Here is a 50,755-nt window from a genome sequence, read left to right on the forward strand (position 1 = left end):
CATCGGCCACTTCCGCAGCCTGGGCACCAATCTCTTCGGTCTGGAAGATGTCCTCGGTGGTGGTGACCGCGACTTCGACGATCATGTGATCGGCTTCAACTTCAGCCAGGTCGTCTGAAGCCGGATCAGCACAGACGTCTAGCCAATAAAAAACCCTGCCGAGGCAGGGTTTGAAACGTCATCCGGTGAGCAGGGCGGGCTTGGTTCAGCCGACGCTCCAGACGCCACCGGCGATGTTGGCCAGCGGGGATTGGATGGCGGTACTGCACAGGAACCAGGCGAAGGCGGCGCCACCGCAGCCACCCAGCCAGAAGCCGCTGGCGAATTCCGCCCAGCCGGCTTTGGTGAACAGGTCGGCGGGAGGGTTGTCGATGGTGGCGTCGGCGGGCTGGACGTTGGGGCCGCTGCCGGCGGTGCCGTAGATCGACAGACAGATGGTCAGGATCGACACCAGGCCGATGGTGGCGAGCAGCCCGGCGGTGCTGGCGAACTCGGTGGCACGCAGGGGGCCGGTGTAGGCGAAGGGCCCGTAGAGGAAGTAGCCGTGGGCCATGCCCACCTCAAGACCACGACGGTTGGGGGAGAGGGAGGGCCGATACGCCGGCAGGGCGTTCAGAAAGGCCTTGGTGAAATAGCTGCTGTTAACGGGGGTGGCCAGATTGCCGACGGTGGGGTCGGCGACAGGGGTCACGGTCATGGGGGGCGGATCAGGGGGTCGTCGGAAGGGGAGGCGAGTGACGCTGGGGCCTGGGCCCGTCGTCAGTCGGTCGCCTCGATCACGTTGAACAGCAGGGCCATGGCCACCGCTGCGCCGAGGATTCCCACCAGGGGAACCATCACGGACGGCATCCAGGCAACGGCAAATTCACCAGTCATGGCTTGGGCCAATAGGAACCGCCGGTACTGTAAGGACCCCTTCCTGCCTGGGTTCTCAGGGGAGCGGGGGGCGACATAAAAGTTCAGCCGGCGCCGCCGCGCAGCGTGGCCCGCACCCGGTAGATCGGTCGGCCCTGGCTCTCGTGGTAGGTGCGCATCTGCAGTTCCGCCAGCAACCCGAAACTGAACAGCTGCACCCCGCTGAGGATCGCCAGCACGGCCATCAGCAGCAGGGGACGGTTGCCGATGTCGGCCCCCAGCAGCAGCTTCTCGCCCACCAGCCAGAAGGCGATGGCCAGGCCCGCCCCCAGGGCCAGCAGCCCGGCGAAGCCGAACACATGCATCGGCCGGGTCAGGAACCGCTTCATGAACCACACCGTCAGCAGGTCCATCAACACCCGGAAGGTGCGGTCGATGCCGTAATGACTGCGCCCGTAGAGACGGGCCTGGTGGGACACCTTCACCTCGCCGATCCGGGCGCCTTCGATGAAGGCCAGGGCCGGCAGGAAGCGGTGCAGTTCTCCGTAGAGGTTCATGTCGCTGACCACCTCCCGCCGGTACGCCTTCAGGGAGCAGCCGTAGTCGTGCAGACGCACCCCCGTCACCCGGGCGATCAGCCGGTTGGCCACCAGGGAGGGCAGCAGCCGGTTGAGGGCTCCGTCCTGGCGCTGCTGCCGCCAACCGCTCACCAGGTCGAGGTCGTCCTGCTCCAGCCGGCCCAGCAGCAGCGGGATGTCGGCGGGATCGTTCTGGAGGTCGCCGTCGAGGGTGACGATCACCCCACCGCCGCTGGCATCGAAGCCGGCCGCCATGGCGGCCGTCTGCCCGTAGTTGCGCCGCAACAACACGGCCACCAGTTCCGGCACCTGGCTGGCCAGGTGCCGCAGCACGGCCGGGGTGCCGTCCTTGGATCCGTCGTCCACCAGCACCAGCTCGAATGGACGGCCCAGGGGCTTCAGGGCCGCCAGCAGCTTCTCCACCAGCAGGGGAATGCTGGCCTCCTCGTTGTAGAGGGGCACCACCACCGACAGGCTGGCGGTCTCCGCCATGGCCCCACCCAGCTCAGGCTGCACGGTACCCGCTCAGGGAGGCAGCGGACTGCCGTCGTGGCTGTGCATCACCCGCCCCGCGCCCCGTAGTTCGGCCCGGTAGTGGCAGGCCACCGGATCCCGGTTGCGGGGATTCAGGTCGTCGATGCCGATGCCGTCACGGCCGTGCTGGCGTCCGGAACTGTGCAGGTAGCGGCCCCCGCCCAGGTGCAGGGCCACGTGGGTGCAGCGCCGAGGGGTGCCGAAGAAGAGCAGATCCCCCGGCAGCAGCAGGCTGGTGACGCCGCTGGCCACCGCCACCGGGCGGCAGAAGCGTTCCTGCAGATAGGCATCCCGGGGCAACCAGATGCCGGCCAGGGCGAAGGCGGTCTGCACCAGCCCCGAGCAGTCGAAATCGGGACCCAGGGTGCCCCCCCAGAGGTAGCGGTTGGGCTGGTGACGGGCGGCCTCGGCGAAGGCGAGCACCGCCTCCAGGCGGGCGGCGATCCTGTCGCGATCGAGGCGGGGCAGCGGCGGCGGCGGGGCGGGCTGGCCGTGGCTCTCGAGGGCGAGCGCCTCCACCCAGCAGGGGTAGCCGTCCTCGTGCAGCCGCACCCGCAGGCGGGACTCGGCGCTGTCGAGCACCCTGAGGTGCCGGCCCGCGTGGATCTCGGTGGCCAGGCCCGGGCCCTGCGGCCGGCTGTAGGCCGGCAGCGGCCGGGTCAGGGTCCACGTGCGGCCGGGCGCCGGCAGGGTGCCTAAGGTCGCCATCGCAAGGTGCCGCCGCTGATGGCGTTCTACAGCCCGGATCAGGCCATGGGCCAGACCCTGCGCCAGCTCATCGGGCATCTGGAGGAGGAGGGGCGCCCGGGGCTGGGGGAGCAGGTCTCGATCACCTGGCTCCGTTACGGGGCTTCCCTGCTGGGCGCCGCCGAGGGCCTGGGCCAGGAGGCCTTCTGGGGCCAGGCCGTGACGGGTGCCAGCTGGGAGGGGGAGAGGCCGCGCTATCCCGCCAGCGTCGTGAAGCTGGTGTATCTGGTGGCCGCCGAAGCCTGGCTGCAACGCCAGCTGATCGAGGAGGGTCCGGAACTGCGCCGAGCCCTGGCCGACATGGTGCGCGACTCCGGCAACGACGCCACCAGCCTGGTGGTGGATCTGCTCACCGGCACCACCAGCGGCCCGTCCCTGCCCCCCGCTCGGGCGGCGGCCTGGTGCCGCCAGCGCCAGGTGGTCAACGACTGGCTGGCGCGCCTTGGCTGGAGCGAGGTGGCGGGGGTGAACGCCTGCCAGAAGACCTGGGCGGAGGGGCCCTATGGCCGCGAGCGGGACTTCTACGGCGCCCAGCTGGAGAATCGCAACCGCCTCAGCACGGATTTCACGGCCCGCCTGCTGCACGCGGTGATGGCCGGAGCCGCGGTGTCCCCGCCGGCCTGCCGCCGCATGATGGCCCTGCTGGGACGCTCCCTCGATCCCGAGGGTCGGGCCGCCGATCCCGAGAATCAGGTGGATGGTTTCCTCGGGGCTGCTCTGCCGCAGGGGTCCCGGCTGTGGAGCAAGGCCGGCTGGATGAGCCAGGCGCGCCACGACGCCGCCTATGTGGAGGTGGAGGGCAAGGCGCCGATGCTGCTGGTGGTGTTCAGCGAGGGACGGGCCCGGGCCGCCGATGCCAGCCTGCTGCCGGCCATTGCCACCGCCCTGTTGGACGCCTGAATCTGAACGTGCGGCAGGAGTGGCCGGTTCAGGCCGGGCAGCGTGCGGGCCGCCTGTGTCGGGCGGAGGAGCATCGCCAGGCTCTGAGCAAACCTGGCGTGGACGGCCCTGGAAGGGCCGGAAACGGAGAGGGAGGGATTCGAACCCTCGACAGAAGTTGCCCTCTGTAACTCCTTAGCAGGGAGCCGCTTTCAACCACTCAGCCACCTCTCCAGTGGCCAAGAGAGCTTATCAGGGCTCGGTCGCCGCCTCGGACTCCGGGGGCACGGCCAGGCGCGGCAGGCGGTGCTTGAAGCCGCAGAGGATCTCCCAGGGGATCGTGCCGCAGCGTTCGCTCCAGTCGAGGGGGCTGATCGTCTCCCCCCCCTGCTCGCCCAGCAGGGTGACCAGGCTGCCCACCTCGATCCGGGGGGCCTCGGTGGCGTCAATCACCAGCTGGTCCATGGTGATGGCGCCCACCTGGGGCAGGCGCCGGCCGTCGAAGAGCACGTCCATGCGGTTGGAGAGCTGGCGGGGCACCCCGTCGGCGTAACCGATCGACACCACCGCCAGGAGGCTGGGCCGGCTGGTGCGGAAGCGGTGGCCGTAGCTGACGCCGACCCCCGCCCCCACCTGGCGCAGCAGGGTGACGCGGGCGTGGATCTGCAGGGCTGGCCGCAGGGACACCACACCGGCCAGGTGGGGCGCCGGCGGCTGGCCGTAGAGGGCCAGGCCGACCCGGACCAGGTCGTAGTGCTGTTGGTGCCCCCGCAGGGTGCCGGCCGAATTGGCGAGGTGCCGGCAGCCGGCCGGCAGCCCCTGTTCGTTCAGGCTGGAGAGGACGCTCTCGAAGCGCCGTTGCTGGAGGTCGCTGAGGCCGTCGTCCTCCTCCGGAGGGGCATCGGCGCAGGCCAGGTGGGAATAGATCCCCGCCAGCTCGATGGCCTCCATGCCCCGCAGGGCCGCCACCAGCCTGGGGCCCTCCTGCCAGTCGGCGCCGAGCCGGGCCATGCCGGTGTCCAGCTTGAGCTGGACGGCCATGGTGCGGCCGCTGCCGCTGGCCAGGTTCTGGCACAGCAGGGCCTCCCGCATGCTGCTGAGCGTCGGCATCAGCTGCCAGCGCAGGCAGCTGCGCAGCTCCTCGGGCTGGGTGAGGTTGCCCAGCACCAGCACCGGGGCGGAGATGCCGGCGCGACGCAGCTGCACCCCTTCCGCCAGGGTGGCGACGCCGAAACAGGCCGCCCCCGCCTCCAGGGCGGCCCGGGCCACCGGCAGGGCGCCGTGGCCGTAGGCGTCGGCCTTGACCACGGCCATCAGTTGGGTGGCCTCTCCGATGTGGCGTTGCAGGGCCCGCACGTTGGCCTGGATGGCCGCGGTGTTGACCTCCACCCAGGCCCGCTGCCGCGACGGCTGGGTCTCCTCCGTCGCACTGGTGGGGGCGAGCGAGGCGCTGGTCATGGACGCCGGTGCAGGGGGTGGACCATGGATTTCATGGGAATCCCGTTAGCATGCCGCGTATCCAGCGGACTGGAATGGGCCACGTACTCGTTCTGAATGCGTCCTACGAACCGCTGAACATCACCACCTGGCGTCGGGCCATGGTGATGCTGCTCAAGGGGAAGGCCGAAGGCCTGGAGCACGACCCTGAAAAGACGATTCGCCCCGACCATTTCCTGCCCACGGTGATCCGGCTGCGCCAGTTCGTGCGGGTGCCCTACAAGCCGCTCCCTCTCACACGCCGCAACGTCTTCCACCGCGACGGCCACGCCTGTCAGTACTGCGGCTTCAGTGGCGAGCAGCTCTCGATCGACCACGTGGTGCCCCGCAGCCGGGGCGGCACCGACGTCTGGGAGAACGTCACCACCGCCTGCCTGCCCTGCAACGTGCGCAAGGGCAACCGCACCCCCAGGGAGGCGGGCATGCCCCTGGCACGGGAGCCGCGCCGCCCCCTGGGCAGCCTGAGCTTCGAGGCCAACCGGCGCATCCGCTCCGGCCAGCATCAGGAGTGGGCCAAGTACGTCATCGGCGCCTGAATCGCCCTCGCGCTCAACCACTCCGCCCATTCGCCGCGTTCATCCACCGGTGCCGGTGGCCTCGAGGGCAAGCGCCTCAAGACCCTGGCGCTGCTCCTCGGCGATGCAGGCGCCGATCAGGTCTTCGATCTGGCCGGCCAGCACGGGCTCCAGGGAGAAGTTGCGTCCCAGCCGATGGTCGGTGACCCGGTTGTCCTTGGCGTTGTAGGTGCGGATCTTCTCGCTGCGGTCGCCGCTGCCCACCTGGGCACGGCGCACGGAGCGCTCCTCGGCATTCGCTTCCGCCAGCTGGCGCTCGTAGAGCTTGGCCCGCAGGATTTCCATCGCCCGCTCCCGGTTCTGCATCTGGGAGCGTTCCTGGGTGCAGAACACCCGGATGCCGGTGGGTTTGTGCAGCAGGTCGACGGCCGTTTCCACCTTGTTGACGTTCTGGCCGCCGGCGCCGCCCGAGCGGGCCGTGCTGATATCCAGATCCCCCGGATCGATCTGCACCTCCACCGGATCGGCCTCGGGCATCACCGCCACGGTGGCGGTGGAGGTGTGCACCCGACCCTGGGACTCGGTGGCCGGCACCCGCTGCACGCGGTGCACGCCCGCCTCGAACTTCAGCTGGCTGTAGACCCCATCGCCGCGGATGGCGAGGATCAGTTCCTTGTAGCCGCCCAGGTCGGCCTCAGAAGCGCTGACCGGCTGCACCTGCCAGCCCTGGTTCTGGGCATAGCGCTCGTACATGCGGGCCAGGTCGCCTGCCCAGAGGCTGGCCTCGTCGCCGCCGGCCCCGGCACGGATCTCCAGCATGACGCTGCGCTCGTCGCGGGGATCCGAGGGCAGCAGGCTGAGGGTGAGCCGCGCGTTCAGGGCCGTGATCAGGCCCTCGAGGTTGACCAGCTCCTCGGCGGCCAGGGCCACCAGCTCCTCGGCGGCGGGATCATCGCGGTGGGCCTTCAGCAGGGAGCGGGCCTCGTCGCGCTCCTGCTCCAGCTTGCGCAGCCGCTGGTAATCGTTGACCAGGGGCTCCAACCGGGCCCGCTCACGGGCGATCGCCTGCAGGCGGGCCGGATCGGAGGCCACCGCCGGGTCGGCCAGCTGGCGCTCCAGGGTCTGGAAGGTGCGGCAGGCGGTGTCCAGCCGGGATTGCAGCAGCTCGGAATCCATGGGCGGCACCCGAAACGGAAAAAGCCGGGTGCTGGGGGCACCCGGCCGGAGAAAAACCGGGCCGAATCAGTTGTCTGATTCGGGCGGCCGGTGTCGGTCTGAGGATCTCAGGCTGACGGAGGACGGAGTCAGGCTTCCGTGGCCGCCGGGGTCTCGGCTTCGACGGCGGCGGGCGCCTCGGCAGGCTTGGCGGCCTTCTTGGCACCGGAGGCGGAATCGGTGCTGCCCATTCCGTACTTGCGCATGAAGCGATCCACCCGGCCCTCGGTGTCGAGGATCTTCTGGGTGCCTGTGTAGAAGGGGTGGTTGCCGCTCCACACGTCGACCGTGAGTTCCGGATGGGTGGAGCCGGTGGTCATGACCACCTCCCCGTTGCAGATCACCTTGGCGTCCGGATACCAGGTGGGATGGATGTCGGCTTTCGGCATAACGAAAATCAGCGCTTGGAGAACTGGGGAGCTTTGCGGGCTTTCTTGAGGCCGTACTTGCGACGCTCCTTGGCCCGGGGATCGCGGCTGAGGTGGCCTTCAATCTTGAGCGGCTTGCGGTTGTCGGGCGACAGGTCGCAGAGGGCGCGGGCCGCACCCTGCTTGATGGCATCGGCCTGGCCGGTGAGGCCACCGCCGCGCACGTTGACCAGCAGGTCGTACTGGGCTTCCAGGCCGAGGGTCTGGAGGGGGGCCTTCACCGCCGCCAGATAAACGGGGTTGTAGTTGAGGTAGTTGTCGCCGGGGCGGCCATTGATGGTGACGCTGCCGCTGCCGGGGACGACCCGCACACGGGCGACGGCGGTCTTGCGACGGCCGGTGCCCCAGTAGACGACGCGGTTGGAGGTGCTGGTCATTGGGCGGCGGTGGCGGGATCGAGGGCGAGGGGCTGGGGCTGCTGGGCGGCGTGGGGATGCTCGGCGCCCTTGTAGACCTTCAGCTTGCGGAACAGCTGGCGGCCAAGGGCGTTGTGGGGAAGCATGCCCTTGATCGCCTTCTCGATGATGCGCTCCGGCAGACGGGCCTGCAGATGCTCGAAGGTTTCGGTCTTCATGCCGCCGGGACGGCCGGAATGGCGCCGGTAGATCTTCTGGGTGGCCTTGTTGCCGCTGACGCGCACCTTGTCGGCGTTGATGACCACCACGAAATCACCGGTGTCGAGGTGAGGCGTGAAGGTGGGCTTGTTCTTGCCGCGCAGCACCTGGGCCACTTCACTGGCGAGACGGCCGAGGGTCTGGTCCGCTGCGTCGACCAGGTACCACTGGCGCTCAAGCGAATCGATGGAGGGTGGGGTTGTCTTGTTCATCGCGCCGGCTGGCCGGTTTGGGGTGAGCCCATCGCAGCCGGATGGGTCGGGACAGGGAGATTCGACCCTACCGTGTCGCCGGATCCGGCGAATTCGGCGAGACGCTATCTGCGTGGGGCCACCGGACGGGGCACCCTGCAGAGCTTCTCAACCGATCGGAACGCCGATGAACGGATCGGCGGGAGGATCGCGCGATTCCAACAGAAATCGCGGTTGACAATCATACCAGGCGGCCCCAGGGAAGATGTCCGTTGGGTAGCCCACCCGCAGCAGGCAAAGCCCCTGGGGCGGGGCGGCCTCCTTCACTGCGTGGCGGGCGCCGCTGCGCCAGCGGTGCAGGAACTCCTCGGCCTCAAGGCGGCCCTCCCCGACGGCCACCAGCTGGCCCATCAGCAGGCGCACCATGCCGTACAGAAAGCCGCTGGCCTGCATCTCGGTGACCAGCAGATCTCCCTGCCGCTCGATGTGCACGTCCTGAACGGTGGTGCGGGCATGGGCGCGGCGGCTGCCCGCCCTCTGGAAGGCGGAGAAGTCGTGCTCCCCCAGCAGAGCCTCCAGACAGCGGGCCATCCGGGCCTCGTCGAGGCGCCACTGGTAGCGATGCCAGCTCCAGGGGGCCAGGAACAGGTTGGGGCTGCGGCCGTTGAAGATCGTGTAGCGGTAGCGCCGGTAGGTGGCGCTGAAGCAGGCGTGCCAGTCGGCGGGGACCTCGGCGGCGGCCCTCACCCGGATCGTGGGCGGCAGGCGGCCGTTGAGAGCCTTCGCCCAACGGGACACGGGAATGGGGCCGGAGGCATCGAAATGCACCACCTGGGCTGCGGCATGGACGCCGCTGTCGGTGCGGCCCGCGGCCACGGCCTGGGCGGGACGGTGAGGGTCGAGGGCGGCGATGGCCCCCTCCAGGGTTTCCTGAACGCTGCTGTGGCCGGACTGACGCTGCCAGCCGTGAAACGAGGAGCCCTCGTACTGCAGCGAAAGGGCGATCCTTTTCAGACCAGCTCGATGATCGCCATCTCGGCGTTGTCGCCACGGCGGGGCACCGTGCGGATGATGCGGGTGTAGCCACCCTGGCGATCGCCGTAGCGGTCTTGGGCCTTGTCGAACAGAGCGTGGACGAGTTGCTTGTCGTAGATGTAGCCGATGGCGCGGCGACGGGCGGCGAGGGTGCCGTCCTTGGCCAGGGTGATCATGCGCTCGGCTTCATCACGCAGGGCCTTGGCCCGGGCCTTGGTGGTGGTGACGCGGCCTTCACGGATGAGCTGGGTGGTCAGACCACGCAGCATGGCCTTGCGTTGGTCGGCGGGGCGTCCCAGCAGGGGGACTCGGCACTGGTGTCGCATGGTGGGGACGGGAAAGGTGGCGAAACGGGGAGGGGGGAACCGCCTTTCAGCCGCTGGTGCGGCTCTGGGGCAGGGAGATGCCGATCCTCTCGAGGGCCTCGATCACCTCGTCGGCGGACTTGGATCCGAAGTTCTTGATCTCCAGGAGGTCTTCGTAGCTGAAGCCCATGAGGTCGGAGACGGAGTTGACCTGGGCGCGCTTCAGGCAGTTGTAGGCGCGGACGGAGAGGTTCAGCTCCTCCAGGGGGATCTGGGCCTCAGCCGATGGCTCGGGCTCCAGGCCGGGCTCCTCGGTCATGGTGAGGGTGGCCAGTGGCTGGAACAGCTCCATCAGCTGGTTGGCCGCCTGGGCCATGGCGTCGTCGGGGGTGACGCTGCCGTTGGTCTCGATCTCGATGCGCAGGCGCTCGTGGGCCGAGCCGCCTTCGCCGACCGCGGTTTCATCGACGGTGTAGTTGACCCGACGGACGGGCATGAAGACCGCGTCGATCTGGAGCAGGTCGATGGCGGCGGTGTCCTCGTTGTGGCGATCCACCGGCCGGTAGCCGATGCCGCGCTCCACGTGGACCTCCATCTCCAGGCTGTGGCCCTCGGCCACGGTGGCGATCTCCCGATCGCCGTCGATGACCTGCACCTGGGGGGAGAACTGCAGATCCGAAGCGGTGACACGGGCCGGGCCGTTGACCATCAGCCGGCCGATCTCGAGATCACGGCTGCGGCTGTTGACGGGAACCGACTTGCAGTTGAGCAGGATGTCGAGCACGTCCTCGCGCACACCAGGCACCGTGGCGTATTCGTGGTTGACCCCGGAGAGACGAACCGCCGTGATGGCGCTTCCTTCGAGACCACCGATCAGCACGCGCCGCAGGGCATTGCCGAGGGTGGTCGCCTGGCCCCGATCCAGGGGGCCGATCAGGAAGACGCCCGTCTGGGAACGGTCGTCGGCGACCTGGTGCTCGACCCGATCGATCTGGTAGTGCAACACGGTCAGAGGAGGTGGGAAAGGAAAGGTGGCCGCGGCAGCGGCCCTGGGGAGTCGGGTGGGAAGCCGGAGGCCTCCGGACGGCTCAGACCCGACGGCGCTTGGCCCGGCGGCAACCGTTGTGGGGCAGGGGGGTGACGTCGCGGATCAGGGTGATCTCGAGACCGGCCACCTGCAGGGCCCGGATGGCGGTTTCGCGCCCGGAGCCAGGACCGCGCACCAGCACTTCGATCTGACGCATGCCCTGCTCGAGGGCCCGGCGGGCGGCCGCTTCGGCGGCGGTCTGGGCAGCGAAGGGGGTGCCCTTGCGGGCTCCCTTGAAACCGCTGGCGCCGGCAGACGACCAGCTCACCACCTCACCGGCGGTGTCGGTGATGGAGACGATCGTGTTGTTGAAGGTGCTCTGGATGTGCGCGACCCCGTTGGGGACATTGCGCTTGGCCTTCTTGGGGCCTGTCTTCTTGGCTGGTTTGGCCATGGCGGTGACCCTGCGGGAGCAGGGAGGTGATCAAAGGACTGGGGGGAAGTCCCGGTGACGACCTCCGGGAGAGGAGGGCGGCGGGACCGGGGCCCGGTGGCTGCCGCGAGGGGCCACGGGCCGGGGAAGGGGGCAGGCAGGGAAGGCGGAACGGGCCCGGAGGCCCGGACCTCACTTCTTCTTGCCGGCCACGGTCTTGCGGGCGCCGCGGCGGGTGCGGGCGTTGGTGCGGGTGCGCTGACCACGCACGGGCAGGCCCATGCGATGGCGGCGCCCCCGCAGGCAGCCGATGTCCTGCAGGCGCTTGAGGGCCATGCCCTCTTCGCGGCGCAGGTCGCCCTCGAGGACGAAGGAATCGGCGGCGCCGCGCAGCTTTTGCACGTCGCCATCGCTGAGGTCCTTCACCCGGATGTCGGGGCTGACCCCCGATTTGGCGAGAATCTTGCGGGCCCTGGTGAGCCCGATCCCGTACACGTAAGTGAGTGAGATCTCAACCCTCTTGTCACGAGGGATATCGACACCGGCGATCCGAGCCACGTCAGGAAACGATCAGAGGGCAATGGGGGTGGCGGCCGAAGGCGGCCGCCGTGGAAGCGTGGGGGGTCAACCCTGACGCTGCTTGTGCTTCGGGTTGGTGCAGATCACCATGACCCGGCCGTGGCGACGGATCACCCGGCATTTGTCGCACATTTTCTTGACTGAGGCACGCACCTTCATGGGCGTTGTGCTCTCCGAATTTGCAAACAGCTACCTTATCACATCAGTCAACAAGGCTGGCTACGATCCTTTCTCCGATCTCCGCCACCGTGCCGGAGGCGTCGACGCTGTGGAGCAGGCCCAGCTGGCGGTAGTGGTCGATCAGTGGGGCGGTCTGCTCCTGGTACACCACCAGGCGGTTGCGGATCACCGCTTCGTTGTCGTCGGCCCGGCCACGGGAGAGCAGGCGCTGGATCAGCACCCCGTCCTCCAGCTCCAGCAGCAGCACCCGCTCGATGCGCTGGTCGAGCTCGGCCAGCAGGCCGTCGAGCGCCTCGGCCTGGGCCAGGTTGCGGGGGAAGCCATCCAGGAGCCAACCCCCCTGGTGGCCCTCCAGGCGGCTGCGCACGATGGCCAGCACCAGGGCATCGCTGACCAGCTCGCCGCGGGCCATCACCGCCTCCGCCTCCTGGCCCAGGGCGGAGCCGGCCTTCACCTCCGCCCGCAGCAGTTCACCGGTGGAGAGATGCAGCAGCTGGTGGTGCTCGGCCAGGAGCTCGGCCTGGGTGCCCTTGCCGGCGCCGGGGGGGCCGAGGAAGAGGAGTCGCTGTTTCATGGGAGAGGAGACGGGAGAACGGGACCTACTGCCTGACCAGTCCTTCGTAGCGCTGGGAGATCACGTAGGTCTGGACCTGCTTGGCGGTGTCGATGGCCACGCCCACCAGGATCAGCAGGGAGGTGGCCCCCAGACCCTGGAAAGTGCGCACCTGGGTGGCGCCCTCCACGGCCGAGGGGATGATCGCAATCGCGCCCAGGAACAGGCCCCCCAGCAGGGTGAGACGGTTGGACACGCCGGAGAGGTAGTCGGCGGTGGCCGAGCCGGGGCGCACTCCGGGGATGGCGACGCCGGAGCGCTTCAGGTTGGTGGCGATGTCCACCGGGTTGACGGTGAGGGAGGCGTAGAAGAAGGCGAAGCCGCAGATCAGGGCGAAGTACACCAGGGCATAGACCCAGGGGGTGCTGCTGGTGGGGTTCAGGTAGCCCGCCACCCGGATCAGCCAGGGGCTCTTGGTGAGGTTGGCGATGGTGAGCGGCAGGAACACCACCGCCGAGGCGAAGATGATCGGCATGACGCCGCCGGCGTTGAGCTTCAGCGGCAGGTAGCTCTGGCGGGAGGCCAGGCTGCTGGCACCGCCCACCTGGCGCTTGGCGCTCACGATCGGGATGCGGCGGCTGCCCTCCTGCAGGAAGATGATCCCCACGATCGTCACCAGGAAGACGAGCACCAGCACGACGATGCCGCCCACCGTGGCGCGGTCGCCGCTCTGGGCCAGCTGGATGGTGGACCCCAGGGCCTTGGGCAGGGTGGCCACGATGTTGATGAAGATCACCAAGGAGGCCCCCTGGCCGATGCCCCGTTCGGTGATCACCTCACTGACCCACATCACCACCATCGAACCGGTGACCAGGGCCAGGCTCGTCTGGACGACGAACAGCCATTCCGGCAGGCCCGGCAGGGCGTATTGCCGCAGGATCAGGGCGAAGACGATGCTCTGCAGGATCCCCCAGCCCAGGGCCACGTAGCGGGTGATCTGGGCCAGCTTGCGCCGGCCGGCCTCGCCTTCGTTCTTCTGCAGCTCCTCGAGCTGGGGCAGGGCCGCCGTCATCAGCTGGATGATGATCGAGGCATTGATGAAGGGCAGGATGCCCAGGGCGAACACGCCCAGGGTGGACAGGCCGCCGCCGGTGAAGATGTCCAGGAAGCCGATCAGCTGGCCGCCCTGGCGGATGAAGTCCTGGAAGGCGACCCGGTCGATGCCGGGCACCGGGATGTAGATGCCGAGTCGCACCAGCAGCAGCAGGCCCAGGGTGGTGAGCACCCGATCCCGCAGGCCCTTCGACTGGACCAGCTGGACGAGGATTTCAGCGGCGCTCGGATTGCGCCCCCTGCTGAGGAGCATGGTGATGACGGGAGTGGGGGGAACGGGTCGATACGACCGGAGCCGCCTGCCGCAGCACAAGGCTACGGGCAGACGGCTCCGGGCTGGAAGCAGGGCAACGCCCCGGGCTCAGTCGATGATCTCGCAGCTGCCGCCGGCGGCTTCGATCTTGGCGCGGGCCGAGGCGGTGAAGGCGGCGGCCTGGACCGTCAGTTTGACCGTGAGTTCGCCGTTGCCGAGCACCTTGAGCGGGTAGCGGGGGCTGGTGACCAGGCCCGCCTGCTCCAGGGAGTCGAGGCTGACGGTGCTGCCCGCCTTCAGCTCACCCAGCCGTGACACGTTGATCACGGTGTAGTGGGTGGGGTTGATGACCGGGAAGTGCTTGAGCTTCGGGATCCGGCGGTAGAGGGGCATCTGGCCACCCTCGAAGCCGGGGCGGGTGGGGCTGCCGGAGCGGGACTTCTGGCCGCGCATGCCGAAGCCGCAGCTGGCGCCCTGGCCGGCGGCGATGCCGCGACCCTTGCGCAGCTTGCGCTTGCGGGACCCCTTCTGGGGCTGGAGGTTGTTGAGAGAGAAGGACGTCATGGCGGGCCTCAGGAGTAAATCTGCTCGAGGGAGATGCCCCGCTCCTTGGCGGTCTCCTTGTGGGTGCGCAGGCCTTCGAGGGCCTGCATGGCGGCGCGGGCGTTGTTGAGCGGGGTCTTGGAGCCCAGCCGCTTCGCCAGCACGTTCTTGATGCCGGCCAGTTCGAGCACGGTGCGGATCGAACCGCCCGCGATCACCCCGGTACCGGGGGCAGCCGGCCGGATCAGCACGCTGGCGGCGCCGTCGCGGCCGTTGCTGAGGGTGGGGATCGAGCTGGTGCGGGTGAGGGGCACCTTGACCAGATGCTTCTTGCCGTCGGCCACGCCCTTGCGGACAGCGCCGATGACATCGCCGGCCTTGCCGACACCCACGCCCACCTGGCCGCGCTCGTTGCCGACAACGACGATGGCCCGGAAGCTCATCTTCTTGCCGCCCTTGACGGTCTTGGAGACGCGGCGGATCTGCACCACCCGCTCCTGCCATTCGGAGTCACGTTCCTGGCCGCGACGGTTGTCACGGCCGCGGCCGCCGCCGCCCCGGCGGTCGCCCTTGGCATCGCCACGGCCACCGCCGCCACCGCCGCCCCGGCGCTGCTCCTGCTGGCCTTCAGCAGCGGCGGGGACATCGGAGGCCGCAGGCACGGCGCCGGTCTGGATCTGGTCGTTGGTTTCGGTCATGGTGAGAGCAGGGATCAGAACTGAAGGCCCGCTTCCCGGGCGGCGTCAGCAAGGGCCTTGACCCTGCCGTGGTACAGGTTGCCGCCGCGATCGAAGACCACCTGCTGGATGCCCTTGGCGAGGGCGCGCTGGGCGACGAGCTGGCCCACCGCGACGGAAGCGTCACAGGTGGAGCTGGCCTGGACGCTGGTGCGCAGGTCCTTGTCGAGGGTGGACGCGGCGCAGAGGGTGCTCTGGGCGTCGTCGTCGATGACCTGGGCGTAGATGTGATTGTTGGAGCGGAACACGGCCAGCCTGGGACGGGCGGCTGTGCCGGAGAGCAGACGACGCAGGCGGCGGTGACGCTTCTGGGTCTGCTGTTTGCGGGAGAGGGTAGACATGGGGGATCAGACGGATGACGCTCGAGCAGACCTCATTTCTTGCCGGTCTTGCCGGCCTTGCGCAGAATCCGCTCACCTTCGTACTTGATGCCCTTGCCTTTGTAGGGCTCGGGGGGACGAATGCCGCGGATCTTGGCCGCCTCGTTGCCCACCAGCTCCTTGTCGGGGCCGGAGACGAAGACCGAGGTGTTGTTCTCGACCGAGAAGGTGACTCCTTCGGGGGGAACCATCTCCACCGGGTGGCTGTAGCCGGCGCTGACCACGAGCTTGCGCCCCTGGACCTGGGCGCGGTAGCCGACGCCGACGATCTCGAGCTTGCGGGTGAAGCCCTGGCTGACCCCTTCCACCATGTTGGCGACGAGGGTGCGGCTGAGGCCGTGGCGCTCACGGGAGCGACGGTGGGTGCTGGTGGGACTCACCACCACCGTGCCGCCTTCCTGGCTGACGCTGACGCCCTCCGGGAGAACGCGGCTGAGTTCCCCTTTGGGACCCTTCACGGTGACCGCCAGGCCATCGAGGCTGACGGTGACCTTGTCGGGAATGGGGATCGGGGCTTTACCGATACGAGACATGGAACAACTCCTGGGATCAGTAGACGTAGCAGAGCACTTCGCCGCCGACGCCCTGCTTGCGGGCATCACGGTCGCTCATCACACCCCGGGAGGTGGAGATGATCGCCACGCCGAGGCCGCCCAGCACCTTGGGCAGCTGGCGGGTGTTCTTGTAGATGCGCAGGCCGGGCTTGCTCACCCGCTGCACGGAGCGGATGGTGGGCTGGCGGTGCTTGCCGCTGTATTTCAGCTCAAGCACCAGCTGGCGCTGCACGCCCTCGCCTTCTTCGGCGATGGCGGCGATGAAGCCTTCCTGCTGCAGCACGTTGGCGATGCTGCGGGAAAGCCGCGAGGCGGGAATCCTGGTGCGCTCGTGGCGCTTTTCACTCGCGTTGCGAAGGCGAGTGAGCATGTCTGAGATCGGGTCGTGGTTGGCCATGGTCGTGTCCGGGAGGGGGCTCAGGTATTGCGGAACGGCATTCCCATTTCGCGGAGGAGGGCCCGGCCCTCTTCGTCGTTACGGGCGTTGGTCACGATCGTGACGTCCATCCCCCGGATGGCATCGATCTTGTCGAAGGAGATCTCGGGGAAGATGATCTGCTCCCGGATCCCCAGGGTGTAGTTGCCCCGTCCGTCGAAGCTCTTGGGGCTCACGCCGCGGAAGTCGCGGATGCGTGGCAGCGCCAGGTGGATGAGACGCTCGAGGAAGGCATACATCCGCTCGCCCCGCAGGGTGACGGCCACGCCGATCGGCATGCCCTGGCGGATCTTGAAGCCGGCGATGGCCTTCTTGGCGCGGGTCACCACCACCTTCTGACCGGTGATGGTCGCCAGTTCGGTGATCGAGGCCTCGAGGGCCTTGGCGTTCTGGGCGGCTTCACCGAGGCCCCGGTTGACGGTGACCTTGACCACCTTGGGAACCTCGTGGACGTTGGAGAGGTTGAGATCCTTCAGCAGCTTGGGCTGGATCGTCTCCCGGTAGCGCTGTTTGAGTGACATGACGGGGGGATGGGGGGGCGCTTCTGGACGTGGTCAGAAGGCGGACGGGGGAGGGGAGCAGGGAAGCGAAGCGGGGGGGGGCGCCGTGCGGGGTGGCGCGGTGGGGGGCGGTCAGTCGAGCACCTCCCCGGTCTTTTTGAGGCGGCGCTTCTTGCTGCCGTCGTCCTGGACGACGATCTCCACCCGGCTGGCGACCTTGTTGGCGGTGGAATACAGCATCACGTTGGAGGCGTGCAGGGACGCTTCTTCGGTGACGATGCGGCCCGTCTCGCCTTCCTGGGTGGGTTTGACGTGGCGGGTGCGCAGGTTGATGCCCTGCACCACGACACGGTTCTCGTTGGGCAGGGTGCGCAGCACCTCGCCGGTCTTGCCCCGATCCTTGCCGGCGATCACCTGGACGGTGTCACCTTTGCGGATGCGCATCTTGATGCGCTCGACGGGCCGGGCCTTGGGGGTTGCGGTGGCCATCTCAGATCACCTCCGGAGCCAGGGACACGATCTTGGTGAAGTTGCGCTCGCGCAGTTCCCGGGCGACCGGACCGAAGACCCGGGTGCCCTTGGGGTTGTTGTCGTTGCCCAGGATCACGGCGGCGTTGTCGTCGAAGCGGATGGCGTTGCCGGTGTCACGGCGCAGCGTGGCCCGGGTGCGCACCACCACGGCCTTGACCACATCCGACTTCTTGACGCCCATGTTGGGCATGGCGTCCTTGACGGCGGCCACGATCACATCGCCCACGTGGGCGTAGCGACGGTTGGTGCCGAGCACCCGGATGCACTGGATGCGCTTGGCGCCGCTGTTGTCAGCGACGTTGAGGAAAGTTTCCTGCTGAATCATGGGGGGTTCCTCAGCCGGCGCTGGTGGTGGAGAGAACTTCAGCCACGGCCCACCGTTTGGTGCGGCTGAGGGGACGGGTCTCGGTGATGCGGACCCGGTCGCCCACGCGGCAGCTGTTGGCTTCGTCGTGGGCTTTGTAGCGGGTGGTGCGGCGGACGGTCTTCTGATAGATGGGGTGGGGGAAGCGGTTTTCCACCGCCACCACCACCGTTTTGTCCATCTTGTCGCTGACGACGGTGCCGACCCTTTCCTTGAGTGCCATGGGGATCGAGGGGGGAATCAGGAGGCGACGGTGGAGCGCTGACGCTCCTCCTGCACCGTCAGCAGGTGGGCCAGCTTGATGCGGGACTCCTTGAAGCGGTGCGGGTGCTCCAGACGGCGGGTGGCCTGCTGGAAGCGGAGGTCGAACAGTTCGCGGCGGACGCCATCGATCTGTTCGGCGATCTGGGCGTCGCTGAGCGAACGCACATCGGTGATGGTGGGACGGGCCATGGTCAGGACTCCACTGCGAGGGCGGGTTCGGGGGCGGTTGCCACCTGATCGGCCAGGGCGAGGAACTTCGTCTTGAGCGGCAGTTTGTACTGGGCCAGACGCATGGCTTCCTTGGCGATTTCGGGCGTGATCTCGGGGCCACCCATCTCGAAGAGAATGCGGCCCGGCTTGATCACGGCCACCCAGAATTCCGGGTTGCCCTTACCGGAACCCATGCGGGTTTCGGCAGGCCGCATGGTGACGGGCTTATCGGGGAAGATCCGGATCCAGATCTGGCCCCCCCGCTTGACGTAGCGGGTCATGGCACGGCGGCTGGCCTCGATCTGACGGGAGGTGATCCACCCGCACTCCTGGGCCTGCAGGGCGAAATCGCCGAAGGCGATCGTGTTGCCGCGCGTGGCGACGCCGCGCATGCGGCCTCGCTGCTGTTTTCGGAACTTGACGCGTTTTGGACTCAGCATGGTTCAGGCCTCCTGATCACTCCTCGTTGGAGCGGTCTTCGAACTGTTGCGGCCGGCGGTTCGCCCGGCGTTTCGGTGCTCCACCCACGGGCAGCTGGTCTTGCTGACCGGGAAGCACCTCTCCTTTGAACACCCAGACCTTGATGCCCAGGACCCCGTAGGTGGTGGTGGCCACCTTGGTGGCGTAGTCGATGTCGGCGCGGAGCGTGTGCAGGGGCACGCGACCCTCGCGGGTCCACTCCGTCCGGGCGATTTCGGCGCCGTTGAGGCGGCCGCTCACCTGGAGCTTCAGACCCAGCACCCCGGCCCGCTGGGCGCGTTGCACCGCCATGCGCATGACGCGCCGGAAGGCCACCCGCTTCTCCAGCTGCTGGGCGATGTACTCAGCCAGCAGGAAGGCGTCGGCGTCGACCCGCTCCACCTCGACCACGTTGATGCGCACCTGACGGTGGGCGTCGCCGAGGGTCTTCTGGATGCCGGTGCGCAGCTCCTCGATGCCGCTGCCCTGGCGGCCCACGAGAACGCCCGGACGGGCGGTCTTGAGTTCCACTTCGAGCTGGTCGGCCTTACGGGCGATCAGCACGTCGCTGATGCCGGCGGCGGCGTACTTCTTGTTGATGAACGACCGGATCCGGTCGTCCTCCTGAAGGAGGACGGGATAGGTCTTGCTTGGGGCGTACCAGCGGGAGCGGTGATCCTGGGTGATCCCCAGGCGCAGGCCGGTTGGATGGATCTTGTGTCCCATCGGGCGGTGTCCTCGGGGGTCAGGCGGTGGGCGCTGCCACAGCAATGCTGATGTGGCAGGTTTGCTTTTTGATGGCGAAGGCGCGGCCCTGGGCCCGGGGCCGGAACCGCTTCAGGGAGGGTCCCATGTCGGCACTGGCCTGGCTGATGACCAGGGTCGCCGGATCGAGGCCGAGGTTGTGCTCGGCATTGGCGACCGCGGAGCGGAGCACCTTGGTGATCGGGCCGGTGGAGCGGTAGGGCATGAACTCGAGCATGATCAGGGCGTCGCGGTAGGTGCGACCCCGGATCTGATCGAGAACCCGGCGCACCTTCGACACGGAACCGCGGATGAAGCGGCCGTGTGCCAGGGCCTGGGTGTCGGGTGTGGTGGTTGCCATCGGATCAGCGGCCTCCCTTCTTGTCTTTGATGTGACCGCGGAATGTGCGGGTGGGGGCGAATTCGCCCAGCTTGTGGCCCACCATCTGCTCCGTCACGTAGACGGGCACGTGGGCCTTGCCGTTGTGAACGGCAATGGTGTGGCCGATCATCATCGGCAGGATGGTGGAGGCCCGTGACCAGGTCTTGATCACGGTCTTGTCGTCGGCTGCGTTCTGCTTCTCCACCTTGCGAAGCAGGTGGTCGGCGACGAACGGGCCTTTTTTGAGTGAGCGTCCCATGGCGGATCAGGCGAACAGCAGAGCGGTGTGGGTCATCAGGAGTCGCGTCCGCCACGGCTCCGTTTGGAGGTGCGGCGTCGTTTCCGCAGCACGAACCGGTTGCTCGGCTTGTTGCGCTTGCGGGTCTTGAGGCCCAGGGCGGGTTTGCCCCAGGGCGTGACAGGACCGGAGCGGCCGATCGGTGCCCGGCCTTCGCCGCCCCCGTGGGGGTGGTCGCAGGGGTTCATCACGCTGCCGCGCACTTCCGGACGGCGGCCCAGCCAGCGCTTGCGACCGGCCTTGCCCAGGCTGGTGTTGCGCTGTTCGGCGTTGCCCACCTCACCGAGGGTGGCGTAGCACTCCCGGCGCACCAGCCGCACCTCGGTGGAGGGCAGCTTGAGGGCGACGTAGTCACCTTCCTTGGCCACCACCTGGGCACTGGCCCCGGCGGTGCGCACCATCTGGCCGCCGCGTCCGGCGTAGAGCTCGACGTTATGGACGCTGGAGCCCAGGGGGATCGCCGACAGGGGAAGGGCGTTGCCGTTCTCGATCGGGGCGTCCGGACCGGAGATGACGCTCTGGCCCACGGCCACGTTGGCGGGAGCGAGGATGTAGCGCTTCTCGCCGTCGGTGTAATAGAGCAGCGCCAGACGGGCGTTGCGGTGCGGGTCGTAGTGGATCGCAGCCACCTTGGCGCTCACCCCGTGCTTGTCGCGACGGAAGTCGACGATGCGGTAGAGGCGCTTGTGGCCACCGCCGCGGTGGCGGCAGGTGATCACGCCGCGGTTGTTGCGGCCCTTGTGGCGGTGCTTGGACACCACCAGCCCCCGTTCCCGGTTCTTGCCCGTGATGTCGCTGAAGTCGGTGACGACCAGCGTGCGGGTGCCGGGAGTGTTGGGCCTGTACTTACGGATTGCCATGACGTTTCAGATCCCTCAGGACTCAGGGAACAACTGGATGGCGTTGCCTTCGGCAAGGCGCACCACCGCTTTCTTCACCTGGGCGCGTTTGCCGGCGAAGCGACCCACCCGACGGGAGCGGCGGGGGGGATTCATGGTGCTGACGCCGACGACCTTGACGTCGAACAGATGCTCGACGGCCGCCTTGATGTCGGGCTTGGCGGCCCGATGGTCCACCTCGAAGGTGTACTGGTTGATCTCGATGGCCCGGGTGGCCTTCTCGGTGATCAGCGGGCGACGGATCACGTCCGCCAACCGGCCTGCAAAACGCTCAGACATCGCCGTAGACCTCCTGAATCTTCGCCAGTGCCTCTTCGCTGAGCACCAGCTTGTTGGCATGGAGCAGATCGAACACGTTCAGCTGATCAGCGGCGATCAGCTTCACCTTCTCGAGATTGCGCACCGAGCGGGTCACCGCCTCGGGAGCGCCATCGAGGATCAGCAGCACCTTGTCGCCGGCCTCGATGCCGAAGCGGGACAGGGCGGCGGTGATCTCCTTGGTTTTGGGGGTGTCGAGCCCGGCGCCGAAGCCCTTCACCACGATGATGTCCGCGACGCGGCTCATCAGGGCGGTGCGCAGGGCCAGGCGACGCTCCTTGCGGTTCATCGCCACGGCATAGCTGCGGGGCTTGGGTCCGAAGATCACGCCACCGCCGGGCCGCAGGGGGGTGCGGATCGAGCCCTGGCGGGCCCGGCCGGTGCCCTTCTGCTTGTAGGGCTTGCGGCCGCCACCGGCCACTTCGGCGCGGGTGAGGGTGCTGGCGGTGCCCTGACGGGTATGGGCCAGCTGGCGGACGACGGCCCTGTGCAGCAGGCCGTTGGCGGATGTTTCCTTGGCGACCTTGAGGTCGAGGGGAGCCTTGCCGCTCTCCTTGCCTTGCCAGTCGCGAATCACACAGTCAGTCATGGGTGTTCTCCTCAGTTCGCTGCGGGGACGCCCACCCGCCGGGCCGGGCGGATGTCGAGCAGGGCGCCGGGCTTGCCGGGAACCGAGCCCTTGACGACGAGCAGATTGCGTTCCGCATCCACCTTGAGGATGGTGAGGCCGCGGGTGGTGATCTGCTTGCCGCCGTAACGGCCAGCCATCCGTTTGCCGGGGTAGACCCGGCCTGGGGTGGTGCCGGCGCCGATGGAGCCTGGCTCGCGGTGGTTCTTGGAGCCGTGGCTCATGGGGCCGCGGCTGAAGCCGTGGCGCTTCTGGAGGCCCGAGAAACCACGGCCGATCGTGTCGCCGCTGACGTCAACCTTCTGGCCGGGGCTGAAGTCACCGACGGTGACGGGCGCCCCCAGCTCGAGACCGTCGATGGCCTCCAGCCGGTACTCCTTGAGGTGCCGCAGGGGCGCCTCGCCGGATTTGGCCAGGTGGCCCTTGGCGGGCTTGTTGACGAGCTTCTCGCGGATGTCGCCGAAGCCGAGCTGCACCGCGGTGTAACCGTCGGTGGCTTCGCTCTTGATTTGGGTGATGCGGCAGGGACCCGCTTCGATCAAGGTGACCGGAATGGATTTGCCTTCTTCGTCGAAGAACTGGGACATACCCAGCTTCTTCCCAAGAATGCCGATGGACATGGGAGGGAGAACAACACCAGCTGGACAGCCGCGGCGTGCCGCCATGGATTCAGGGCCAGGGCCCGAAATCCGTGGAGGACCCGCTGGGCGGCGGGGGGGCTGAATTCGTGGAATCGCAGATTGACCCGAAGGTCAGGGGCTAGCGAGGCGAATCAGCGGGCTGGGACTTGCCGGAAGCGGTGAGGCCTCGGGCAGTATCCCGACGCTCGCGACAACGACGAAGCGTTGCAGGAGTCGTACGGGCCAGGAAGGGTTCGTCACCACTGACGGACCCCGTGCTGTTCTCTGGAGGCCCGGCTAGCGGACGGGCACAGATCATCAGCACAAGAGTCAACACTACCCCATGGTGTGCACCACCACCCCCGGGCCCCTCATCGGCTGCCAGACTCAGCCGGCGATTCGCCTGCCGCTCCCGATGCCTCTGCTGATGACCGGCCGTGGTTTCCGCACCGAGCTGGAGCGCTGCGGTGCCCTCGCCCTTTTCGTTCCCCTGGAGGGGGGCGCCGAAACGCGCCTGCTGCGGCGGCTGCGGGCGGCCGGCTACCGGGCCCACCTCACCTCCGCCCGCGGGCTTGGGGATCCGGAGGCCTATCTCCTGCAATTGCATGGCATCCGTCCGCCCCACCTGGGCCACCACAGCGTCGGCCGGGCGGCGGCCGTGGGTGAGGTGCAGCGGGTGATGCCCCTGCTGGGTCCCCAGCTGGCGGGCGACGGGCCGGTGCTGCTGTGGCTGCTGGAGGGCCAGGTGCTCAGCAGCTCCGAGCTCGCCGCCCTCTGCGACCTCTGCCGCCGCGAACCGCGGCTGAAGCTGGTGGTGGAGATGGGCGGCGCCCGCGCCCTGCGCTGGCAGCCCCTTGAACAGCTCGTTCCTGCCTGAGCCGGGTCCACCACATAGCCTTGGCCGGTCCCGCGGACTCCAAGCGCGTTGAGTGAGCGGCTGGCATTGATCTGGGGTTCGGCCTTCTTCGCCGGTTCCCTCGCCCAGGCGACGGCCTGGGTCACCGGCCAGCCCGCGGTGGTGCTGCTGCTGGGCATGGGCCTGCTGGCGGGCCATGCCGGCTTCGACATCGTCCACCCCGAGAACCTCGGCGCCGGCCTCGAGCCGTTGGTGGGCCTGCTGGTGAGCCTGGTGCTCTTCGATGGCGGGCTCAACCTGCGCCTGGCCGGCCGCGACCTGCAGCGTTCGGTGCTGCAACTGGTGCTGGTGCGCCTGGTGCTGGGGCTGCCCGTGGCCGCCCTGCTGGCCCACGCGCTGGCGGGCCTGCCCTGGTCGCTGGCGCTGGTCTTTGGCGCGATCGCCCTGGCCACAGGTCCCACGGTGGTCACCCCGATGGTGCGCCAGCTTCAGCTGGCCCCGAAGCTGGGCCAGCTGCTGGAGGCCGAAGGTCTGATCCTCGAACCGGTGAGTGCGGTGCTGGGCCTGGTGCTGCTCCAGGTAACCCTGGGCGACCTGGGCGGTTGGCAGGAGGTGGCCTCCCGGCTGTTGCTGCGCCTGGGGGGCGGGGTGGCCCTCGGCGGACTGGCCGGCCTGCTGCTCTCGGAGGCCCTCCGCCGCCTGGGCTCCCTGGCGGCGGCCAGGGGCGGGGAGGGGACGGCTGAGCCCAATGGCCTGGAGCTGCAACTCACCCTGGGGGTGCTGTTTCTGATGTTCAGCGGCTGCGAGGCCCTGCTGCCGCAATCGGGCCTGCCGGCGGCGGTGAGCGCCGGGGTGGTGGTGGGGCTGCGCCTCGATGCGGCCGCCACCCAGCTCGATGCGCTGATCCGCCAGCTGGCCATGCTGGCCATCACCGTGCTGTTCCCCCTGCTGGCGGCCGATGTCTCCTGGGCGGAGCTGAGCCCCCTGGGACTGGGGGGCGTCGGTTGCGTCGTGGCCCTGATGCTGGTGCGCTGGCCGCTGATCCAGCTCACGGGCCTGGGGCTGCCGAGCCTCGACTGGAAGGAGAAGGCGCTGCTCAGCTGGATCGCTCCGCGCGGCATCGTCACTGCGGCGGTGGTGAGCCTCTTCGCCCTGGAACTCGACCGGGCCGAGGTGCCCGGCGGCGGCGCCCTCAAGGGGCTGGTGTTCCTGACGATCCTGATGACCGTGGGCCTGCAGGGGTTCACCGCCCCCTGGCTGGTGAACCGTCTGGGGCTCGCCCAGCCCGAGGCGACGCCGGAGCTGCCCCAGGCCGGCTGAGCCCCCCTGCTGGTGGCAGGATCGGCCCACCCCGTTGCGCACCCCATGGCGGCCATGGCCCGGGACCCGGAGCAGGCCCTGGCCCACGGGTGCTGGGTGAAGCTGATCGGCGGGGCCAGCAACCAGGATCTGGCCGCCATCGAGGATCTGGCCGGCATCCATGCCCTGGCCGGGGTGCACTGCATCGATGTGGCGGCCGACCCGGCCGTGGTGGCCGCCACCCGCCGCGGCCTGGCCTGGGCGGAGTCCCACGGCGCGGCGCGCCCCTGGCTGATGGTCAGCCTCAGCGATGGCCTCGACCCCCATTTCCGCAAGGCCTGGTTTGATCCGCAGCGTTGTCCGCCGTCCTGCCCGAGGCCCTGCGAGCGGGTCTGCCCCGCCCTGGCCATCGACGGGCGGGGGGTGGTGGAGCAGCGCTGCTACGGCTGCGGCCGCTGCCTGCCCGCCTGCCCCCTGGGGCTGATCGAGGAGCGCAGCCAGGTGCTGGAGCCGGCTGCCGTGGGGGCCCTGCTGGCGCAGCTGGCCCCGGACGCTGTGGAGTTGCACACCCGGCCCGGACGCCTGGACGCCTTCGCCGAACGGGTGCTGCAGCTGGCCGCCAGCGGCGTGGCCCTGCGCCGGGTGGCGGTGAGCGCCGGCCTGGAGGGGGGCGCCACGGCCGAAGGGCTGGCGGCGGAGCTGTGGCAGCGGTTCCGCCTGCTGCGCGGGGCCGGTTTCCGCCCCCTCTGGCAGCTGGATGGGCGGCCGATGAGCGGCGACGTCGGGGCCGGCACGGCCCATGCGGCGGTGGGGCTGCTGGAGCGGCTGGCTCCGCTGGCGCCGCCGGGCCCGCTGCAGCTGGCCGGGGGCACCAACGCCCACACCCTGGCGGTGCTGGGGCGCACCGGTACCGGGCCGCGGGCGGCCGGGGTGGCTGGGGTCGCGTTTGGGGGGGTGGCCCGCCGGCAGCTGCAGCCGCTGCTGCAGGAGGCCCAGGCGGAGGGACGGCGGCTGCTGGACCTGCCCCGACTCTGGCCCCGGGCCCTGGAGATCGCTGCGGCGCTGGTGGACCCCTGGCTGGCCCGCGATGTCGCCGGGCCCTGAGGCCTGGCTAGAACGATGGGCAGCTCCCCCCGGCGCCCCCTGGAGCCTTCGCCCCACCCGTCCCTCTCCCCCCAGCGGGTCACCGACGACCTGGACCGTCTGCTGGCCGTGCTGCCGCCGGTGGTGCAGCGGGCCCTGGCGGGGCCAGAGCAACGGGAGGGGTTGCTGGAGGTGGTGCTCGACCTGGGCCGGGTGCCGGAGGCCCGCTACCCCGGCCGTGTGCTGGCCCTGGGGGGCGACGCCATCGAACGTTCCGACCTGGCGGCGGTGCTGCAACGCCTGGGTCCCTTCGGTGGCGACAACCGGGCCGGCATCGAGCGCACCTTGCACCGGATCAGCGCCATCCGCAACCGCACCGGCGACGTGGTGGGGCTCACCTGTCGGGTGGGTCGGGCGGTGTTCGGCACTGTGGCCATGGTGCGCGACCTGCTGGACACCGGCCAGTCGCTGCTGCTGATGGGCCGCCCCGGGGTGGGCAAGACCACGGCCCTGCGGGAGATCGCCCGGGTGCTCGCTGACGACCTGCAGCGCCGCGTGGTGGTGATCGACACCAGCAACGAGATCGCCGGCGACGGCGACATCCCCCACCCCGCCATCGGCCGGGCCCGGCGCATGCAGGTGGCGCGCCCGGAGCTGCAGCACCAGGTGATGATCGAGGCGGTGGAGAACCACATGCCCGAGGTCATCGTCATCGATGAGATCGGTACCGAACTGGAGGCCCAGGCGGCCCGCACCATCGCCGAACGGGGCGTGATGCTGGTGGCCACGGCCCACGGCAACGAACTGGCCAACCTGATCCGCAACCCCACCCTGAGTGATCTGGTGGGCGGGATCCAGTCGGTGACCCTGGGGGACGAGGAGGCCCGCCGCCGCCGCACCCAGAAGACCGTGCTGGAACGGGCCGCCGAGCCCACCTTCCCCCTGGCGGTGGAGATGCACAGCCGCCACCGCTGGCTCGTGCACCGCGATGTGGCCGGCACCGTGGATCTGCTGTTGCGGGGCCAGCCCACCCACCCCCAGGCGCGGGAGCTGGGCAGCGACGGCCGCCTGCTGCTGCGTGAAGACGGCCCCGTCCGCCCGGCCCCGCCGCCCGCCTGGGCCACTGCCGTGGCCCCCCGGCGCCCCGGTCCCGCTCCTCTGGCGGTGGTGCCCCTACCCGATCCGACGGCGCCCCGGCCAGTGGCGGCCCCTGCCCTGCGGATCTACGGGGTGGGAGTGGCGGCCCAGCAGCTGGAGGAGGCGGTGCGGCGCCGCCAGCTGCCGGTGGAGGTGGTGGAGGAGCCGGAGCAGGCCGATGCGCTGCTGAGCGTGCGCGGCCAGCTGGGCCGTGATCCGGAGCTGCGGCGCCAGGCCCGCGACCTGGGCCTGCCGATCCTTGTGATCAAGTCGGACACCCCCCACCAGCTGCAGCGGGCCATGGAGCGCCTGCTGGAGCGGCGCCAGGGGGGAGGCGGCACTGTGGATGGGGAAGAGCCGGTCGGCGTCGGCGCGGACCGCCCCGATGACGCCCATGCGGCCCTGGAGGAATGCCGGCTGGCGGTGGAGCAGGTGGTGCTGCCCCAGGGCCGGCCGGTGGAGCTGCTGCCCCGCAGCGAGGCGGTGCGGGCCCTGCAGGCCGAGCTGGTGCACCACTACCGCTTGCGCAGTGCGGTCTTCGGCCGCGGCCGCCAGCAGCGGCTGCGGGTCTTTCCCGCCTGAGGGGGCCTGGCACCGGGGTGGCCGCCGGCGAGTTGACGAAGGACCAGCCGCTGTGGGTAACTAGCAAGGCGCCGGTTTCGGACCGACGTCTTTTCCCATCCCATGGGCTTGATTGGGCCGTCGCCAAGCGGTAAGGCATCGGGTTTTGGTCCCGACATTCCTAGGTTCGAATCCTAGCGGCCCAGTTTTTTCTCCCCTTCCCACCGGTGCCTGAACGCCCGCTTCTGGTGTTCGACTTCGATGGCGTGCTGGTGGACGGCATGGTCGAGTACTGGTGGTCGGCCCGGCGGGCGGCCCTGGCCCTGGTGGCTGGGGGTTGTGCCAGTGGTGCCGCCACCGCCCTGTGGCACCTGCCGGAGCAGGCACCGGCGGGCTTCGCCCGGCTGCGGCCCCTGATCCACAAGGGCTGGGAGATGGTGCTGATGGCCGCCGAGCTGGGGCGGCCCGAGATGGATCTCGCCGCCGCCGTGGCCGACTACGACACCTTTCTGGCCCGGGCCCTGGAGCGCTGGGGCTGGAGCACCGCGCAGCTGCAGCGGGCGCTCGAGGACCTGCGCCAGGAGGCGATCGCCACCGATCTGGACGCCTGGCTGGCTTTGCACCGCTTCTACCCCGGGGTGGAGGCGCGCCTGGGCCGGCTGGCGGCGGAGGGGGCCGACTGGGCCGTGCTCACCACCAAGGGCGGGGCCTTCGCCGCCCGGCTGCTGGCCGCCGCTGGCCTCAAGCCCCTGGCCCTCTACGGCCACGAACAGGGCAGCAAGCCCTCGGTGCTGGGGCGGCTGGTGGCGGAGCGGGATCCAGGCGAGCGCCCCCTGTGGTTCGTGGAGGACCGCCGTCCCACCCTCGAGCTGGTGCGGCGGATGCCGGGACTGGAGGCGGTGCGCTGCTACCTGGTGGCGTGGGGATACCTGGGCCCGGGGGACGGCGAGGGGCTGGCACCCCTGGGGATCCGCTGGCTGGAGCCCGCCGCTTTCGAAGCCCCCCTGGCGCAATGGCCATGAGCCGCTAGAGTACGCCCGTACTACAGATTGATACGCCGGAGTCCCCGGGTGGCACTGGTTGTCCAGAGGCCACAGGATGGCGCCCGGTTCCGGCCCCCAATCTCTGCCTCCACCCACCGCTTCGACGGCTCCAGCCTGCTGCGGCCCGTTCCATCACCCACCCCCACCATGCCTGCCGATTCCAGGGCCACCTCCGCCTCCTCTGCCTCCTCCGGCTCTCCCTCCCCGTCCACCTCCTACGTCTCCGCCGCTGCCCCCAGCGGCGATCCCAAGGCCGCCGCTGAGCGCGACAAGGCCCTGGGCCTGGTGCTGACCCAGATCGAGCGCAACTTCGGCAAGGGTTCGATCATGCGGCTGGGGGATGCCTCCCGCATGCGGGTGGAAACGGTCCCCACCGGGGCCCTCACCCTCGATCTGGCCCTGGGGGGCGGCTATCCCAAGGGCCGGGTGGTGGAGGTCTACGGGCCGGAGAGCTCCGGCAAGACCACCCTCACCCTCCACGCCATCGCCGAGGTTCAGAAGCGAGGCGGCGTGGCGGCCTTCGTTGACGCCGAGCACGCCCTCGATCCGGTCTATGCCGCTGCCCTGGGGGTCGACATCGAGAACCTGCTGGTCTCCCAGCCGGACACCGGCGAGATGGCTCTGGAGATCGTCGACCAGCTGGTGCGCTCGGCCGCCGTCGACGTCGTCGTCGTCGACTCGGTGGCGGCCCTGACGCCCCGGGCGGAGATCGAGGGGGAGATGGGCGACCTGGCGGTGGGCAGCCAGGCCCGGCTGATGAGCCAGGCCATGCGCAAGATCACCGGCAACATCGGCAAATCCGGCTGCACGGTGATCTTCCTCAACCAGCTGCGCCAGAAGATCGGCGTCACCTACGGCAACCCGGAAACCACCACCGGTGGTAACGCCCTCAAGTTCTATGCCTCGGTGCGTCTCGACATCCGCCGCATCCAGACGCTCAAGCGTGGCACCGAGGAGTACGGCATCCGGGCCAAGGTGAAGGTGGCCAAGAACAAGGTGGCGCCCCCCTTCCGGATCGCCGAGTTCGACATCCTCTTCGGCCGCGGCATCAGCACCCTGGGCTGCCTGCTGGATCTGGCCGAGGAAACCGGTGTGGTCACCCGCAAGGGCGCCTGGTACAGCTACGAGGGCGACAACATCGGCCAGGGCCGCGACAACACGATCACCTGGCTGGAGCAGAACCCCGGGCCGAAGGAGGTGATCGAGCAGCTCACCCGCCAGAAGCTCACCGAGGGTTCCGAGGTCACCGCCAACTCGATGAAACCGCTGGCGGCGGCGGCCAAGCTGGCGGCGGCCAAACCCCAGGCTGGAGAGGACGCCGCTGAGCTGGAGGAGCTGCCCGCCGCCGGCTGATCAGCGGGCCCGTCAGGATGGGGCCGCGACGGTTTCTGTGGAGGGCTGCAACACCAGCACCACCCGCTGCAGTTCCTGGATGGCGTCGGCGCCCTCCAGCTTCACCAGCTCCTGGCCGTTGCGGGATTCCACCCAGCTGATGCCGAAATCGGAGACCAGCAGCCGCACCATGTGGTTGTCGCCCAGGTCGGCCACGAAGGAGGCGCCATGGCCGTCGCGGCCATCGCCGCAGGTGTAGCAGGTGGCCACATGACCCTGTTTCTTCAGAGACACGGCCAGGGCCTGCAGGCTCAGGATCAGATCCTCAACGGCCGAGCGGTATTGCTCGGCCAGCCGGAGAAACATGGAAGGTGCCCATCACGATCCGCAGATCATAAGGATTTCTTCCGATTCCTGCTAGGTGCAAATGCTCATATGCGGAGACCGGCACCCGGCCTCTCCGCGGCGGCGGTGTCTCCTCAGCCGTCCGACAGGGTCCACCAGCCGGCCGCCGGGCCGAGGAAGCGCACTGTCACCCAGAGCAGGGCCAGGCCGCCGATGCCGATCCAGGCGCCCTTGGTGGTGATCGCCACGAAGCGGGAGGCCTGGTTGCGGGTCAGGGGCAGCCAGGCGACGATCCGGGGCGAGGTGTCGACGTCCTTGGCCTTGCTGACGCGTGGCTTGTCCCGGGGCGGCAGTCCCTGTTCGGCCCGGCGTTTGGCTTCCCCCATCAGGGCTCAGACGGCAACTGGAGGCAGGCTAGGGGTCGGGCCGCAGCCGGGACAGCTCCACCCAGGGTTCGAGGGCGGTGAACACCAGCCGTCCCCAGCTGCGGCCCCGCAGGCGGCCATCCAGCACCGCCAGCCGCCCGCCGCTGCGCCGCAGCCCGGCCACACCCCGCTGCAGTCGGTTGAGGGCCTCCGGCAGCAGCAGTTCCCGGAACCAGTCACGGCCCTGCTGGCGCAGCACCCCGACCCGGGCGGCGGTGAGGGGATCCTCCAGGCTGGCGATCGGCAGCAATCCCACCACAACCTGGCAGGGCAGGGGCAGCCGCGGCTGGTGCTCCAGCCACCAGCTCCAGCTGCAGCACACCACGCCGTTGCTCTCCGGTGACGTGTTCTGGTGGCACACCCGGCTGCCGAACTCGGCGGCCAGGCCGCTGGCCAGACCCAGGCACAGGGCCGAATCGTCGATCAGCACCACGGTCAGGCCGCTCTGGCCCAGCACCAGCCGCCGGCCCTCCTCCAGCAGGTGCTGGGCGTAGTGGGGGCTGTTGGGCAGCGGCTGGCGCAGGGGGGCGAACAGGGGCAGGGGGTCGGACAGGGGGGGATCGGCCAGATCCAGCACCACCGCCGGCACCAGCCCCAGGGCGGCGGCGGCAGCGGGCTGGCCCTCCGCCGCCCGGCCGGTGGCCAGCTCACCGATCAGCACCGCCCCCCGTCCCACCAGCAGGCCGGCCAGTTCGCCCAGGGGTTCGAGCGGTTGGCGCAGCAGGTTCCATTGCAGCAACGACGGCTCCACCCGGGCCCAGCTGCTCCAGCCGGCGCCGGCGCTCAGCCAGCGGGGCCACGGCTCCGGCAGGGGTTCGAGCAGGCGCAGCAGGTGGCGCAGGGGGGCTTCGTCGTCATCGGCCAGGGCCACCAGCCGGTGGGGGGAGCGGGGATGGGCCAGCACCCGGCGGCTGAGCCGTTCGTGCAGGCTGAGCAGACAGGCTTCGGCGCTGGGCTGGGCGCGGCGCAGCTGATCCCAGTGTCGGGGCTCCAGTTCCACCTCCAGGGCCTGGCGCAGAGCCACGTCCAGCAACTCGGCCTCGGGGATCACCAGCTGCCGGTCCCCCAGCTCGCCGTTGCGCCAGGCCGTCACCAGCTCGCGGTGGTCGAGCAGCCACAGCTGGGAGCCGGCCGGTGCCCCGGGCCCTTCCCAGCAGGGCAGTTCCAGCCCCACGCTGCGCAGGCGCGGCCATTCCACCAGCAGCAACCGCTGGCGAAGGGCCGGTGTCACCACCAGGGCAAGGGGCGTTTCGCTCAGGGCCAGGGGCACCAGCAGGCTGATCCACCAGCTGGGGGCGGTGCCGGGGGCCAGCCGCACCAGGGTGTGGTCGGCGCGGCGCAGGCTGCGGGCCACCAGCCGGCTCAAGGTGAGGTGATGGGGCCAGCGTTCCACCCCCTCTCGCTGCAGGAGAGCCTTGAGGTGCTGGTGGGCGCGGGCTTCCAACATCGCTGGATCGTAGGAAGCTGGCCCCAGCCGATCCGCAGCGACGATGACACCCCTCTGGCAGCGCGAACCGGTGGGCGTGGTGGGCCTGGGGCTGATCGGGGGCTCCCTGGGGCTGGACCTGATGGCGGCCGGAGCGCAGGTGCGGGCCCTGGTGCACCGGCCGGCCACCGCCGCACGGGCCAGGGAGCGCGGCCTGGCCACCGAGGTGAGCACCGATCCGGCCGTACTGGCTGGCTGCGGGCTGGTGGTGCTGGCCCTGCCCCTCGACCGCCTGCTGGATCCGCATCCCGCCCTGGTGACGGCCCTGCCGGTTGGGGCGGTGGTCACCGATGTGGGCTCGGTGAAGGGGCCGGTGCTGCGCTGCTGGCGGGGGGTGCTGGCGGGGGCCGGCGACGGCCCTGGTGCGTCCCGCTTCGTGGCTTCCCATCCGATGGCCGGCACCGCCCGGGCCGGGGTGGAGGCGGGGGAGGCCGGCCTGTTCCGCGGCAGGCCCTGGGTGGCAACTCCCGAGGCCGGCACCGATCCGGCGGCGCTGCAGGCGGTGCGGGAGCTGGCGGAGGCGCTTGGGGCGCGCTGGCTCTGCTGCGGCGCCGAGGCCCATGACCGCGCCGTGGCCCTGATCTCCCACCTGCCGGTGTTGGCGGGGGCGGCCCTGCTGCAGGCGGCCGATGCCGGGGGCGGCGAGATCGCGGCCGGGGCGGAGCTGGTGCGGGCCCTGGCCTCCACTGGCTTTGCCGACACCACCCGCGTCGGCGGCGGCAATCCGGAGCTGGGGATGTTGATGGCGCGCGCCAACCGGGCGGCGTTGCTGGAGGCCCTGGATCACTACCGCCAGTCCCTCGCATCCCTGGAAGCGATGGTGGTGGGGGAGGAATGGTCGGCCCTGCAGCAGTCGCTGGCGCGCAGTCAGGCGCTGCGGCCGGACTTTCTCTGAACTCGGGATGCCGATAGGCTCCCAACGACTCCATGGCATCCGGGCCGGGTGATGAAGACCAGGCCATCGAGACAATCCCAGCGCCTCCGCAGCGCTGCCGGCAGCAGCGGCATCCGCAGCAGGCGGATCAGGCCCGGATCCTCACCGGGTGCCGTGGTGTTCGTGGGCGAGCAACGGTTGGCGAAGGTGCAGATCGATGTCATCCACTACGACGGGGACGGCTGGTCGGAAGAGCTGGATGTGTCGGTGCGAAGTTGCGCTGACGTGGTGCGCCAGGACAGCATCACCTGGATGAACGTCAGTGGCGTTCATGACGTCGACCTGGTGGAGCGCCTCGGCGAGTGCTTCGGCATCCATCCGATGACACTGGAGGACATCGCCAACACCACCCAGCGGCCCAAGGTGGAGGAGTTTCCGGGCTACGTCTTCATGGTGCTGAAGATGATCGCCTTCAACGAAGACAGCCAGAACATTGATATCGAACATGTGAGTGTGATCCTCGGTGATCACTTCGTGATCTCCTTCCTCGAGGATGATGGCGATGTCTTTGATGGGGTCCGTGATCGCATCCGGGCCTCCAGTGGCCGCATCCGCTGGATGAAGGCCGATTACCTCGCCTACTCCCTGCTGGACGCCGTTGTCGACCATTACTTCCTCGCCGTGGAGCGGATGGGCGACATCATCGAGGAGGTGGATGACCGGCTACTGGAAGATCCCCACCCCGGAGACATCAAGGAGATCCACAGCCTCAAGCGGTCGATCCTGAGCCTGCGCAAAGCCGTCTGGCCGATCCGGGAGGAGGTGGCCATGATCTGCAAGAGCGAATCTTCGCTGCTGTCGGCTGATTGTCGGGTGTTCTGGCGTGATCTTTACGACCACTGCATCCAGATCATCGATCTGGTGGAAACCCACCGCGACATTCTCGGCGGCATGCACGACACCTATCTGTCGACCCTCAGCCACCGCATGAACGAGGTGATGAAGGTGCTGACGATCATCTCGACGATCTTCATTCCGCTCACGTTCATTGCCGGTGTCTATGGCATGAACTTCAAGGAGATGCCCGAGCTGGAGTGGCGCGGTGGGTACTACTCGGTGTGGGCGGTGATGATCGTGATCGGCGTCAGCCTGTACCTCTTTTTCCGTCGCAAGCAGTGGCTCTGAAGAGTGGCTCAGCGGCATCCGGTCGGCGCTCACCCAAGGGATGTAGCAACCGCCACTGGCTTTGGTATTTGTTCCCCTGCGCTAAGGATCATTGCCACCGTCTGGGGTCCGTGGGCAATGGCCGTTGCCGTTTCTAGCGTTGGAGAGCCATCAGTGAACGACCGTGAGTTTTCTGAGCGAAGCCATGCAACTCCTGAAGGAGGCCGGCGCTGCGGCGGGCCTGTCGGAAGGGGCCATCAAGTGCCATGCCGGCTGCTATCGGGAGAACCTGTCCCGCTGCAACGACGCCATGCTCCAGTACGAGCGGGTCTGGCTGCAGCAGCAGTTGCGGGCCCTGCGCGATTGCCAGGGCCATCCAGTGTTGATGGACCGGGTGGGGGGCGAGGAGCGTCTCAACGGGCTGGTGTCCCAGAGCGTGCTGTTCCAGCTGCTGCTGCAGAACGAATTCGCCAGGCGGGGCCTGACACCGGTCGACCACCATGGCCCGGTCGTGGCCGCCGAGGAGGCCTGGGAGATCACCAGCGTGCAGGTGAAGCGTGAGTGGGGCATCCTGCCGGTCTGATCGCGCTGCTGCACCTGGGGCGGATCCACGACGAGACGCCGGCCCTGCGGGCCTTCCTCGCCGATCGCGGCATTGCCAGTGAGCTGGTACCCCTGCCATCACCCACCGACGGCGCCACCACCGACTGGGGGCGCTTCGATCGGGTCAGCGTGCGCGACTGCCGCGAAAGCCATCGCCACCCCGACTTCCTTCCCCGCATCAGCGCCCTGGCGGAACAGCTCGAGGGCCTCGGGGTGCCGCTGGTCAATCCGCTGCCGGTGATCCAGGCGGGTCACGCCAAGAGTGCTTACCTGCCCCAGCTGGGGCGGGAGGGGGTGGCCCTGATCCCGAGTCGCTGGCTGCCCCGGGGCTGGCGCGGTTCGCTGGCGGCGCTTCTGGAGGCGTGCGGCTGGGGCGAGGCGGTGCTCAAGCCGGCGATCGGCGCCAGGAGCTGGAACACCTACCGGGTGCGCCGTGCGGGCCCTCGCCTGGCGATCACCGCGGCCGATGGCAGTGCGGCTGTGGCGGCCGCGGACGCCGATGGCTGGCTGGAGCGGCTGGCGCGGGACGGGGAGGTGTGCCTGCAGCGCTTCCTGCCCCAGATCTGCCAGGCGGGGGAGCTCAGCGCGGTGTTTCTGGGCGGAGAGTTCTCCCACGCCGTGGTCAAGAGCGTGGCGGCAGGGGGCTGGATCGCCCACGAAGGGTTCGGGGGCCGCAACCGGCTGGGGAAGGCGAGTGCGGCGGATCGGCGCTGGGCCGCTGCGGTGGAGGAGCGCCTGCGCCGGCGCTTCGGCGTGCTGCCCTACGCCCGCATCGACGGGATCCGCGACGAGGGCGGCGAGCTGCTGCTGCTGGAGTGTGAGCTGGTGATCCCCCGGCTGTTCCTCAGCGAGGGGGAAGCCTTCGGCCGTTATGCCGACGTCCTGGTGGGGCCCACCAGCACCCGCATGGCCTGGTAGCCGTCGAGGCTGGGCGGCTCGCTCTCGGGAAGCTCCTCGGAGCGCAGGGCCACGGCCACGGTGGCAACCCAGGGGCGTGTACCGGCGTCGGTGGGGAACACCAGCACCACGGTGCCGCCCGAGGGGGTGGTGGCGGGATCTTCCGCCACGATCTCCTGGGCCACGCGGGTGCGGCGGCACTGCAGGGCACGGGACTCCAGCAGGGCCACGAACTCGCCGCTGCTCCAGCGGGCCTCGCTGCCCTGGCAGGGGAAGCGCTCGCTGAGGGCGGCGACACCGAGCTCCTCGATGGCGCTGCTGCGCCGGGCATCCCAGACGAGCAGCAGGCTGGCGTCATGGCTGAGGGCGTTCTGCTCCACCCGCTCGCGGTCGAGCACGAGCCGCCGCTCCAGGCCCTGCTTCTCCGCTGGCATCGACAGGCAGACCTTGAGGGCCTGGGCCACCTCGCAGCTGCGACCTTCGCAGAAGCCCCGGTGGGCCGTGAGGATGTCGTCGGCGGCGGCCACGATCTCCAGGGCCGGCAGGCTCTGGCTCAGGTTCTGCATCATCGCGTTGAACAGCACACCCCCATCACCGAAGGGGCCGCGGTCGGGATCGGTGGCTGCGAGCATCTGATCGATGGCGGAGCGCACCAGCTCCCGCCTCCAGGTCAGATACGTCATGGGAATTCGCTCCTGGTGCAGTTTTTTTCAGTGTGTCTCGCGTGGCAGAAACCAGCCACGACCCGTTACATTCCCCGCTTTTTGTATCGAGATTTACGAAATCTTGTGTGGGATCCGTGATCAATGGGCCCCTGGCCCGTTGGAGCAAGGCGCGACGTGGCGCCGCAGCCGCAGCATCGGCGTCTCGCCCTCGAAGCCTTCGTCATAGGTGGTGGGCTCCAGTTGCCCTTGCCACCCCGGCGGCAGGCCGGCCAGCAGGGGCTCCACCCATGGATGCACCCGGGGGTGGCGTTCGATCGTGTGGGCCGGATAGATCCGCAGCTCCTGCCGGCTCACCCGCAGCAGTTCGGCCAGGGCGCGCCGGTGCCAGTCGAGGTCGAAGTCGGGCTGTTCGCTGAGGCCGCCGTCGGCGATCGGGGCGTAACAGAAGAGGAGATGGCCGCAGAGCACCAGATCGAAGCTGGCCGCCTCAAAGGGAAGGGAGGGCAGCGCCGCGGCGCGGTAGGCCTGGGGATGGTCCCGCCGGTCGGCCAGAAAGGTTTCGAGGGCCTCCATCTTTCCCTGGCGAAACCGGGCCTGGTCGAAGTCCGGCCGCAGCGTCGGGCTCAGGGCCAGGCGCTCCATGGTGAAGGCGACGTCGTCGCGGCAGCGGCTCTCCAGCTCTGGCAACGACAGGGTGTAGAGGGGATCGGCCGCCACGCTCTCCACCCCGGCGGCGCGGGCCAGGGCGGTGAAGGAACCGGGTCCGCCGGGGCAATCGAGCACCCGCTGGCCCCGCCAGTCCGCCAGATCGAGGTTGAAGAACGCCAGCGCGTCAGCCCCGGTGCGACCGAAGAACACCACCCTTGGCAGATCCATACGTGCCTCTCAGGGCCCCGGAACGCGCCGCAGGCTGAGGGCGATGGCGCCGTCGGCCCGGCGCAGCTCCAGGGACTCGCCTTCGAGTCGCAGGCTGGAGGCCGTCGGCAGGGCGGCCAGGAACTGCTGCTCCTGCTCCATCACCCCGGCGCCGGCGCAGCGCTTTCTGGTCGCCACCGGGGTGCCGATGCGCAGGCGGGAGCCCTCCAGCCGCACCGGCGCCGTGAAGCGGTTGCAACCCGCCGAACCGGCTAGTTGGCCGGCCTTGACGACCCGCAGCGAAAGGCTGGTGCCCAGGATCGGGCTCACCAGCGCCTGGCGGCCGTTGTTGAACCCCGCCACCCGCCAGGTGCTGCCCACCAGCCGCTGCGACTGGGCCACCAGCTCCAGCAGGGTCCGGCCGTCGGCCGAGAGCAGCCGCAGGCGCTCGCCGTCGAGGCGGAAACCCCGGCTGCTGGTGAGCGCCGTCTGGAAGGCTTCGGCCTGCTGCATCACCGCCGGCGGGCAGGCCATCTTGGTGCTCAGGCCCCGGGCCGACACCTGCAGGCCCGTCCCCCGGACCGTGACGGGGGCGCCGAAGCGGTTGCAGCCGTCGCTGCCCGCCACCCGGCCAGCCTCGAAGCGCAGGGTGATGCTGGTGCCGTTCTGGGGCTGGCGCTGCCCCAGCCGCTCCAGCACCCAGGCGGTGCCTTCCAGCGGGGCAGGGGAGGGTGTCGCCGCCAGCGCAGCGGTTTGCGGCGCCGCCGCCAGGAGGGCCAGCAGGGCGACCAGTGGCCGCAGGCCCAGGTGTTGGCTGTTCATCGTGATCACGGGCAACTCAGGACCCCAGGCGGGCGGCGATCCAGGCGCCCATGCCGCCGGCGGAGGGGTGGGGCACCGCGTCGCGGTCGACCCACCAGAGCGAGAGCGCCAGCACGTTCAGTCCCACAACCAGGGCGTAGATCCGCCAGCCTTCCGGCAGCTTCATGACATCGGCTTGCGATGGCGGCGACGATAGAACTGCCGGCGCGGTCCCCGCCAGTTCAGGCGCTGGGCCGCCGTTGCAGCTCCCGGCCGGCGGCATCGCGGAGCGAACGGGGCAGCCGTTGCGGGTCGATGCGCCGCAGGGTGCGCAGATCGAAGCTGGTGTCCACCAGCCGGGGCGGGCTGCCGACCAGATCCAGCACGGTGAGGGTCTGGAAGGGGGTGGTGGTCTGGCCCAGCAGCCGGCGGGGGCCGCTGCCCATGGCGCCGAGGTGGAACAGGTCCAGCTGGCCCAGGCGGGCCGGGAAGTAGGCGTGCTGATGGCCACTCACGTAGCCCTCCACCCCATGGCGCTCCAGCAGCTGCTGCAGGGCCGCCGCCTGCGCCAGCACCTCCCCGGGCCGGTCGCGGCCCTGGCTGACGGCCCGCAGCGGCAGGTGGCCCACCACCAGGCGCCGGCTGGCGGAGCGGGCGGCGGGGCCCGCCAGGATTCGCTCGGCCCAGCGCCATTGCTCCGCCGGCACCTGGGCGGTGGAGGCGTCCCAGACCAGCACGAACACGTCGTCCTGGCGGATGGCGTAGTGGAAAGGAAAGTTGCCGCTGTCGACGAAGCGCAGACCGAGGCTGTCGCGGCGCGCCCGCCAGAAGCGGGCCGCCTCGGCGCGGTCGTCGGCGAACAGGAAGCGGCCAGCGGCGCTGGCGCCGGAGGCATCGTGGTTGCCCATGGCCGGCGCGAACGGCAGGCCAGCACGGCGCAATGGGGCGAGCACGCTGCGATCGAAGCCCGCCCACATGGCGGCCAGCCGCTGGCGGCCCAGTCCCGCCTTCTGGCCCGCCACCATGTCGCCGGCGCAGATCACCAGGTCCGGGCGCAGGGGTGGGATCAGGGCCACACCGCGGTGCACCTCGTCGATGTAGGTGGTGGAGCCGTAGGCGGCGTTGAGATCGCTGATCAGCACCAGGCGGGTGCCGCTGCGGGGCGGGGCCGCCAGGCCGGCGGCGGCAGTGATAGCGGCCCGGACCGTGGCCGGTTTCCAGACCTGCCAGAGACCAGCCCCGAGGGCCAGGCCGGAGAGGGAGAGCAGCTGGCGTCGGCCGAGGGGTGGTGGCATGGCGGCAACGTGGCGATCCAACGCTCAGGGTGGCCCTTCAGGGCGCCACGCGCCGGAATCCGTAGCCCAGGTAATCGAAGCCGCTCACCCGGCCGGCGCTATCGCTGGCGAACGGCACCTGCACCGGTGCGGAGAGCACCCCGGGCCAGAGCAGGTGGAAGGTGTCGCCGTTCCAGGGGGTCAGCGGAGCCCGGTAGCGGGCCGGACCGGCCAGCACCTCCAGGGAACCGTTGTGCTCGGCCACCGTCCAGGTGCCCCACAGGTCGTTGATGTAGGTGCCGGTGTAGGCCGCCAGGGGCCGGGACGGCGGCTTCGCATCGGCGGGCCTGGGCCCGGATCCTGGGTTGCAGGTCGGCCTCGCCGGGGCGGCCGTGAGGTTGCGGTTGGCCAGGATCGCCACGGCGAAGCGCTTCTGGGGCACCACCAGCAGCAGGGTGCGCACGCCATCAAGGGCGCCGCCCTTCTCCAGCACCTTGAGGCCGTTGTAGTGGTACACCCCCCAGCCGGGGGCGTAGTCGAAGCCGGAGTCGGCATCGATGGGGGGGAACTCGGCGAAGCCCGGCTCCTCGGCGATCACCGGCTCGAACATCGCCTTGACGGCCGTCTCCGAGAGCACCCGCCGGCCATCGATCTCGCCGCCGCGGGCCAGCAGGGTGAGGAAGCGGCCCAGGTCGTTGGCGCTGCTGGCGAAGCCGCCGGCGGCGATGAACAGGGCGCTGAGGTTGGGGGGCACCACCTGCAGGCGATCCCCCACCAGGGCATGGGAGCGGCTCACATCGGTGAGGCTGCCGGGGACGGCGGCGCTGCCGACCAGGGTGCTGGCCACGCCCGTGCGGGTCATGGCCAGGGGCTCGAAGATCAGGCTGCGGGTGAGTTCGGGGAAGGGCTGGCCGCCGGCCTTCGCTGCCAGCTCACCGGCGAGGAAGAAGCCGATGTTGGAGTAGGCAGGGCGGTCGCGGAAGGAGGTGGCGGGCTCCACGTAGCGGATCCGGAGCAGCACGTCGGCGTCGCCGTAGCCGAGGTGATCGAAGAGGTCGCCGAAGAAAGCGGGGAAGCCGGCGCGGTGCGTGAGCAGATCCCGGGCATTCACCCAACGGCCCGCATAGGCGTCATGGAGGCGGAAGTCCGGCAGCAGCGACACCATCGGCTGCTCCCAGTCCAGCTTCCTGCGATCCACCAGGGCGGCCACCGTGGCGGCGGTGAAGGTCTTGGAGACGCTGGCCAGCTGGAACACCGTGTCGGCGGTGGTGGGGGCGCCGGTGGCCAGATCGCGCACCCCGAAGCCCTCCACCAGCGTCAGCCGGCCGTCCTGCACCAGGGCGATGGCGGCTCCGGGCACGGCGTATTCGGCCAGGCCCAGCGGCCGATGCGGCGGGCCGCGGCGGCATCAACGCCGCTGCCGGGGTGCGGCCAGGACCAGGGCCAGCAGGAGCACCCGCACCCCAGGAAGACGCTTCATGCCGCAGGACTCGGAGGGTGACGCAGGGAAGTCTGGCCAGGCGCGGCTCTGGTGGCCCGTGCCAGCAGGCCGTGGGCGGCCGGCACGTAGTACAGGGCCAGGGCCGTGGCCCCCACCAGGCCGCCGGCCACCGCGATCGCCAGCGGCGGCCAGAAGCCGGAGGGATCGAGCATCAGGGGCAGGAAGCCGACCACGGTGGTGATCGTGGTGGCGAGCACATGGCGGGTGGCGTGCTCCACCACGGCGGCGGTGGCGGCAGGGTCGCCGCTGCGGGCCAGCGGATCGGCGCGGATGGCGGTGAGCACCACGATCGCGTCGTTCACCGCAAGCCCGATCAGCCCGAGGGTGCCGAGGATGGCGGTGAAGCCGAAGGGAGAGCCGCTGAGCCTCAGGGCCAGGGCCGCCAGCCCCACCGACAGCAGCGCCACCGACGCGATCAGGGCGGCCATCCGGAAGGAGCGGAAGGACAGCACCAGGGTGGCGGTCATCAGGATCGCCAGCACGCCCACGGTGGAGAGCAGGTTTCCGACCGCCTCGCCGCGGGCATCGGCCTCGCCGCCGTAGGCCAGGCTCACCCCGGCCGGCAGCTGCCAGCCCTCCTGCTCGAGCTGGCGGCGGAAGTCCCGCAGCACGGAATCGGGCAGCGCCCCCGCCGTCAGGAAGGCCTGCACCGTGTTGATCCGCTGCCCGTCGCGCCGTTCGATCGCGGCCAGCTCCGGCTCCAGCCGCAGCCCGGCCAGGGCCCCGAGGGGAATCGGTGCCTCGCTGCCGGGCGCCACCAGATCCAGCGAGGCCACCTGCTGGAGATCGCTGCGCTGGGCCTCGGCCACCCGCACCCGCACCGGCACGGTGGTGACCCCCTCCAGGATCGAACCGCCGACGCTGCCCTCAAGGCCGCCCTGGAGCTGGCGGGCGATGGCGCGGTTGTCGAGGCTGCTGCGGCGGGCCTGCTCCTCGTCCACCGCCAGGGCCAGGCGGGGCACGGCCTCGCTCAGGCTGGCGGCGGTGTGGGTCACCGGCTCCAGCTGGGCCAGGTGGCGGCGCAGCTCGTCGCCGCTGCGGCGTAGCTGCTCCAGATCAGCCCCCTCCAGCCGCAGCTCGATCGGCGCCTCGAAGGGGGGCCCCTGCTCCAGCTGCTTCACCAGGATCTGGGCCTCGGGGAACTCCTGATCCAGCGCCTGCTGGAGGGAGCGGATCGTCGTCCGCACCCCTTCGGCCCCGCGCAGTTGCACCAGGCCCTGGGCGTAGTGGGGGGCGTTCTCCTCGGAGGCGATCACGTTGTAGAAGAAGGCCGGCGCGCTCTCGCCGAGAAACCAGTGCACGTCGTCGACGTGGGGGTCCTGACGGATCCGCTGCCGCACCGCCATCGCCAGGGCCTCGGTGTGCCCCAGGGCGCTCTGCTGGGGCAGCCGCAGCTCGATCTGGAACTGGTCGCGGTTGGTGGGCGGGAAGAACTGCTGCTCGAGGCTGCCAAAGGCCAGAAACCCCAGCAGCGGCAGCACAAGGCAGAGGGCCACCCCCGGCCCGGGATGGTGCAGGGTCTGGAGCAGGGAGCGGCGGTAGGGGCGGTCGAGGAGGGCCGGGGTGATGCCCTGCTCCCACCAGCGCATGCCCGGCCCCAGGGGCTGCCAGGGCTTCAGCCGGGCGGTGAGGGCCGGGATCACCGTCAGCGAGAGGAACAGGGAGCTGGCCAGGGCCAGGATCACGGTGAGGCCGATGGTGCCGATGAATTCCCCGGTGGCCCCCGGTGAGGTGGCGATGGGCACAAAGGCCAGCACGGTGGTGAGGGTGGAGGCCAGCAGCGGCACCAGCAGGTACCGCACCGAGTGGCGCACCGCCGCGGAGGGGCTGTCGCCGGAGCGCAGCCGCTGCTGCACCTCGTCAACCACGACGATGGCGTTGTCGATCAGCAGCCCCAGGGCGATCACCAGGCCGGTGGCCGACATCTGGTGCAGGGGCACCGCCAGCACCCGCATCCAGCCGAACACCATCAGGGCGGAGAGGGGCAGGGCCACCCCCACCACCAGGGCGGCCCGGCCGCCGAGCATCAGCACCGACACGGCCACCACCAGCAGCGAGCCGGTGATCAAGTTGCCGATCACGCCGTCGAGACGCTCCTGGACGTAGCGGCTCTGGTCGAGCACGGTGTGCAGCCCCAGGCCCTCGGGCAGGGTGGCGCGCACCGCGTCGAGCTGGGCACGGGCCTGGCGGGCCCAGAGGTCGACCCGGGCACTGGAGGCCACCGTGGCCGACACCACCACGGCCGGTCGGCCCCGCACCAGGGCCAGGCGGGAGGCGGGTTGGCGCACCCCGCGGCTGACGGCGGCCACCTGCCCCAGGCGGGCGCCGGCACCGTCGGCGCCGGTCTGCAGGGGGATGGCGCGGATGCGCTCCAGGGAGTCGAGGGCGCCATCCACCTCCAGCAGCAGCTCGCTGCGGGGGCCCCGCACCTGGCCGGCGGCCTCCTTGGCGTCGCTGGCGGCGATCCGTTCGGCGAGCCCGCCTGGGGTGAGGCCGAGCCGGGCCAGCTCCCGGGCGCCGATCTCCACCCGGATCTCCTCCTCGGGTTCGCCGCTGAGTTCCACCCGGTCGGTGCCGGGGAGGGCGCGCAGGCGGCTGGCCAGGTCGTCGGCCAACCGGGTCAGCAGGCCCAGGTTGGGGGGGCTATCGAGCTCCCAGGTGAGGCCGACGATCAGGGCGCTGGCGCCGATGTTGCCGTCGCGGAACTCCGGGTCCGTTGCCTCCGGCGGCAGGTCGGGGGTGGCGTCGTCGATCTTGCTGCGCACCTTGCCCCACACCGGCGCCACCTGGCGGATCGACTCCTTGAGGCTCACGGCGATCACCGAGGTGCCGGTGGAGGAGGTGGAGTCGAGGTGGTCCACCTCCTCCAGCTCGAGCAGGGCCTCCTCGAGGGGTTCGGTCACGAGGGACTCGACCCGCTCCGGCGTGGCCCCCGGCAGGGCGGTGACCACCAGGGCGTTGCGCTGGGTGATCAGGGGGTCCTCCAGCCGCGGCAGGGTGACCAGGGCCGACAGCCCCCAGACCACCACCAGCAGCAGGGTGAGCAGCTGCAGCTGGCGGTTCCGGTGAAAGATGTCGAACATCAGGGCGCCTCCGTCACCCGGACCCCGGGCACGACGCGGTGGGTGCCGGCGGCGATCACCCGGTCGCCGGGGCGCAGGGTGCCGCGCACGAGGGAGCGGTCGCCCTCGGTGTGCAGGGGCTCCACCAGGCGCCGGGCCACCCGCCGCCCCCGTTCTGGCGCGGCGTCGGCCGGCACCAGCACATAGACCGACCAGAGGCCCCGTTCGGCGGCCACCAGGGCGGTGGTGGGCAGCCAGAAGCCGGCGCCCATCTCGGTGCGCCGCAGGCTGAGGCGGGCCGTGGCCCCCACCGGCAGATCCTCGGCCGGCAGCCTCAGCACCACAGTGGCGGTGCGGCTGCCGGCATCGAGTTCCGGCAGCAGGGCGCTGACGGTGGCCTGCAGGCGGCGATCGCCGACGCGCACGGGATGGCGCTGCCCCGGCCGCAGGTCCTGGGCGGCGTCGGGCGGCACCCCCACCCGCGCCTCCAGGGGGGCGGACTCCACCAGGGTGATCAGCGCCTGGCCGCCGCTCACCACCACGCCCTCATCGAGTCGCCGCCGGCTCACCGTGCCGTCGAAGGGGGCCACCAGCACGCTTCGGGCCAGGTCGACATCGATCTGGCGCAGGCGGGCCTCGGCCTCCTCGACCTGGCCTTCGGCCTGGACCAGACGGCTGCGCAGGGCGGCGCTGCCATGGATCTGCTGGTCGAGGTCCTCGCGGGAGATCGCCCCCTGGGCATGGAGCCGCCGGCGGCGGTCGCGCTGCAGTTCGGCCAGGGTGAGCTGCTGCCGCACCTCCTCAACGGCGGCCCGGGCGACATCCCGCTGGGCCAGCGACTGCTGGCGCTGGGCCCGGAGCCGGCGGCGGTCGAGGTGGGCCAACGGCTGGCCGGCCATCACCCGGTCCCCCTCCTCCACCAGCACCTGCTCGAGGGTGCCGGGGAGCTCGAAGCCGAGGCTGCTGCTGCGGCCGGCCACCACCTCGCCGGTGTAGTCGCGGCTGGTGAGGTAGCTGGTCACTGGCTGGGCGGTCACCACCGCCACCGGCAGGGGGCGCTGGACCTGGGGGCGGGGCTGGCGGGACACCGCCACGGCGATCGCGAGGCCGGCGGCGGCCGCAGCGATTGCGATCGGTGGCCCCCAGCGGGTCCGTCGCAGGGCGCTCAGCAGCGCTGGCGGCATCGCGGGGGCGGAATCCATGGGGGGACGGCGGCGGGACCCCCTCTGCCCGGCACAACCTGTGCCAGGCACAGAGCTATGCAACAGATTGGGTATGCGCCAAAGTGTATGCGCAACTTGTTTGGTAGGTCAATCGGGTCCGGCGGCGGCTGGGCCAGGATCGACTCCCCAGCCGCCGCGATCTCCTCCCTGCCATGGCCCTGGCGCACACGATCCTCACGGTGCTCTGCGAGAAGGACGCCAGCGGCTACGACATCAGCAAGCAGTTCGAGGAGACGATGGCCTGCTACTGGACCGCCAGCCAGCAGCAGATCTACCGGGAGCTGGCGCGGATCGAGGCGAACGGCTGGGTCCGCTGCCAGGTGGTGCCCCAGCAGGGACGGCCGGACCGCAAGGTGTACGCCATCACCGAGGCGGGCCGGCGGGAGCTCAGCCAGTGGGCCGCCGAGCCCTCGCTGCCCACCCCGATCCGCGAGGACCTGCTGGTCAAGGTGCTCGGCGGCCCCTACAGCGAGCCCGCCCAGCTGCTGGCGGAGGTGCGCCGCCGCCGCGCCGTCCATGCCGGCCAGCTCGCCTCCTATCGGGAGAAGGAGGCCCTGTTCCGCAGCCACCCAGCCCTGCCGCTGCAGGAGCAGTACCGCTACCTCACCCTGCGCCGGGGCATCCTGTTCGAGCAGGAATGGATCCGCTGGTGCGATGAGGTGATCGCTTTTCTGGAGGGGCAGCCACTGGATCGCGACGGCTGACGGCGGGGAAGCTGCTGCTCCGGCTCAAGGGCTGGCCGGCTCAAGGACGCGATGGGAGGGAATCGGATCGAGGGCCATCAGGCGACGTTCCACGGCGGATCCATTCGCCTGCCACCAGGCCGCCATGGCGTCCCCCGCCTTCGGGCCATGGATGCGGTGGCTGACGATCACGGCGGTGCCGTGGCCGTCAGTCTGGCGCCAGCGGGCGAAGACGGCTTCGCTGAAGGCGCGGGTGGGGAAGAGGGCCACGACCAGGTGCTCGGCGGGGCGGTCGGCGGTGCGGGGAATGGAAGCCGTGCGCAGCACCGTGGCCCCGTGGCGCCGGTAGTTGGCGAGGGCCCGGTTGGCCACCTCGGCCAGCCCTTCCCCATCACGCACCCCGGAGTAGGTGTTGATGGTGACCATGTCCGTCCAGCGACTCAGGTCGTCCTGGCCCGCCGGGGTGAACTCGTGCTGGTGCTGGGACGACCAGCGCAGCCGGTAGGTCTGACCGGAAAAGTCCAGCGTCACCGGGGCCGCCGGGGGGCCGGCTGCCGCGGGCGTGCCGATCACAGCGCTCAGCGCACCAACCACCAGCAGCGGGGCGGCCCAGCGACGCAGGCCATGGGGGCTGGACATGGCATGTCGCAATCGGGGGCAGGGTAGGAAGCTCACCGGGATCGGCAGGCGCCAGGGCGCGTAGCGTTGCCGCTTGCTGCCCGAACCGGTGTGGATCGTCGCTGGTTCGCCCCACAGGCACGACGGGTCCTCGGTGCTCTCCTGGCGGGTTGCCTGGGCGGAGCGGCCCCCGTCCAGGCCGGGACCGCCGAGGGCGTCCCGCCGGCGGCCGGCATCCTGCGGATCGTTCGCCAGCGCATGGCCGACGACCATCTGAGGGCGGTGATCGTGCGGGTGACGATCGACGGCAAGGAAGTGGTCACCGAGGCGATGGGCGAATCCCTGACGGGGGTGCCCGCGACGGAGGACATGCACGTCCGCAACGGTGCGATCGCCATCTCCTACGTGGCGACGTTGCTGCTGCAACTGGTCGACGAGAACAGGGTGAGCCTCGACGACAAGCTCGCCAGGTGGCTGCCGGAGATCCCGAATGCGGAGCGGGTCACGCTCGGTCAGCTCGCCCGGATGACCTCCGGCTACCGCGACTACGTGATCGGCAATGCCGCGTTCGAAAAGACCCTGCTCGAGAACCCGTTCCGGCAGTTCTCCGTGCAGGACCTGCTCGCCTACGCGGACCTGAAGACGCTCTGGTACGAGCCCGGCACGAGCTGGAACTACGCCCACACGAACTACGTCCTGCTGGGCCTGGCGCTGGAGCGCATCACGGGGCAGACGATGCCCGTGCTGATGCAGGAGCGGATCTTCGGGCCCCTGAAGCTCCGCAACACGCGGGACCCCGGCGGCACCCCCGCGATCGCGCCGCCGGTGCTGCACGCCTTCTCGTCGGAACGGCGCCAGAGCCTCGGCATCCCGGCGGGGACGCGCTTCTACGAGGAGTCGACCTTCTGGAACCCGTCGTGGACGATCACCCGCGGCGCTGTGCAGTTCACCACCATCCACGACATGGCCACCTCCGCCGAGGCGATCGGAACGGGCCGGTTGTTGTCGCCGCAGAGCCACAGGCTGCAGATCGCTCCGACGCTGCGGGGCTTTGGCCGGCCGATCGAGGGCTGTGCGACCTGCGCCACCCTCAGCGACGTCTACACCTATGGCATCGGGATCGTGCTCTCGGGCCCCTGGCTGCTGCAGAACCCGCTGTTTTCCGGGCAGGCCGGGGTGATGGCCTACCTGCCGTCACGGAAGATCGCGGTGGCGGTGGCGGTCACCTTCGACGAAGAGGCCTTTGATGCCAGCGGTGTCTACTGCAATGCCGCCGATGACATCTTCCGCGCGATCGGGGCCTATCTGGCGCCGCAGGACGCCCCGCCCGTCAGGGCCCCTGCCAGAGAAAGGTGTTGAAGGATCTCTCACCCAGCTGGCTGCGGTACTTGAGGGTGTTCTCGCTGGAGAGACTCACCACGGCGCCGAGCCGGTCGGCCAGCTTGATGCACTGCTGGAACTGCGGGGCGCTGTAGCACTGCACATCCAGCTGGTTGCAGCCCGCCGTGGGGAGAAGACTGGCCTGGAACGGTTGGATGCTGCAGAAGATGGGTTTGGGGTACAGCCGACGCAGCAGATAGAAGTCCTCCAAGGAGTAGTTGGCGAAGAAGTGGTCGTCCACCTGGATCGCGTCGCCATGGCGGGCTTCGGCCACCAGTTGGTCGATTCGCAGCCCCCGGTACTGGGGCGACTGCACCCACACCACCGGCAGCAGACCCTGGCGCCGGGCCGCCTGGGCCGCCTCCTGCTGCATCGCCTCCGACACCTTGCGGACATCGAGGAACACCACCTTGAAGTCGCTGCCCCGGATGTCGGCCATCACCCCGTTCAGCGACTGCCGGGAGGTGTAGTACCAGATCTGGGGCTGCGACAGCCAGGTGCCGTTGGGGGCCGCCTGCACCGCTGCGGCGCCCAGGGTCAGGCCCCCGGCCAGGGCGGCGGCCAGAGAGCGGAATGGGTTGGCCAGAGCGGAGTCCCTGGGATCGGTTTAGTGTGCCCCCCGGCGGTTCAACCCGCTTGCGTGCCATGCCGTCATCCCTTCCCCGCCAGACCTGCGTGCTCGTGGTGGGGGCGGGTCCCACCGGCCTGCTGCTGGCGGGGGAACTGCAGCGCCGCGGCGTTCCCAACCTGCTGATCGACGCCCGCGCCGAAGCCCTGCACTGGGACCGGGCCACGGTGATCCACCCCCTCTCCCTGGAGATCTTCGAGGCGCTGGGGCTGGTGGACCGGTTTCTCGAGGCCGGCTGCCGGCAGCGCAGGATCCTGATCCACGCCGATGGCCAGCGGCTGGGGGAACTGGATCTGGCCGAGTGCGGCAGCCGCTTCGGCTTCAACCTCGGCCTCTCCGAAGAAGTGACCGAAACCATCCTCACGGACCACCTCGAGGGCCAGGGGGGCACGGTGCACCGCTCCTGCCGGCTGGTGGGTCTGGAGTCACACGGTGACGGGGTGACCGCCACGGTGGTCTCTGGCGACGGGGTGGAGCAAACCGTGCAGGCCCGCTGGCTGGTGGGCTGCGACGGCATGCGCAGCACCACCCGGGCGCTGAGCGGCCTGGACTTCGAAGGCCATGGCATCAGCCGCCCCTGGGCCGTGTTCGATGCGGCGGTGGAGGGCTGGGCCGACAGCCACGAGGTCAACGCGGCGTATCTGGACGCCTCGCCCCTGATCCTCACGGCCCTGCCCGAGGGCCGCTGGCGGGTGTACCTGCGGCCCACCGTCGAGGAGGGCGATCTGGTGGCCGAGGCCGCCGCCGTGCTGGGGCGCTACCTGCCGCAGGCCCGCTTCAGCGCCGTGGAGAACCCCAGCCGTTTCCACTGCCACAGCAGGGTGGCCAGCGCCTTCCGCGCCGGGCCCGTGTTCCTGGCCGGCGATGCCGCCCATGTCTGCTCCCCGGCCGAGGGGCACGGCATGAACTGCGGGCTGCATGATGCCGCCAACCTGGCCTGGAAGCTGGCCCTGGTGCACCAGGGGGCCGCAGACCCGGTCCTGCTGGACAGCTACGAGCAGGAGCGGCGTCCGGTGGCCCAGCAGATCTGCCGCTCGGGCGACGCCACCGAGCAGGCCCACGGGCTGCAGGAGCGCGCTGAGCGCGCCGCACGCGACCGGGCGATCGCCGCCATGCTGGCCAACCCGGTGGCCCGCCAGCAGGAGGTGGTGGCGGAAACCGAGATGAACGTCAGCTACGCCGGCTCGGCGATCATCGGCGGTGGCGAGGGCCAGCCCTTTGCTGCCGGACAGCGCCTGCCCACCACGATCGCGCTGCCGCCCGGGGCCGGTGCGTCCCTGCTGCACGCGCTCAGCCACCGCTGCGGCCACACGCTGCTGCTGCTGGCCGGCCCGGAAGCGCCTCCGGAGGCCCTCGCCGGCCTGCAGGCCGACCTGGAGGCCGACAGGGCCGCCGGCTCGGTGCCGCCGGCGCTGGTGGAGGCGGTGGTGGCCGTGCGGCTGGAGGAAGCGGCCAGCCTGGGCCTGGGGCCCCTCACCCTGCTGGCGGTGCGGCCGGACGGCTTCATCGGCCTAAGGGCCGACGTGGATCACCGCAGCGCGGTGCGTCGGTATGGGGGGCTGGTGATGGGACGCCTGAACCCTGCCTAGGATCCAATCAACTGTGTGCGCCTCCGCAGGGCCATGCTTACCCTGCCCCGCCAACTCAGCCAAGCGCTGCGGCTCACGCCGGCCCAGTTCGCCGAACTCTGTGCGGCCAATCCGGAAGCGGTGCTGGAGCTGGCGGCTGACGGGCGTTTGATCGAGATGACCCCTGCAGGCGGCGAAACCGGCCGGCGCAACAACCAGCTGGCTGTTCAGCTGGGTCTGTGGGCCCGCACCCAGCCCGGTTGGTGCGTGTTCGACAGCTCCACCGGTTTCCTGCTGCCGGATGGCTCCGTGCTGAGTCCGGATGCCAGCGCGGTGCGGCTGGAACGCTGGCAGGCCCTCTCCAGCGAAGCGCGCCAGGGTTTTCCGCCCCTCTGCCCGGATCTGGTGGTGGAGCTGGCCAGCCCATCCGACCGGCTGCCTGACCTGCGCCGCAAGATGGCGACCTACCAGGCGAATGGGGCCCGGCTGGGCTGGCTGCTGTTGCCCGAAACCCGTGGCGTGGAGGTTTGGCACGCCAGTGGCGAACCGCAGCGGCTGGAGGGCCTGGCGGTGCTGGAAGGGGAGCCGGAACTCCAGGGGCTGCGGCTGGATCTGGCGGAGCTCTGGGACGGCTGACGGGTGATCCGTCACCGTGCGGGCGCTGCTCGCCAGGATGGTGACCTCAGCGTCAGTGAGAGACCCGTGCCGACAGCCATAGAGCAAGCAGTGCCGACAGCAGTGACAACCAGCACGTTTTCGGACTTTGCCCAGCGGGCCGACTACTCGCTGCTGGATTCCCTGCGGCCGGATCCCCAGGCCACTGGCGATGGTCAGGATCACAGGCCCCGCCAGGTGTTCTCGGGGCATTACGTGCCGGTGATTCCAACCCCGCTGCCGGCGCCGGAGCTCGTGGCGCACAGCCGCACCCTCTTCCATGAGCTGGGCCTGGGCGATGGGCTGGCCCATGAGGAAGCTTTCCGCCGGCTGTTCTCCG

General features: G+C 70.1%; 65 protein-coding genes and 2 tRNA genes (1 of these 67 cut by a window edge). 18 read left to right on the forward strand and 49 right to left on the reverse strand.

Annotated elements, in window-relative coordinates; genetic code table 11:
* Window positions 1-205: 205 nt before the first annotated feature.
* The 4 genes from KUG43_RS14995 to KUG43_RS15010 all read right to left on the reverse strand — a co-directional run bounded on the left by KUG43_RS14995 (window position 206) and on the right by KUG43_RS15010 (window position 2,675).
* Window positions 206-697 (reverse strand): photosystem I reaction center subunit XI, encoded by a 492-nt coding sequence (locus KUG43_RS14995; RefSeq protein ID WP_216910398.1) that lies wholly within the window; start codon window positions 695-697, stop codon window positions 206-208.
* A 62-nt stretch (window positions 698-759) separates the two neighbouring features.
* Window positions 760-876, reverse strand: coding sequence for a photosystem I reaction center subunit VIII (locus KUG43_RS15000; RefSeq protein WP_015109434.1), 117 nt, complete (start codon window positions 874-876; stop codon window positions 760-762).
* An 83-nt stretch (window positions 877-959) separates the two neighbouring features.
* Window positions 960-1,925, reverse strand: coding sequence for a glycosyltransferase family 2 protein (locus KUG43_RS15005; protein WP_216910400.1), 966 nt, complete (start codon window positions 1,923-1,925; stop codon window positions 960-962).
* A gap of 33 nt (window positions 1,926-1,958) precedes the next feature.
* Window positions 1,959-2,675, reverse strand: coding sequence for a C40 family peptidase (locus tag KUG43_RS15010; protein ID WP_216910402.1), 717 nt, complete (start codon window positions 2,673-2,675; stop codon window positions 1,959-1,961).
* A gap of 18 nt (window positions 2,676-2,693) precedes the next feature.
* On the opposite strand from KUG43_RS15010, the gene KUG43_RS15015 reads away from it, so the two are divergent.
* A complete protein-coding gene (locus KUG43_RS15015) occupies window positions 2,694-3,614 on the forward strand; it encodes a serine hydrolase (RefSeq protein WP_216910404.1) in 921 nt (306 codons plus the stop codon).
* Between the two features lie 124 nt (window positions 3,615-3,738).
* Here KUG43_RS15015 and KUG43_RS15020 read toward each other — a convergent pair.
* Window positions 3,739-3,827, reverse strand: a tRNA-Ser gene (locus KUG43_RS15020).
* An 18-nt stretch (window positions 3,828-3,845) separates the two neighbouring features.
* Entirely contained in the window at window positions 3,846-5,051 is a 1,206-nt protein-coding gene (gene alr, locus KUG43_RS15025) for an alanine racemase (RefSeq protein WP_216910406.1), read from the reverse strand.
* Window positions 5,052-5,125: 74 nt separating this feature from the next.
* Between alr and KUG43_RS15030 the strand changes: the two genes are divergently transcribed.
* Window positions 5,126-5,626: an HNH endonuclease gene (locus tag KUG43_RS15030; RefSeq protein WP_216910408.1), complete on the forward strand. Its 501-nt coding sequence runs from the start codon at window positions 5,126-5,128 to the stop codon at window positions 5,624-5,626.
* Between the two features lie 39 nt (window positions 5,627-5,665).
* Here KUG43_RS15030 and prfA read toward each other — a convergent pair whose 3' ends face one another.
* The 30 genes from prfA to rplC form a co-directional block, all read right to left on the reverse strand.
* Window positions 5,666-6,781 (reverse strand): peptide chain release factor 1, encoded by a 1,116-nt coding sequence (gene prfA / locus KUG43_RS15035; RefSeq protein ID WP_216910410.1) that lies wholly within the window; start codon window positions 6,779-6,781, stop codon window positions 5,666-5,668.
* Window positions 6,782-6,909: 128 nt separating this feature from the next.
* Window positions 6,910-7,209: a 50S ribosomal protein L31 gene (gene rpmE, locus KUG43_RS15040; RefSeq protein WP_216910412.1), complete on the reverse strand. Its 300-nt coding sequence runs from the start codon at window positions 7,207-7,209 to the stop codon at window positions 6,910-6,912.
* A gap of 8 nt (window positions 7,210-7,217) precedes the next feature.
* A complete protein-coding gene (rpsI, locus tag KUG43_RS15045; protein WP_015109426.1) occupies window positions 7,218-7,625 on the reverse strand; it encodes a 30S ribosomal protein S9 in 408 nt (135 codons plus the stop codon).
* Entirely contained in the window at window positions 7,622-8,074 is a 453-nt protein-coding gene (gene rplM / locus KUG43_RS15050) for a 50S ribosomal protein L13 (RefSeq protein WP_216910414.1), read from the reverse strand. Before rplM ends, rpsI begins: the two co-directional genes overlap by 4 nt.
* A 147-nt stretch (window positions 8,075-8,221) precedes the next feature.
* On the reverse strand, window positions 8,222-9,067 hold the full coding sequence (gene truA / locus KUG43_RS15055) for a tRNA pseudouridine(38-40) synthase TruA (RefSeq protein WP_216910535.1): 846 nt from the start codon (window positions 9,065-9,067) through the stop codon (window positions 8,222-8,224).
* On the reverse strand, window positions 9,064-9,414 hold the full coding sequence (rplQ, locus tag KUG43_RS15060) for a 50S ribosomal protein L17 (protein WP_216910416.1): 351 nt from the start codon (window positions 9,412-9,414) through the stop codon (window positions 9,064-9,066). The genes truA and rplQ overlap by 4 nt, the downstream gene beginning before the upstream one ends.
* Before the next feature lie 46 nt (window positions 9,415-9,460).
* Complete coding sequence (locus KUG43_RS15065) at window positions 9,461-10,399, reverse strand: DNA-directed RNA polymerase subunit alpha (protein ID WP_216910418.1); 939 nt, start codon at window positions 10,397-10,399, stop codon at window positions 9,461-9,463.
* A gap of 82 nt (window positions 10,400-10,481) precedes the next feature.
* Window positions 10,482-10,874: a 30S ribosomal protein S11 gene (rpsK, locus tag KUG43_RS15070; protein WP_094586009.1), complete on the reverse strand. Its 393-nt coding sequence runs from the start codon at window positions 10,872-10,874 to the stop codon at window positions 10,482-10,484.
* 171 nt (window positions 10,875-11,045) lie between these two features.
* Window positions 11,046-11,411 carry a 30S ribosomal protein S13 gene (rpsM, locus tag KUG43_RS15075; protein ID WP_094586010.1) on the reverse strand — a complete coding sequence of 122 codons (366 nt, stop codon included), beginning with the start codon at window positions 11,409-11,411 and terminating at the stop codon, window positions 11,046-11,048.
* 66 nt (window positions 11,412-11,477) lie between these two features.
* A complete protein-coding gene (rpmJ, locus tag KUG43_RS15080) occupies window positions 11,478-11,591 on the reverse strand; it encodes a 50S ribosomal protein L36 (RefSeq protein WP_006173336.1) in 114 nt (37 codons plus the stop codon).
* A 43-nt stretch (window positions 11,592-11,634) separates the two neighbouring features.
* Window positions 11,635-12,186, reverse strand: coding sequence for an adenylate kinase (locus KUG43_RS15085; RefSeq protein ID WP_216910419.1), 552 nt, complete (start codon window positions 12,184-12,186; stop codon window positions 11,635-11,637).
* A 25-nt stretch (window positions 12,187-12,211) separates the two neighbouring features.
* Window positions 12,212-13,531 (reverse strand): preprotein translocase subunit SecY, encoded by a 1,320-nt coding sequence (secY, locus tag KUG43_RS15090; RefSeq protein ID WP_216910420.1) that lies wholly within the window; start codon window positions 13,529-13,531, stop codon window positions 12,212-12,214.
* A 108-nt stretch (window positions 13,532-13,639) separates the two neighbouring features.
* Window positions 13,640-14,095 carry a 50S ribosomal protein L15 gene (gene rplO / locus KUG43_RS15095; RefSeq protein WP_216910421.1) on the reverse strand — a complete coding sequence of 152 codons (456 nt, stop codon included), beginning with the start codon at window positions 14,093-14,095 and terminating at the stop codon, window positions 13,640-13,642.
* A gap of 8 nt (window positions 14,096-14,103) precedes the next feature.
* Window positions 14,104-14,772, reverse strand: coding sequence for a 30S ribosomal protein S5 (gene rpsE / locus KUG43_RS15100; protein WP_216910422.1), 669 nt, complete (start codon window positions 14,770-14,772; stop codon window positions 14,104-14,106).
* A 14-nt stretch (window positions 14,773-14,786) separates the two neighbouring features.
* Complete coding sequence (gene rplR / locus KUG43_RS15105; protein WP_216910423.1) at window positions 14,787-15,152, reverse strand: 50S ribosomal protein L18; 366 nt, start codon at window positions 15,150-15,152, stop codon at window positions 14,787-14,789.
* 32 nt (window positions 15,153-15,184) lie between these two features.
* The gene (rplF, locus tag KUG43_RS15110; protein WP_216910425.1) at window positions 15,185-15,724 is read right to left on the reverse strand and encodes a 50S ribosomal protein L6; all 540 of its coding nucleotides are present in this window, start codon (window positions 15,722-15,724) and stop codon (window positions 15,185-15,187) included.
* Window positions 15,725-15,740: 16 nt separating this feature from the next.
* Window positions 15,741-16,142: a 30S ribosomal protein S8 gene (rpsH, locus tag KUG43_RS15115; protein ID WP_216910427.1), complete on the reverse strand. Its 402-nt coding sequence runs from the start codon at window positions 16,140-16,142 to the stop codon at window positions 15,741-15,743.
* A gap of 20 nt (window positions 16,143-16,162) precedes the next feature.
* Window positions 16,163-16,702, reverse strand: a complete 540-nt coding sequence (gene rplE / locus KUG43_RS15120; protein WP_015109412.1) for a 50S ribosomal protein L5 — start codon at window positions 16,700-16,702, stop codon at window positions 16,163-16,165.
* Window positions 16,703-16,813: 111 nt separating this feature from the next.
* A complete protein-coding gene (gene rplX, locus KUG43_RS15125; protein ID WP_216910429.1) occupies window positions 16,814-17,170 on the reverse strand; it encodes a 50S ribosomal protein L24 in 357 nt (118 codons plus the stop codon).
* Between the two features lies 1 nt (window position 17,171).
* A complete protein-coding gene (gene rplN / locus KUG43_RS15130) occupies window positions 17,172-17,537 on the reverse strand; it encodes a 50S ribosomal protein L14 (RefSeq protein WP_015109410.1) in 366 nt (121 codons plus the stop codon).
* A 10-nt stretch (window positions 17,538-17,547) separates the two neighbouring features.
* Window positions 17,548-17,799 (reverse strand): 30S ribosomal protein S17, encoded by a 252-nt coding sequence (rpsQ, locus tag KUG43_RS15135; RefSeq protein WP_015109409.1) that lies wholly within the window; start codon window positions 17,797-17,799, stop codon window positions 17,548-17,550.
* 17 nt (window positions 17,800-17,816) lie between these two features.
* Window positions 17,817-18,029: a 50S ribosomal protein L29 gene (rpmC, locus tag KUG43_RS15140; protein ID WP_094586019.1), complete on the reverse strand. Its 213-nt coding sequence runs from the start codon at window positions 18,027-18,029 to the stop codon at window positions 17,817-17,819.
* Between the two features lie 2 nt (window positions 18,030-18,031).
* Window positions 18,032-18,490: a 50S ribosomal protein L16 gene (gene rplP / locus KUG43_RS15145; RefSeq protein WP_216910431.1), complete on the reverse strand. Its 459-nt coding sequence runs from the start codon at window positions 18,488-18,490 to the stop codon at window positions 18,032-18,034.
* A gap of 16 nt (window positions 18,491-18,506) precedes the next feature.
* Window positions 18,507-19,235: a 30S ribosomal protein S3 gene (rpsC, locus tag KUG43_RS15150; RefSeq protein ID WP_015109406.1), complete on the reverse strand. Its 729-nt coding sequence runs from the start codon at window positions 19,233-19,235 to the stop codon at window positions 18,507-18,509.
* Between the two features lie 19 nt (window positions 19,236-19,254).
* On the reverse strand, window positions 19,255-19,614 hold the full coding sequence (gene rplV, locus KUG43_RS15155; RefSeq protein WP_216910433.1) for a 50S ribosomal protein L22: 360 nt from the start codon (window positions 19,612-19,614) through the stop codon (window positions 19,255-19,257).
* A 4-nt stretch (window positions 19,615-19,618) separates the two neighbouring features.
* Complete coding sequence (gene rpsS / locus KUG43_RS15160; protein ID WP_015109404.1) at window positions 19,619-19,894, reverse strand: 30S ribosomal protein S19; 276 nt, start codon at window positions 19,892-19,894, stop codon at window positions 19,619-19,621.
* A 35-nt stretch (window positions 19,895-19,929) separates the two neighbouring features.
* Window positions 19,930-20,793 (reverse strand): 50S ribosomal protein L2, encoded by an 864-nt coding sequence (gene rplB / locus KUG43_RS15165; RefSeq protein WP_216910435.1) that lies wholly within the window; start codon window positions 20,791-20,793, stop codon window positions 19,930-19,932.
* Between the two features lie 15 nt (window positions 20,794-20,808).
* Window positions 20,809-21,111 carry a 50S ribosomal protein L23 gene (locus KUG43_RS15170; protein WP_094586023.1) on the reverse strand — a complete coding sequence of 101 codons (303 nt, stop codon included), beginning with the start codon at window positions 21,109-21,111 and terminating at the stop codon, window positions 20,809-20,811.
* Window positions 21,104-21,739, reverse strand: coding sequence for a 50S ribosomal protein L4 (gene rplD, locus KUG43_RS15175; protein WP_216910437.1), 636 nt, complete (start codon window positions 21,737-21,739; stop codon window positions 21,104-21,106). The genes KUG43_RS15170 and rplD overlap by 8 nt, the downstream gene beginning before the upstream one ends.
* An 11-nt stretch (window positions 21,740-21,750) precedes the next feature.
* Window positions 21,751-22,398, reverse strand: coding sequence for a 50S ribosomal protein L3 (gene rplC / locus KUG43_RS15180; RefSeq protein WP_216910439.1), 648 nt, complete (start codon window positions 22,396-22,398; stop codon window positions 21,751-21,753).
* 415 nt (window positions 22,399-22,813) lie between these two features.
* On the opposite strand from rplC, the gene KUG43_RS15185 reads away from it, so the two are divergent.
* From KUG43_RS15185 to recA, 7 genes are all read left to right on the forward strand, one after another.
* Window positions 22,814-23,275 carry an NAD(P)H-quinone oxidoreductase subunit N gene (locus tag KUG43_RS15185; RefSeq protein WP_216910440.1) on the forward strand — a complete coding sequence of 154 codons (462 nt, stop codon included), beginning with the start codon at window positions 22,814-22,816 and terminating at the stop codon, window positions 23,273-23,275.
* Between the two features lie 48 nt (window positions 23,276-23,323).
* Window positions 23,324-24,574 carry a cation:proton antiporter gene (locus KUG43_RS15190; RefSeq protein WP_216910441.1) on the forward strand — a complete coding sequence of 417 codons (1,251 nt, stop codon included), beginning with the start codon at window positions 23,324-23,326 and terminating at the stop codon, window positions 24,572-24,574.
* 45 nt (window positions 24,575-24,619) lie between these two features.
* On the forward strand, window positions 24,620-25,657 hold the full coding sequence (locus tag KUG43_RS15195) for a Light dependent period protein LdpA domain-containing protein (RefSeq protein ID WP_216910442.1): 1,038 nt from the start codon (window positions 24,620-24,622) through the stop codon (window positions 25,655-25,657).
* 15 nt (window positions 25,658-25,672) lie between these two features.
* Window positions 25,673-27,355, forward strand: coding sequence for an AAA ATPase domain-containing protein (locus KUG43_RS15200; RefSeq protein WP_216910443.1), 1,683 nt, complete (start codon window positions 25,673-25,675; stop codon window positions 27,353-27,355).
* Between the two features lie 113 nt (window positions 27,356-27,468).
* Window positions 27,469-27,540 (forward strand) — tRNA-Gln (locus KUG43_RS15205).
* A 21-nt stretch (window positions 27,541-27,561) separates the two neighbouring features.
* Window positions 27,562-28,356 (forward strand): HAD family hydrolase, encoded by a 795-nt coding sequence (locus KUG43_RS15210; RefSeq protein WP_216910444.1) that lies wholly within the window; start codon window positions 27,562-27,564, stop codon window positions 28,354-28,356.
* A 168-nt stretch (window positions 28,357-28,524) separates the two neighbouring features.
* The gene (gene recA, locus KUG43_RS15215) at window positions 28,525-29,730 is read left to right on the forward strand and encodes a recombinase RecA (protein ID WP_216910445.1); all 1,206 of its coding nucleotides are present in this window, start codon (window positions 28,525-28,527) and stop codon (window positions 29,728-29,730) included.
* A gap of 12 nt (window positions 29,731-29,742) precedes the next feature.
* Here the strand turns inward: recA and KUG43_RS15220 are convergent, their stop codons facing one another.
* The 3 genes from KUG43_RS15220 to KUG43_RS15230 all read right to left on the reverse strand — a co-directional run bounded on the left by KUG43_RS15220 (window position 29,743) and on the right by KUG43_RS15230 (window position 31,926).
* Complete coding sequence (locus tag KUG43_RS15220; protein WP_216910446.1) at window positions 29,743-30,075, reverse strand: DUF1815 family protein; 333 nt, start codon at window positions 30,073-30,075, stop codon at window positions 29,743-29,745.
* Between the two features lie 113 nt (window positions 30,076-30,188).
* On the reverse strand, window positions 30,189-30,440 hold the full coding sequence (locus KUG43_RS15225; RefSeq protein ID WP_216910447.1) for a DUF2839 domain-containing protein: 252 nt from the start codon (window positions 30,438-30,440) through the stop codon (window positions 30,189-30,191).
* Between the two features lie 28 nt (window positions 30,441-30,468).
* Complete coding sequence (locus KUG43_RS15230; RefSeq protein WP_216910449.1) at window positions 30,469-31,926, reverse strand: helicase; 1,458 nt, start codon at window positions 31,924-31,926, stop codon at window positions 30,469-30,471.
* Between the two features lie 43 nt (window positions 31,927-31,969).
* On the opposite strand from KUG43_RS15230, the gene KUG43_RS15235 reads away from it, so the two are divergent.
* The 4 genes from KUG43_RS15235 (at window position 31,970) to KUG43_RS15250 (ending at window position 35,524) form a co-directional block, all read left to right on the forward strand.
* Complete coding sequence (locus tag KUG43_RS15235; RefSeq protein ID WP_216910451.1) at window positions 31,970-32,860, forward strand: prephenate/arogenate dehydrogenase; 891 nt, start codon at window positions 31,970-31,972, stop codon at window positions 32,858-32,860.
* Window positions 32,861-32,911: 51 nt separating this feature from the next.
* The gene (gene corA, locus KUG43_RS15240) at window positions 32,912-34,024 is read left to right on the forward strand and encodes a magnesium/cobalt transporter CorA (protein ID WP_216910453.1); all 1,113 of its coding nucleotides are present in this window, start codon (window positions 32,912-32,914) and stop codon (window positions 34,022-34,024) included.
* A 184-nt stretch (window positions 34,025-34,208) separates the two neighbouring features.
* A complete protein-coding gene (locus KUG43_RS15245) occupies window positions 34,209-34,586 on the forward strand; it encodes a hypothetical protein (protein WP_216910455.1) in 378 nt (125 codons plus the stop codon).
* Window positions 34,565-35,524 (forward strand): ATP-grasp domain-containing protein, encoded by a 960-nt coding sequence (locus tag KUG43_RS15250; RefSeq protein ID WP_216910457.1) that lies wholly within the window; start codon window positions 34,565-34,567, stop codon window positions 35,522-35,524. The genes KUG43_RS15245 and KUG43_RS15250 overlap by 22 nt, the downstream gene beginning before the upstream one ends.
* On the opposite strand, the gene KUG43_RS15255 is transcribed toward KUG43_RS15250, so the two are convergent.
* The 8 genes from KUG43_RS15255 to KUG43_RS15290 form a co-directional block, all read right to left on the reverse strand.
* Complete coding sequence (locus KUG43_RS15255; RefSeq protein WP_216910458.1) at window positions 35,476-36,186, reverse strand: hypothetical protein; 711 nt, start codon at window positions 36,184-36,186, stop codon at window positions 35,476-35,478. The genes KUG43_RS15250 and KUG43_RS15255 overlap by 49 nt on opposite strands.
* 120 nt (window positions 36,187-36,306) lie before the next feature.
* Complete coding sequence (locus tag KUG43_RS15260; protein WP_216910461.1) at window positions 36,307-37,044, reverse strand: class I SAM-dependent methyltransferase; 738 nt, start codon at window positions 37,042-37,044, stop codon at window positions 36,307-36,309.
* A gap of 9 nt (window positions 37,045-37,053) precedes the next feature.
* Window positions 37,054-37,845, reverse strand: a complete 792-nt coding sequence (locus tag KUG43_RS15265) for an META domain-containing protein (RefSeq protein WP_216910463.1) — start codon at window positions 37,843-37,845, stop codon at window positions 37,054-37,056.
* Window positions 37,846-37,861: 16 nt separating this feature from the next.
* Window positions 37,862-38,011 carry a hypothetical protein gene (locus KUG43_RS15270; protein ID WP_216910464.1) on the reverse strand — a complete coding sequence of 50 codons (150 nt, stop codon included), beginning with the start codon at window positions 38,009-38,011 and terminating at the stop codon, window positions 37,862-37,864.
* A 55-nt stretch (window positions 38,012-38,066) separates the two neighbouring features.
* Window positions 38,067-39,119, reverse strand: coding sequence for a metallophosphoesterase family protein (locus KUG43_RS15275; RefSeq protein WP_216910466.1), 1,053 nt, complete (start codon window positions 39,117-39,119; stop codon window positions 38,067-38,069).
* Window positions 39,120-39,156: 37 nt separating this feature from the next.
* Window positions 39,157-40,479, reverse strand: coding sequence for a serine hydrolase (locus KUG43_RS15280; protein ID WP_353618054.1), 1,323 nt, complete (start codon window positions 40,477-40,479; stop codon window positions 39,157-39,159).
* A gap of 95 nt (window positions 40,480-40,574) precedes the next feature.
* A complete protein-coding gene (locus KUG43_RS15285; RefSeq protein ID WP_216910471.1) occupies window positions 40,575-43,682 on the reverse strand; it encodes an efflux RND transporter permease subunit in 3,108 nt (1,035 codons plus the stop codon).
* A complete protein-coding gene (locus KUG43_RS15290; protein ID WP_286194854.1) occupies window positions 43,682-44,863 on the reverse strand; it encodes an efflux RND transporter periplasmic adaptor subunit in 1,182 nt (393 codons plus the stop codon). Before KUG43_RS15290 ends, KUG43_RS15285 begins: the two co-directional genes overlap by 1 nt.
* Before the next feature lie 173 nt (window positions 44,864-45,036).
* Between KUG43_RS15290 and KUG43_RS15295 the strand changes: the two genes are divergently transcribed.
* Complete coding sequence (locus KUG43_RS15295; protein ID WP_216910473.1) at window positions 45,037-45,588, forward strand: PadR family transcriptional regulator; 552 nt, start codon at window positions 45,037-45,039, stop codon at window positions 45,586-45,588.
* A gap of 24 nt (window positions 45,589-45,612) precedes the next feature.
* On the opposite strand, the gene KUG43_RS15300 is transcribed toward KUG43_RS15295, so the two are convergent.
* Window positions 45,613-46,458, reverse strand: a complete 846-nt coding sequence (locus KUG43_RS15300; RefSeq protein WP_286194855.1) for a hypothetical protein — start codon at window positions 46,456-46,458, stop codon at window positions 45,613-45,615.
* Between KUG43_RS15300 and KUG43_RS15305 the strand changes: the two genes are divergently transcribed.
* Window positions 46,444-47,544, forward strand: coding sequence for a serine hydrolase domain-containing protein (locus KUG43_RS15305; protein ID WP_286194856.1), 1,101 nt, complete (start codon window positions 46,444-46,446; stop codon window positions 47,542-47,544). The two genes, KUG43_RS15300 and KUG43_RS15305, sit on opposite strands and share 15 nt — an antisense overlap.
* Here the strand turns inward: KUG43_RS15305 and KUG43_RS15310 are convergent.
* The gene (locus KUG43_RS15310; RefSeq protein ID WP_216910477.1) at window positions 47,516-48,085 is read right to left on the reverse strand and encodes a hypothetical protein; all 570 of its coding nucleotides are present in this window, start codon (window positions 48,083-48,085) and stop codon (window positions 47,516-47,518) included. The genes KUG43_RS15305 and KUG43_RS15310 overlap by 29 nt on opposite strands.
* A gap of 125 nt (window positions 48,086-48,210) precedes the next feature.
* Here KUG43_RS15310 and KUG43_RS15315 point away from each other — a divergent pair, with 125 nt between their 5' ends.
* From KUG43_RS15315 to KUG43_RS15325, 3 genes are all read left to right on the forward strand, one after another.
* Window positions 48,211-49,782 carry an FAD-dependent monooxygenase gene (locus KUG43_RS15315; RefSeq protein WP_216910480.1) on the forward strand — a complete coding sequence of 524 codons (1,572 nt, stop codon included), beginning with the start codon at window positions 48,211-48,213 and terminating at the stop codon, window positions 49,780-49,782.
* Between the two features lie 33 nt (window positions 49,783-49,815).
* On the forward strand, window positions 49,816-50,397 hold the full coding sequence (locus KUG43_RS15320) for a Uma2 family endonuclease (protein ID WP_216910482.1): 582 nt from the start codon (window positions 49,816-49,818) through the stop codon (window positions 50,395-50,397).
* Between the two features lie 102 nt (window positions 50,398-50,499).
* On the forward strand, window positions 50,500-50,755 hold the 5' portion of the coding sequence (locus tag KUG43_RS15325; RefSeq protein ID WP_353618053.1) for a protein adenylyltransferase SelO. The gene runs 1,418 nt beyond the window's last position; 256 of the gene's 1,674 nt are visible here — the first part of the coding sequence; the start codon lies at window positions 50,500-50,502; the stop codon falls past the right edge of the window.

The organism is Synechococcus sp. CCY 0621, assembly GCF_019038465.1.
Lineage (GTDB): Bacteria > Cyanobacteriota > Cyanobacteriia > PCC-6307 > Cyanobiaceae > Cyanobium.

Bases quoted from the DNA above. Each gene is read 5' to 3' on its own strand.
- KUG43_RS14995 (WP_216910398.1), bottom strand. From the start codon at position 697: ATGACCGTGACCCCTGTCGCCGACCCCACCGTCGGCAATCTGGCCACC.
- KUG43_RS15000 (WP_015109434.1), bottom strand. From the start codon at position 876: ATGACTGGTGAATTTGCCGTTGCCTGGATGCCGTCCGTGATGGTTCCC.
- KUG43_RS15005 (WP_216910400.1), bottom strand. From the start codon at position 1,925: ATGGCGGAGACCGCCAGCCTGTCGGTGGTGGTGCCCCTCTACAACGAG.
- KUG43_RS15010 (WP_216910402.1), bottom strand. From the start codon at position 2,675: ATGGCGACCTTAGGCACCCTGCCGGCGCCCGGCCGCACGTGGACCCTG.
- KUG43_RS15015 (WP_216910404.1), top strand. From the start codon at position 2,694: ATGGCGTTCTACAGCCCGGATCAGGCCATGGGCCAGACCCTGCGCCAG.
- alr (WP_216910406.1), bottom strand. From the start codon at position 5,051: ATGACCAGCGCCTCGCTCGCCCCCACCAGTGCGACGGAGGAGACCCAG.
- KUG43_RS15030 (WP_216910408.1), top strand. From the start codon at position 5,126: ATGGGCCACGTACTCGTTCTGAATGCGTCCTACGAACCGCTGAACATC.
- prfA (WP_216910410.1), bottom strand. From the start codon at position 6,781: ATGGATTCCGAGCTGCTGCAATCCCGGCTGGACACCGCCTGCCGCACC.
- rpmE (WP_216910412.1), bottom strand. From the start codon at position 7,209: ATGCCGAAAGCCGACATCCATCCCACCTGGTATCCGGACGCCAAGGTG.
- rpsI (WP_015109426.1), bottom strand. From the start codon at position 7,625: ATGACCAGCACCTCCAACCGCGTCGTCTACTGGGGCACCGGCCGTCGC.
- rplM (WP_216910414.1), bottom strand. From the start codon at position 8,074: ATGAACAAGACAACCCCACCCTCCATCGATTCGCTTGAGCGCCAGTGG.
- rplQ (WP_216910416.1), bottom strand. From the start codon at position 9,414: ATGCGACACCAGTGCCGAGTCCCCCTGCTGGGACGCCCCGCCGACCAA.
- rpsK (WP_094586009.1), bottom strand. From the start codon at position 10,874: ATGGCCAAACCAGCCAAGAAGACAGGCCCCAAGAAGGCCAAGCGCAAT.
- rpmJ (WP_006173336.1), bottom strand. From the start codon at position 11,591: ATGAAGGTGCGTGCCTCAGTCAAGAAAATGTGCGACAAATGCCGGGTG.
- KUG43_RS15085 (WP_216910419.1), bottom strand. From the start codon at position 12,186: ATGAAACAGCGACTCCTCTTCCTCGGCCCCCCCGGCGCCGGCAAGGGC.
- secY (WP_216910420.1), bottom strand. From the start codon at position 13,531: ATGCTCCTCAGCAGGGGGCGCAATCCGAGCGCCGCTGAAATCCTCGTC.
- rplO (WP_216910421.1), bottom strand. From the start codon at position 14,095: ATGACGTCCTTCTCTCTCAACAACCTCCAGCCCCAGAAGGGGTCCCGC.
- rpsE (WP_216910422.1), bottom strand. From the start codon at position 14,772: ATGACCGAAACCAACGACCAGATCCAGACCGGCGCCGTGCCTGCGGCC.
- rplR (WP_216910423.1), bottom strand. From the start codon at position 15,152: ATGTCTACCCTCTCCCGCAAACAGCAGACCCAGAAGCGTCACCGCCGC.
- rplF (WP_216910425.1), bottom strand. From the start codon at position 15,724: ATGTCTCGTATCGGTAAAGCCCCGATCCCCATTCCCGACAAGGTCACC.
- rpsH (WP_216910427.1), bottom strand. From the start codon at position 16,142: ATGGCCAACCACGACCCGATCTCAGACATGCTCACTCGCCTTCGCAAC.
- rplE (WP_015109412.1), bottom strand. From the start codon at position 16,702: ATGTCACTCAAACAGCGCTACCGGGAGACGATCCAGCCCAAGCTGCTG.
- rplX (WP_216910429.1), bottom strand. From the start codon at position 17,170: ATGGCCACCGCAACCCCCAAGGCCCGGCCCGTCGAGCGCATCAAGATG.
- rplN (WP_015109410.1), bottom strand. From the start codon at position 17,537: ATGATTCAGCAGGAAACTTTCCTCAACGTCGCTGACAACAGCGGCGCC.
- rpsQ (WP_015109409.1), bottom strand. From the start codon at position 17,799: ATGGCACTCAAGGAAAGGGTCGGCACCGTCGTCAGCGACAAGATGGAC.
- rpmC (WP_094586019.1), bottom strand. From the start codon at position 18,029: ATGGCCCGTCCCACCATCACCGATGTGCGTTCGCTCAGCGACGCCCAG.
- rplP (WP_216910431.1), bottom strand. From the start codon at position 18,490: ATGCTGAGTCCAAAACGCGTCAAGTTCCGAAAACAGCAGCGAGGCCGC.
- rpsC (WP_015109406.1), bottom strand. From the start codon at position 19,235: ATGGGACACAAGATCCATCCAACCGGCCTGCGCCTGGGGATCACCCAG.
- rplV (WP_216910433.1), bottom strand. From the start codon at position 19,614: ATGGCAACCACCACACCCGACACCCAGGCCCTGGCACACGGCCGCTTC.
- rpsS (WP_015109404.1), bottom strand. From the start codon at position 19,894: ATGGGACGCTCACTCAAAAAAGGCCCGTTCGTCGCCGACCACCTGCTT.
- rplB (WP_216910435.1), bottom strand. From the start codon at position 20,793: ATGGCAATCCGTAAGTACAGGCCCAACACTCCCGGCACCCGCACGCTG.
- KUG43_RS15170 (WP_094586023.1), bottom strand. From the start codon at position 21,111: ATGTCTGAGCGTTTTGCAGGCCGGTTGGCGGACGTGATCCGTCGCCCG.
- rplD (WP_216910437.1), bottom strand. From the start codon at position 21,739: ATGACTGACTGTGTGATTCGCGACTGGCAAGGCAAGGAGAGCGGCAAG.
- rplC (WP_216910439.1), bottom strand. From the start codon at position 22,398: ATGTCCATCGGCATTCTTGGGAAGAAGCTGGGTATGTCCCAGTTCTTC.
- KUG43_RS15185 (WP_216910440.1), top strand. From the start codon at position 22,814: ATGCCTCTGCTGATGACCGGCCGTGGTTTCCGCACCGAGCTGGAGCGC.
- KUG43_RS15195 (WP_216910442.1), top strand. From the start codon at position 24,620: ATGGCGGCCATGGCCCGGGACCCGGAGCAGGCCCTGGCCCACGGGTGC.
- KUG43_RS15200 (WP_216910443.1), top strand. From the start codon at position 25,673: ATGGGCAGCTCCCCCCGGCGCCCCCTGGAGCCTTCGCCCCACCCGTCC.
- recA (WP_216910445.1), top strand. From the start codon at position 28,525: ATGCCTGCCGATTCCAGGGCCACCTCCGCCTCCTCTGCCTCCTCCGGC.
- KUG43_RS15220 (WP_216910446.1), bottom strand. From the start codon at position 30,075: ATGTTTCTCCGGCTGGCCGAGCAATACCGCTCGGCCGTTGAGGATCTG.
- KUG43_RS15225 (WP_216910447.1), bottom strand. From the start codon at position 30,440: ATGGGGGAAGCCAAACGCCGGGCCGAACAGGGACTGCCGCCCCGGGAC.
- KUG43_RS15230 (WP_216910449.1), bottom strand. From the start codon at position 31,926: ATGTTGGAAGCCCGCGCCCACCAGCACCTCAAGGCTCTCCTGCAGCGA.
- KUG43_RS15235 (WP_216910451.1), top strand. From the start codon at position 31,970: ATGACACCCCTCTGGCAGCGCGAACCGGTGGGCGTGGTGGGCCTGGGG.
- corA (WP_216910453.1), top strand. From the start codon at position 32,912: ATGAAGACCAGGCCATCGAGACAATCCCAGCGCCTCCGCAGCGCTGCC.
- KUG43_RS15245 (WP_216910455.1), top strand. From the start codon at position 34,209: ATGCAACTCCTGAAGGAGGCCGGCGCTGCGGCGGGCCTGTCGGAAGGG.
- KUG43_RS15255 (WP_216910458.1), bottom strand. From the start codon at position 36,186: ATGACGTATCTGACCTGGAGGCGGGAGCTGGTGCGCTCCGCCATCGAT.
- KUG43_RS15260 (WP_216910461.1), bottom strand. From the start codon at position 37,044: ATGGATCTGCCAAGGGTGGTGTTCTTCGGTCGCACCGGGGCTGACGCG.
- KUG43_RS15265 (WP_216910463.1), bottom strand. From the start codon at position 37,845: ATGAACAGCCAACACCTGGGCCTGCGGCCACTGGTCGCCCTGCTGGCC.
- KUG43_RS15270 (WP_216910464.1), bottom strand. From the start codon at position 38,011: ATGAAGCTGCCGGAAGGCTGGCGGATCTACGCCCTGGTTGTGGGACTG.
- KUG43_RS15275 (WP_216910466.1), bottom strand. From the start codon at position 39,119: ATGCCACCACCCCTCGGCCGACGCCAGCTGCTCTCCCTCTCCGGCCTG.
- KUG43_RS15285 (WP_216910471.1), bottom strand. From the start codon at position 43,682: ATGTTCGACATCTTTCACCGGAACCGCCAGCTGCAGCTGCTCACCCTG.
- KUG43_RS15290 (WP_286194854.1), bottom strand. From the start codon at position 44,863: ATGGATTCCGCCCCCGCGATGCCGCCAGCGCTGCTGAGCGCCCTGCGA.
- KUG43_RS15295 (WP_216910473.1), top strand. From the start codon at position 45,037: ATGGCCCTGGCGCACACGATCCTCACGGTGCTCTGCGAGAAGGACGCC.
- KUG43_RS15305 (WP_286194856.1), top strand. From the start codon at position 46,444: ATGGCCGACGACCATCTGAGGGCGGTGATCGTGCGGGTGACGATCGAC.
- KUG43_RS15300 (WP_286194855.1), bottom strand. From the start codon at position 46,458: ATGGTCGTCGGCCATGCGCTGGCGAACGATCCGCAGGATGCCGGCCGC.
- KUG43_RS15315 (WP_216910480.1), top strand. From the start codon at position 48,211: ATGCCGTCATCCCTTCCCCGCCAGACCTGCGTGCTCGTGGTGGGGGCG.
- KUG43_RS15320 (WP_216910482.1), top strand. From the start codon at position 49,816: ATGCTTACCCTGCCCCGCCAACTCAGCCAAGCGCTGCGGCTCACGCCG.